Genomic DNA, 53,424 nt, shown 5'->3' with positions numbered 1-53,424 from the left:
CGCCCCAATCTTTCCCTTTTTCTTGGCGCGGTACCGCTCGGCTTGAGCGGCACCACTCACGCCGTCCAGTCAAAGGGGTGCCTAAATGTCAAGAAGTGGCAAACGTCACAAACCTCATGGGGGACTGCCGTTAGCATCGCGTGAAAGGAGAGAACGCATGATGACCGAGGCATTTTCGAAGTCCAACCCATCGACGGTGGACACCGTCCTGTCGCTCGGCCTGCATCCGGGCGCCGTCGACCTCAGCCGGCACCCGGAGATCACGCCTGAGATGCTGGCGGCCCGGATTGCAGCTGGCGAGGCCGCAATGCGGGCGGGCGGGTTCGACGTCGTGTCCTGCCTGGTCCCGGCCGACCTGGACGAGGCCGAAAGAAGGGTCCGTGACTGCCTCGCCGCCCGACCGGTCCAGGTTGCGATGATCGGAGCGGGCCTGCGTATGGCAGCGGAGCACCGTCGCTGTTCGAGCGCGTTCTCAATCTACTCAACGAGCTCGTCCCCGGTATCGTGTTCTGCTTCAACACTTCACCAGAAACCACCATCGACGCACTGCGCAGATGGGCCCGCCCAGCTACTGAAACGTAGAGCTGCCGTTCCCGATCCTGCTTCTTCCTGGGCGTGCTTGCTTAGCGAGACATTCCAACGCCTTTGCCTGAACGCAGCGATAAATGGCGGGAGATCAGTTCCCCGCCCCGGAGGCGTCCACCAACGGTCGAGGGCGACAGTGGTGTGCACGGGGGACTGATCGAACTTCCACCCTAAGAAGAGGCCGGCCCTCCCCGGGCTGATGGCAGGCCGTACCGGGGCCGGAGGGCTTGTGGACGGCGAGAGACTATAGCGAAAACTGCGACGGTCTCTAAAGGCGTTGATCAGCCGATCCTGCCTACGGTTCGTGCCCTCAATCTGCACAGGTGAGACTCGGCCCGCCGATATTGGTGTGCTAGCAAGGATCTGAAGCTCGCTTTTCGCTCGTTTACGAGCACATCACCGCACCGATACACACTCCTCCGGGAGGAGGTAAGACCATGCACGATCGGTGGGGCGGCGAACTTCGCCCGATCGCGATGACGCTGCGCCGCGGTGACCATTCGAGCCTGTCCACTCGGACTCCCGGGCGACAACATTTCGGGAGACAATCGGCGGCGCACCTGTTGACGGCGGCCTCCGCCGGACACGGGTGATCGTGACCGAGCTCGAGCCCGCGTCCCACACGATGATCATCCATGTGGCCGATTACTCGTCCGTCGGACAGACGCCGGTTGGTTAAGCGAGCACGATGCGACCTAGGCCCATGCCGACCCACCTCGTTCTTGAACGTTCGTCAATCAAGCTCCTCTCATGGTCTCTCGCAAGGTCGCTATCGTCCTCCGGTCAAGCTCGGCCCGGTCGACTTGATCGCCGTGCCAGGGGCCTTAAATGCCGAGAACCTTGCCTGAACAGGGGAAACAAGGGCCTGAACGGACCCACCCCCCCTTTTTAACCTTCACTGGCAAGAAAATCTGCAATTTTATATGGTCCAAACCGGGGCAATTTTGCGCATACTCGCAGGTCAAAGCACACTTCTGCTACCCATCTCTGGAAAATAGTTTGTGACCATAAAAGTTCAAATTTCCGGACCTAAGGCGTGCCTCCTAAGTTGCTATGAATCAGTGACCCGTGACCGGGCTCTCGAGTGGCGATGAGGACGATGACCGAGCACAGGAGAGTGACACTGCCCATCACGACGGCGACCTGCAACAGCGACATGGCGTGGGTGAGGGCTCCGGCGATGAGACGGCGGCCAGGATCCCGGCGCGATCCTGCGGCTCGGCCCCGGTGGGTAGGGACTGGACGGAGCCGGAGAACGCGGCTCCCCATCCGGCGCTGGCGACGAGGCTGGCAGCCATGAAGGGGACGGTCGCTGCGGTGGCGAGGCTGGCGACGACGCCGATGATCGAGAGCAGGAAGACGGCCATGCCGAGGCTTTGCTTGCGGGCGGGGCTGAGCCTGCCGGTGAGGAGGCCGCCTACTGGGTTGAGCAGCATGATGGAGGCGAAAACGGCGGCTGCGACGAGCGCGTTGGTGGTGCCGAACTGGTCATCGGCGACGGCAGGGCCGAAGGCCTGGTAAAAGGCTCCCATGACCCATGTGCCGAGGATGACCGCGGCGGCCTAGGGCAGGACCCGGCGGGAGGCGTGAGGCAGGGAGATGACGGGTTCCCTAGGGCCCGATGCCAGCGGGCGACCGACAAGCGTGGTCAGGAAAGGTGCCTGCTCCGGAATGGCTCGTCTGCCCAGGCTTCGCGCACGCCCATGCCGCGGAGGTTCATCTCGGGCCGGCCGCTGAGCTGTACGCGAGTACCGCTGACGAAGCATGTGATCGGAGGTGCTTCACCAACTGCGAGGTAGTGCCCGTTCACTCCTATCGACGGCCCCCTGACCAGGCGTTTTGTGCTGTCAGTGGGAGTGGAGTCGAGGAGGGACCGACGAGTGGCGATGTAAGGGGCTATCGAAGCATGTCTCAGTACGTTCTGCGCCAGATCTCCGCGAACTAGCGGAGTCGCCGGCCAATACCGGTAACGCACGCGAAGGCCCCGGCCGGTCCCAGACCGGCCGGGGCTTTCGCCGTCCGGCGCGGCGGCGACGGCAGAGGCGTTAGAGTTAAAAGGCACGTCTACCACCGAAGGAGGGGCCGTTGGGAATCTTGGAGACCATCCGGAACCCGCAGGACCTGAGCAAGTTGTCCGGAGCGCAGCTCGAACAGCTGGCTACCGACATCCGGAAATTCCTGATCAGCAACGTCTCGCAGACCGGTGGACACCTCGGACCCAATCTCGGCGTCGTGGAACTCACCATGGCCGTGCACCGCATCTTTGACTCGCCCCGGGACAGCATCGTGTTCGACACCGGGCACCAGTCCTACGTCCACAAACTCCTGACCGGCCGGCAGGACTTCGGCACCCTGCGCCAGCAGGGCGGCATGTCCGGCTATCCGGCGCGCGGCGAGTCCGAGCACGACATCGTGGAGAGCTCGCATGCGTCCTCCTCGCTGTCCTGGGCGGACGGAATTTCGCGGGCCCGGCAGCTGACCGGCGACGGAGACCGCTACGTCATTGCGGTGGTGGGGGACGGCGCCCTGACCGGCGGGATGGCCTGGGAGGCCATCAACAACATCGCGGCGGACAAGAAGCGCCGCGTGGTCATCGTGGTCAACGACAACGGCCGCTCGTATGCGCCCACGGTGGGCGGCTTCGCCGATTACCTTGCCTCGCTCCGTCCCACCATCGATTCCTTCCGCACCGCTCCTGCCTACGAGGGCACCCTGGACTGGTGGAAGCACAAGCTCCAGAACGGCGGCCCGCTGGGCCAGCTGACGTACCGCAGCCTGCACGCCATGAAAAAGGGCATCAAGGACTGGTGGGCACCCCAGGGCATGTTCGAGGACCTCGGCATGAAGTACATCGGACCCGTCGACGGCCACAACCTGCAGGCCATGGAGCACGCCCTCGCGCAGGCCAAACAGTACGCCGGGCCGGTGATCGTCCATGCCATCACGGAGAAGGGCCACGGCTACGCCCCCGCCCGCGCCCACGAGGCGGACCAGTTCCACGCCGTCGGCGTCATCGACCCGGAGACCGGCGAGCCCACCGAAGGCACGGGTGCCCAGTCCTGGACCTCCATCTTTGCCAACGAAATTGCCGATATCGCGGACGAACGTCAGGACATCGTCGGCATCACCGGCGCCATGCTGATCCCGGTCGGGCTGCACAAGTTCGCCGCGCGCCACCCCGAGCGGGTCATCGACGTCGGAATCGCCGAACAGCATGCCCTCACCTCCGCGGCCGGCATGGCCTTCGGCGGACTGCACCCGGTGGTGGCCATCTACGCCACGTTCCTCAACCGGGCGTTCGACCAGCTGCTCATGGATGTGGCCCTGCACAAGGCCGGCGTGACGATCGTCCTGGACCGGGCCGGCGTGACGGGCCCGGACGGCGCCAGCCACCACGGCATGTGGGACATGGCCATGGTCCAGATCGTTCCCGGACTCCACCTCGCCGCTCCCCGCGATGCCTCCCGCCTCCGCGAGGAGCTCCGGGAAGCCGTCGCAATCGAAGACGCTCCCAGCGTGGTCAGGTTCTCCAAAGGCAGCGTCGGCGCGGAAGTCGAAGCCCTTGAAAGGCTGGGCGACGGCGTCGATGTGCTGGCCCGCCGCCCCGCCGGATCCAGCGAAAACGACGTCCTGATCGTGAGCGTCGGCGCCATGTCCGAGCTCGCGCTGGATGTTTCCAACCGGCTCGGCGCACAGGGGATCAGCTCCACGGTCGTGGATCCCCGGTGGGTCCTTCCCGTGCGCCGGTCCATCGTGGCCCTCGCGTCCCACCACCGCCTCGTGATCTGCATCGAAGACGGCGTGCGGGCCGGCGGAGTCGGCTCGCGGATCCGCCAGGAGATGCGCGCCGCCGGCGTGGACACCGCCCTGAACGAGGTTGGACTCCCGGTCGACTTCCTGGACCACGGCACCCGCAGCCAGGTCCTGGAACGCGTGGGCCTCACCGCCCAGAAGATCACGCACGACGTCGTGGCGCAGGTTCTCGGGACGAAGGTGCCTTTCGCACGCCCCCTGCCGGGGCAGGAACATCCCAGCACGGGCAGCCTGCCGATTCTGTGAGGATTCCGCACGGACTGAAGCAGGGCGACCTGGTGGTGGCCCGCAACCGCAAGTGGGACGGACGGGCACACTGGGTGGTTCCCGGCCGGTATCTGGGCGAGGACGCGCACGGCTGGTGGATTTTCCAGGGCACCAACGAATTCTGTGCCCGGCCCGGCGCGGCTTTCTATACTGCGTCGGACGCCGTGCTCCTGGTTCCCCGGACCGGCGAATTCGTCGTCACGTTCTATGACGACACCTACCCCGGCGATTTCCGTGTCTACGTGGACCTGGCAACAGCCCATGAATGGAAGAACCTCAAGCCCGGTGTGGCGGAATTCCACGTGATTGACATGGACCTCGATGTGATCCGCTCGGCGGACCGCGGCGTATTCGTCGATGACGAGGACGAATTCGCAGAGCACAGGATTGAGATGGCATATCCCGCGCAGCTTGTTGACCGCATCAGGTCGGCATCCGATGAGCTCTACCAGGCCGTAAAGGCACAACAGCCACCATTCGACGGCACAGACCGTGAATGGTTTAGGAAAGGACGAGCATGAGCGGAATTATCCGGGTCTATAAGCGTGATGAAGAAGGGGCCCTCCAGTTCAGGGAGGCCTGGTTCGACGAGGACTACAGCCAGTTCGTCATGAACCACGGGGCAGTGGGGCACCAGAGCAAGACCGACGAGACGGACGTTCCGGATGCCGGGGCCGCCGAGCGGCTGATGGACGCATTCGCGGTGCAGTGTGCCGAGGACGGCTACGCCGAGCTTCCGGAGGAGGAGCAGTTCTGGGTCGTCGCGCAGTATGCGCTGAAGACCAAGGAAGGCACCAGCCGGGACCGCTACCTTGAGGAAAAGGCCAAGGACGCTCTGATCAGCCACCTGGCCTGGCGCGGCCTGGGTGTTGTGGACCGTACGGAATTCAGCGACTCCAAGCTCAACATCTTCTGCCTGTGCCCGGACGTGAACAAGGCCGTGAACGCCATCAAGGTCTGCATCCGCGGCGAGGACCTGGACTTTACCAAGCTCAGCATCGGCGCGTCTCCGTTCAGCGACCCGACGGCGTTGAAGCTGAAGCACTCACCCAAGCAGGCCGCCAGCTTCAACCTCTAAGAGCAATTCCAAGCACATGGAAGGCAGGACGTCATGACACCGAAGTCAGTCCAACCAGGCCGAACACCGCTTCCGCGGGGCATAGCCTCGCCAGCCCGTCGGCTTCTCGCCCACTCCGGGGTGGAGACGCTGGAACAGGTGGCGCAGCTGGGGCTGCGGCAGCTGGCGGCGCTCCCGGGCATGTGCGCCAAGACCCTGGCGCAGCTTCAGGACGCCTTGGACGAGCACGGACTGGAATTCCAATCCGCCTGAGCTAAACTCCCTGCTGCCGGGGGCGGCCGCCGGTGCCGTTATAGGGTGTTTCCATGACTGAATACCGCCGTCTTGGAAAATCCGGATTGACTGTCTCCGTGGTCGGGCTCGGCTGCAACAACCTGGACCGGGCCAATACGGCGACGGAATCGCAGGAGGGGACTGACGCCGTCGTTCGTGCCGCCCTTGACGCCGGGGTGACGCTGTTCGACGTCGCCGACACCTACGGCCGCGAGCCGGGACTGAGCGAGACGATGCTCGGCAAGGCGCTGGGCAGCAGGCGCGAGGAAGCCGTCGTGGCCACCAAGTTCGGCATGGACATGCACGGCGCCAACGGCAAGGACTTTGGGGCGCGCGGTTCGCGGCGCTACATCATCCGCGCGGCTGAGGCCTCCCTGCGCCGGCTCGGCACGGACTGGATCGACCTCTACCAGTTCCACACGCCGGACCCGCTGACCCCCATCGAAGAGACCCTCGATGCCCTCGACGAGCTGGTGACCAGCGGCAAGGTGCGGTACATCGGCCACTCGAACCGGGCCGGCTGGCAGGTCGCCGAGGCCGAATTCGTCTCCCGTGCCCGGGGCGGATCGCGCTTCATCTCCTCACAAAACCACTACAACCTGCTGGACCGGCGCGCCGAACTGGAGGTCACCCCCGCGGCCGAGGCCTACGGGATCGGGGTACTGCCCTACTTCCCGCTGGCCAACGGGCTCCTGACCGGTAAATACGCGCCGGACCAGGCCCCGGCCGGCTCGCGGCTCAGCCACACCCGCACCAACCTGGTACGGGATGCGGACTGGCAGCAGCTGGAACAGTTCAGTGCCTTCGCGGCTGCCCGTGACCTCACCGAAGTCCAGGTCGCATTCTCCTGGCTGGCCGCCCAGCCCTCCGTCAGCAGCGTCATTGCCGGCGCCACGCGGCCCGAGCAGGTCCGGGAGAATGCCGAAGCCGTCGCCTGGGTGCCGGACAGGGCCGAATTGGACGAGCTGGACGCCATCTTCCCGCAGACGCCCAAGGTGGCCCTGTTCTGATGCAGTCCGTCCTGATGGACGTCGACACCGGGATTGACGACGCCCTCGCACTGGTCTACCTGCTCTCCCGGCCGGAGGTCACCATCCAGGCCATCACCTGCACGGCCGGCAACGTGGGTGCCCGGCAGGTGGCCCTGAACAATCTGGCCCTCCTGGAACTCTGCGGCCGCACCGGCGTGGAAGTGGCCGTCGGCGCAGAGGTGCCGCTGGAGATTCCGCTGGTGACCACCGAGGAGACCCACGGTCCCCAGGGGATCGGCTACGCGGAGCTGCCGAAGCCCGCAGGGGAGATATCGCCGCGGCATGCCGTGGATGTGTGGGTGGAGACGGTCCGGGCACACCCGGGGGAGATCACCGGGCTGATTACCGGCCCGCTGACCAACTTCGCGCTGGCCCTGCGCCGCGAGCCTGAACTTCCCAGGCTGCTCAAGGGCCTGGTCATCATGGGCGGATGCTTCAACTACCAGGGCAACACCACGCCCACGGCGGAATGGAACGTGTCCGTGGACCCGCATGCGGCCCAGGAGGTCTTCGCCGCCTACAGCGGCCTACCCCAAGACAGCCTGCCGGTGGTGTGCGCGCTGGAGACCACCGAGCGGATCGAGATGCGGCCGGAGCACCTGCAGCGGCTGGCCGAAGCGGCCGGCGCGGCTGAACCGGAACTCGTGCTGCCGGAGCACCTGCAGCGGCTGGCCGAAGCGGCCGGCGCGGCTGAACCGGAACTCGTGCTGCCGGAGCAGCCGGAAGGGCAGCGCAGCCGGTCGCGGAATCCTCTCGTGGCCTGTTTGTCTGACGCCATCCGCTTCTACATGGAATTCCACCGGCTATACGATCAGGGATTTGTTGCGCACATGCACGACGCCTTTGCTGCCGCCGTCGCAGTCGGCCGCACGCCGTACGCGACGCGGCCCGCGACCGTCCACGTGGAAACCGGGTCGCCCCGGCTCATCGGCACCACGGTCGCTGACTTCCGCGGCATCTGGAAAGAGCCGGCCAATGCACGGATCGTCACCTCCAACGATCCCGGGCAGTGCTTCGATGAGCTGATCTCGTCCGTGGGCGCGCTGGCGCGCTCCCTGCCACTGCGCAGCAGCTAGGGTTCTGCGCAGCAGCTATAGCAGGCCCGCTGCAGCCCGGATTCCCCGTAGCAGGCGCGCCCGGCGGTCGGTAGGATGGTAGCCGCGCCAAGGTGACATAGGCGCCCCACTTTTGCGTACGCGGACCATCACGCCACGGGTGCGGGACCCGCCGTCATCAGCCTAAGGAAGCACCATGTCACAGCCGTCCCTTACCCTCCCCACCCCCGGTCAGCAGGCGGGCCGGAACCGCCGGCTGCTCGAAATCCTGGGCGCCGCCGCGATCGCGGCCACGTTCATCTTCCTGGTGCTCACCCAGCCGGCCGACATCGCCGGCGGACTCGGCAGCGTCTCCGCCCTCGTCGCTCTGGGCGGGTTCCTGCTCGGCGCGGTCCTGCTGATCGTGGGCGTGCTTCCCACCCTTCCCACCGCCACGGTGGTGCTCATGCCGGTCGCCCTGGTCCTGAACATCGTGCTCGGGCAGCTCATGGGCAGCACCGGCCTGCCGTTCTACCTCGATGCCATCGGCACGGTACTGATCGCCGTCCTGGCGGGCCCCGCCGCCGGCGCTGCCACCGGCGCCTTGAGCAGCATCGTCTGGTCCTTCATCAACCCCACGGTCCTGCCGTTCGCAGCAGGCGCGGCGCTCATCGGCTTCCTCGCCGGCACCGCCGCCCGCTACGGGCTGTTCCGGCGCTTCTACCTGGCACCCGTTGCCGGATTTGTCACCGGGATCGTCGCCGGCGTCGTCTCGGCGCCCATCGCGGCGTTCGTGTTCGGCGGAACCGCCGGAGCCGGAACCGGCGCGATCGTCAGCGCCTTCCGCGCCATGGGCGACACCCTGCTGGCCGCCATCACCAAGCAGGCCCTGATCTCGGACCCCATGGACAAGGCCATCGTCTTCACCATCGCGGCGTTGCTGGTCTACGCACTTCCGCGGCGCACCACATTCCAGTTCCCGTTCGTCCGCCGCTACAACGTCCTCGCAGGCAAGGAGCCGGCCAAGCGGAACGCCTGACCGTGGCGCCCCGCCTCAACCCGCTCACCACCCTGACGGCGGCCGCTGCCGTACTGGTGATCACGACGGCGGCGTCCAGCTGGGCGGTGTCCCTCACCGTGGCGGCCGGTGCCGCGCTGCTGGCCGCCGTCACCGGCGCCGCGCGCCGCGTGCTCCTCGGCGCCGGCGTCATCCTGGCGCCGTTCTGGCTGTCGCTCCTCGTGATGCACGGACTCTTCTTCCCTGAGGGCCGCACCGTGCTCGCCAGCTGGGGGCCGGCGCGGATCACCGCGGAGGGCCTGGGATTCGCTGTGGACATGGGGCTGCGCACCTCTGCGTTCGTCCTGGTCCTGCTGCTGTTTTCGTTCAGCGTCCGGGTGCCGGAACTGGTCGCCGCCCTGGCCGCCTTCCGCCTTCCGCCGCAGTTCGGCTACGTGCTGGCGTCCACGCTGATGCTCGCCCCCATCATCGCCGCGCGGCTGGAGAAGGTCCGCCAGGCGCAGGAATCGCGGGGCCTGGTGGTGGGGAAGGGCTTCGGAAACCGCCTTGCGGCCGTGCGGCTGCAGATGGTGCCACTCGTGCTGGGGCTGGTCCACGACGCCGGCGTCCGGGCGCAGGCCCTGGACGCGAGGGGGTTTCGGCGCACTGGCCCCAGGACCACGTACACGCAAGTCCGCGATTCGGAGGCCCAGCGGGGCTTCCGGATTCTTGCTGCCCTGCTGGCCGCGGCTGCCGTGGCCGTGCGGGTTGCCGCATCCCTGTCCGGAGGCGGCCAGGCATGAACGGGCACGAACCTCCCGCGGTCACACTCCGGGCGGCCATTGAATCCTTCGCCTTCCACGGCGACTCGCGTCCGGCGCTGCAGGGAGTGGACATCGTGGCCGCCCCGGGCTCGCTGACGGCGGTGCTGGGCGGTTCCGGCAGCGGAAAATCCACTTTTGGGCGGCTGCTCGGGGGCTGGCTGGCCGGCGGCCGCGACGGCACCCTGAAGGGACGCCTGCAGCTGGAATCCGGGGGACAGCAGGAGCCCTGGCGGCCGCTGGTCTATTCCGGAGCAGACAATGACCCGCAGATCGACCCCGCCGCCTGGGCCGAGCAGGTGGGATACGTGCCACAGGACCCGGCCGCCATGCTCTCGGCGGTCCGCGCCACCGTGGAAGAGGAACTTGCCTTCGGACTGGAAAACCGCGGGACGGAGCGCGCCGAGATGGTGCGGATCGTCGCCGAGGCAGCCCGGCGGACCGGGCTCGCCAGCCTGCTCCAACGCGACCCCGCAACCCTGTCCGGGGGAGAGCTGCGGCGCCTGGCCGTGGGATGTGCCATTGTGGCGGATCCCGCCGTCCTGATCCTCGATGAGCCGCTGGCATCCCTCGATTCGGACGGGACCCGGACCGTCACGGAGCTGGTGACCGCCGAGCTGGCCCGCGGGACCGCGGTCGTGGTGCTGAGCCAGAGCGCGGACCCGCTGACGCGCTCGGCCGAACACTGGCTCGTGCTGGAGGACGGAGCCGAGACGGCTGCCGGACGGCCGGACCGGCTCCTTGCCGGCGAGGAGCTGGCCAGTTCCGGGGTTGTTGTCAGCGAGCCGTCGGGACAGCACCCAGCTCAGGCACCTTACCCAGCTCAGGCGCAGTCCCGGGCATGCCCGGCACCGGGCGCTGCGCCGGCGCTGGAGCTGGACGGGGTGTCCTTCGGTTTCGACACGAAAAACTCCGGCCGTCCACTCCTGCTGGAGAACGTGGACCTGGACGTGTGGCCCGGGGAAATCGTGGCGGTCACGGGTCCGAACGGTGCGGGGAAATCGACCCTGCTGCGGCTGTTCAACGGGCTGCTCAGGCCGCTCCACGGGGAGGTACGCATTGGCGGCGAGGCCATTGCCGGGGTTCCCACGGGCATCGTCGCCCAGCGGCTCGGGCTGCTGTTCCAGCATCCCCACGACCAGTTGTTCGAACGGACCGTGCTTCGCGAAGTGCTGTTCGGCCTGGACCGGATGTTCGGTGACGAGGCGCCCGTCCGTGCCGGTGACGCGTTGGCGGCGGTGGGACTGGGCGCGGCCGGCAGCGTCCACCCCCATGAGCTGTCCGGCTCGGGCCAGCGGATGCTGGCACTGGCCACTGTCCTGGCGCGCGAGCCGGAGGTGCTGGCCCTGGACGAACCAACGGTCGCGCTGGATGCCCACGGCCTGCGGCGTCTGTCTGCCGCCATGACAGCGGCGGCCGGCCGCGGCGCCGCCGTCGTCCTTGTGACGCATGACCTCGCCTTCGCCCGGGCGCACGCCCACCGGCTGGTGGAGCTGAGGAACGGTGTCCTCGCAGGCCGCTAACCGGCCCGGGGAGGTGCCGTGGTCTTGCGGACCACCAGATGCGGGGTTCTGACGACGTGGGCGGGCGTTTGCGCTCCTTCTATCCGGTCAACGGCGCGGTCAACGGCTGCGGCGGCGAGCAACGGCGCGTCCTGGCTGACGGACGACAACTGCAGATAGCTGAGCCGCGCGAACTGGCTGTCGTCATAGCCCAGCACGGACACGTCGTCGGGTACCTTCAGCCCGTCCGCCCGGAGGCTTTCGATCACACCGAGGGCGCACCTGTCATTGAAGGCGATGACGGCTGTAGGGAGGTCCTCGCCCAGGGTCCGGGCGGCCCTCAGTCCGTCTTCCTCGGTGGGTCCGCCGGGGATGATCCTGGCCGCCAGACCGTGGCGGTCCATTTCGGCGCGGAACGCCGCCCGGCGCGGCTCGGCGGAAACGGCTATGCCGCCGTCGACATGCACGATCCTGCGGTGACCGAGGCCGGTCAGGTGGTCCACCGCCATGCGGACGCCCGCGTGGTCGTCGCTGCTGACGGAGTCCACCGGATCACCGACGTCGTCGCGCAGGAGGCTGACGACCGGCACCTGGCCTGCATAGGCTGCCAGGTCCTGGTGACTGAGGGTCGGCGAAATCAGAATGAGCGCTGCGGAGCCGAAATCGAGCAGCGATTCGACGGCCAGCGTCTCCGGGCGGCCGCTGGCGACCGCACTCAACGCCAGGTCATACCCCCGCGACGTCGCCGCTGCGTAGGCGGCATCCACGATTTCTGCGTGAAAGGCGTGTGCGCTGAAGAAACTCAGGCCAAGAAGCCTGGTGCGGCTGCTCCGGAGGAGGCGGGCGCGGCTGTCGGGCCTGTAGCCGAGTTCCCGCGCCGCCTCCAGGACCTTCTGCCGGGTGGATTCCGCGGCGCCGGGCGCGCCGCGCATCACGATGGAAACCAGGGCCCGTGAGACGCCGGCCGCATGGGCCACGTCCATCAGGGTCGGGCGGCGCTGCTGTTCCGTCATGTTCCTCCTCGTCCGCTCCAGTCTATAGAACGATCTAGACATGCCGTGAATCACATGCCAATATGGTGCCACTAGAACGATCTAGAAACCCAAGCCCAGGAGTATTCATGAGTTACCGTCAGTATCCGGTCAGCGAAGTCCGGCCGGTCCGCGTCGCCCTGATCGGCGCAGGCTGGATCGGAAGTTTCCACGCTGAGTCCGTTGCGCACCGGATTCCCAATGCCCGCCTCGAAGCGATTGCGGATCCTGCCCTTCCCGCCGTCGAAGCCCTGGCCGGCAGGCTGCGGGTCAGTAAGATCAGTGCTGACCCGGCCGATGTGATCAGCGATCCGGAGATCGACGCCGTCATCATCGCCGCCCCGGCACGGTTCCACTCCGGCCTGATCGCGGCCGCAGCTCGGGCCGGGAAGGATGTGTTCTGCGAAAAGCCCGGCGGCCGCACGATTGAGGAACTCGATGAAGCCCTCGAGGCGGCCGAGTCGGCCGGGATCACCGTTCAGTTCGGGTTTAACAGGCGTTACGCGGCCGATTTCGCCGCTGCACGCAAGCTCATTGACTGCGGCAGCGTGGGTGTCCCGCAGCTGCTCCGGTCCCTGACACGGGACCCCGGCAGTGTGGCCGGAATCGCCAATCCGGACCGTACCCCGCCGGGAACGATCTTCCTGGAAACCCTGATCCACGACTTTGACACCCTCAACTGGCTGAACCCCGGTGCCGTTCCAGTCCGCGTCCACGCGGTCGCTGACGCCCTCGTGGCCCCGGATGCCAAGGACGGCGGCTTCCTGGACACGGCGGTCGTGACCGTGACCTACAGCAACGGCGCCATCGCGGTGGCGGAGGCGAACTTCAACGCCCTCTACGGCTATGACGTGCGCGGCGAAGTGTTCGGTTCCGCCGGCATGGTGACGGCGGGCGGGCCGCAGGCCACCAGCGCGACGAGCTACACCGTGGCCGGCATCGGGGCCGACACGGTGCGGCTGAATGTGGATCTTTTCCACGACGCCTACACTGCGGAGCTGGCTCACTTCGTCGACGCCGTGAAGGCACGGCGCGACGGCGTGCAAGGCCCAGCCATCCCGGGCCCGGGCGGGACCGACGCCCGCAATGCCCTGGCCGTTGCCCTTGCGGCCCTGCGTTCAGCTGAAACCGGGCTGCCGGTCGAGGTTGCCTCGGTCGCCGCACTGCGGGCCGCCGAGCCCGAGCTCCACCCTGTGGGGGATGGCGCATGAGTTTCCGCCTGGCCGCCTGCGCCGAAATGGTCTACGGAGAGCTGCCCCTGATCGAACGCGTGCGGCACATCCACGGGCAGGGTTTCGAGGTGGAACTCTGGGACACCCGGGGCCGGGACATCACGGCCCTGGCCGCCACCGGGGCCCGCTTCTCTTCCATGAGCGGCTACTTCGGCGGCAGCCTCATTGATCCGGAGGGCGCTGACGAAGTGCTGGCCTCGGCGGAGAAACTCATTCCCGCGGCGCTGGAACTTGGTGTGGAACGTATGGTGGTCCACCCGGCCGAACTTGGCGAGGGCGGCCACGCCGTCCGGCCGGTTCACCGGTCCACCGGCCAGATGTGGCTGACCGGCCTGCGCACGCTGGAGCGGCTGGCCGTGCTGGGGGAGAAGCATGGGCTGACGTTTGCCCTGGAGAACCTGAATACGATCCTTGACCATCCGGGCATACCGCTGGCCCGGGCCAAGGACACCATGGCTCTGGTGTCTGCCGTAAACCATCCGAACGTGAAGATGATGCTGGATCTCTATCACGCCCAGATAGGGGAGGGAAACCTGATCGAACTCGTCAGGGCTGCGCTGCCCTGGACCGGGGAGATCCAGGTTGCCGATGTCCCCGGGCGGTTCGAGCCGGGCACCGGCGAGATCAACTACCGCGCTGTTGCAACGGCCCTCAGGGATGCCGGCTACTCCGGTGTCATCGGCCTGGAGGCTGGCGCTTCCGGCGGGCCCGGCGTGGCGGCAGGCGATGCAGCCCTGGCCGCCTTCCGTGCAGCTTTCGCAGACTGACACATCACTATGACCACCGCCGGGTGGCCGCAACACGCGGCCACCCGGCGGTGCTCGTGGTTAAGAGGGGCGTTAGCCCTATTCGCGAAACTGTGCGCCCTGCGACTGGGTGTCCTGAAGAAGCTATGGCCGGGAGGCCACACCCGGGTCAAGGAACCGCTTGCCGGTGACGCGCTCGGATGCTCCCGTCCGGTCCAGGTACGGGGTGATGCCGCCGAGGAACATGGGCCAGCCTGCCCCGAGGATCATGCACAGATCGATGTCCTCCGGCCCGGCCACCACGCCCTCGTCAAGCATCAGGGCAATTTCCTCGGCCAGGGCGTTCTGCGTCCGGCGCAGGACGTCTTCCCCGGTTGACGGCGACGTTCCGAACGACATCAGGGCCAGCGTGGATGCCGGAATTTCCTTTCCGCCGTCCGCGGCCGGAGACCACAGCAACCGCACTCCGTTGTCGATCAGCTTCTGCAGGTTCTGCGAAACCCTGAAGCGGTCGCCGAACGCGGCATGCAGCGATTCCTGGACATGCTGGGCCACGGGAAGCCCCACCATCGCGCCCAGGTCGAACGGAGTCATCGGCAGGCCCATCGGCCGCAGGGCGTTATCCGCGACGTCCGCCGGCGTGCCCTCGTCGAACGCCGCGGTGACCTCGCCCATGAGCCTCAGGAGGATCCGGTTGACCACGAACGCCGGGGCGTCCCTGACCAGGACCGCGGTCTTCTTCAGCCCCCTGGCCAGCTCGAAAGCCGTGGCCACCACGGCATCGTCCGTCTTCGGCGCGCGCACGATTTCCAGCAGCGGCATGACGGCCACGGGGTTGAAGAAATGGAAACCCACCAGCCGTTCCGGGTTCCCCAGGCCTTCGGCCATGGCTGTCACGGACAGCGAGGATGTGTTGGTCGCGAGGATGCAGTCGGGGGAGACGATGGCTTCGAGTTCGGCGAAAACCTGCTTCTTGACGTTGAGTTCCTCGAATACCGCCTCGATCACGAAGTCGGCATCCGTGAACGGCTCCTTGGAGACCGATCCCGTCACGAGGGCCTTGGTCCGGTTCGCTGCGTCCTGGCTGAGGCGCCCCTTGCCGAGCAGCTTGTCCACCTCCGCATGAACGTAGCCCACGCCCTTGTCCACGCGGGCCTGGTCGATGTCTGTCATGACCACCGGAACCTTGAGCTGCCGGGCAAACAGCAGGGCCAGCTGGCTTGCCATCAGCCCGGCGCCCACCACGCCCACCTTGGTCACCGGCCGGGCGAGCTTGCGATCAGGGGCACCGGCGGGGCGCTTGGACCTCTTCTGCACCAGGTCCAGGAACGCATAGACCGTGGAACGGAACTCGTCCGTCTGCATGAGGCCGGCCAGGGTTTCGCACTCCAGCGCGGCGGACTCCGCCTGGCTCATGGTCCGGTTGGCCTCCATGATGTCCAGCACCTTGGCCGGTGCGGGGGAGGCGTTGGATGTCTTGGATTCCACGAAGGCGCGGCCGGCGGCCACGGCCCCGGCCCAGCGGCCGGCCACTTCCGGGCTGTACGGGTCGACGGCGGAGGGCCGTTCAGGGGTGACGCCGCTGGAGATGACTCCCGCCGCCCAGGCGATCGACTGCTCCACGAAGTCTGCCGGTTCGAACATCGCGTCCGCGATCCCGAGCTTGTAGGCCTCGGGCCCCGACAGCGTGCGGTTGTTGTTTAGCGGGTTCTCGATCATCACCTTGACGGCGTTTTCCGGACCGATCAGCCGGGGCAGGATATAGACGCCGCCCCAGCCCGGAACCAGCCCGAGGAAGGCCTCCGGAAGGGCCAGCGCCCCGGCGGCGGCCGACACTGTCCGGTACGTCGACTGCAGGGCGATCTCCAGCCCGCCGCCCAAGGCCACTCCGTTGATGAAGGCGAAGCTGGGAACGCCAAGGTTGGCCAGGGTCGCGTAGACGTCGTGACCCAGCTGGGCCATCCACAGTCCGTGCTCCCGGCTGTTGAGTGACTTCACCGCGGACAGGTCCGCGCCGGCCACCAGATAGTGCGGCTTGCCCGTCACCCCGACGCCGACGATCTCGCCGTTGGCGGCCCGCTCCCTGAGGCCCTCGAGCACGGTCCCGAGTTCCACCAGGGTGTTGGGTCCCAGCGTAGTGGGCTTGGTGTGGTCCAGCCCGTTGTCCAGCGTGATCAGCGCGAAGACGCCCGGACTGGCCTCGCCGCCCACGGCCGGCAACTCGATGTCCTGCACATAGGAATGGGTGACCGTCTCATCCGGGAAGAGGTCGGCAAGCTTGCGGAAATCTGCGGCGCTCATGCTGAGGCTCCTGCGGTTGAGGTGGAAGCGGAATCGACGGCGTCGGAACGGTCGGCGCCGCTGTAGTCGGCATGGTGCGGGTTTTCCCAGATGACCGTGGCGCCCATCCCGAGGCCGACGCACATGGCCGTGATGCCGTAGCGCACGGAATGATCTTCCTGGAACTGCCGGGCCAGCTGGTTCATGAGCCGGACGCCCGACGACGCGAGCGGGTGGCCCACCGCTATGGCGCCGCCGTAGCGGTTGACCCGGGGGTCGTCGTCGGCAATGCCGAAATGGTCCAGGAAGCTGAGGACCTGGACGGCGAATGCCTCGTTGATTTCGAACAGGCCGATGTCCCCGATGTCCAGGCCGGCGTTCGCCAGGGCTTTCTCGGTTGAGGGAACGGGCCCGATCCCCATGACCTCCGGTTCCACGCCGGCGTAGGCATAGCTGACCAGCCGCATCCTGACGGGCAGCCCCAGTTCAGCGGCGGCGTCGGAGGATGCAAGCAGCGCGGCGGTGGCGCCGTCGTTGAGTCCTGCTGCATTGCCGGCCGTCACCCGGCCGTGGGCCCGGAACGGTGTCCGCAGGGCGGCGAGGTCCTCCACGGTGGTGCCCGGCCGCGGCGGCTCGTCCACTGTGTTGACGGTCCAGCCCTGGCCCGGCTTCATGGTGGCGACGGGGACAAGGTCCGGTTGGATCAGGCCGTTGCCGTACGCCGCCGCCAGCTTGTTCTGGGACGCCACCGCGTATGCGTCCGTGCGGTCCTTGGTGATGCGCGGAAAGCGGTCGTGCAGGTTTTCGGCAGTGTTGCCCATGTTGAGCGCGGCGGGGTCCACGAGGCGTTCGGACACGAAGCGCGGGTTGGGGTCGGCGCCGGCGCCCATGGGATGGTTCCCCATGTGTTCCACGCCGCCGGCGATCACGACGTCGTATGCGCCGAAACCGATGCCGCTGGCGGTGGTGGTCACGGCTGTCATGGCTCCTGCGCACATGCGGTCGATGGCGAACCCGGGTACCGTGCGCGGCAGGCCGGCCAGGAGGGCGGCGGTGCGGCCGATGGTGAGGCCCTGGTCGCCGGTCTGCGTCGTCGCGGCGACCGCCACTTCGTCGATGCGTTCGGCAGGAAGCGCGGGGTTGCGCCGCATCAGTTCGCGGATGCACTTGACCACGAGGTCATCAGCCCGCATTCCTGCGTAGATACCCTTCTCGCCTGCGCGGCCGAAAGGCGTGCGCACGCCGTCCACGAAGACGACGTCGCGGACCATGCGTTGGTTTCCGCTGCTTCGATGTTGGCTCACGTGCTGCTCCTCATTGAGACGTTGGTGCCCGATCCTGACTGAGGTCAGCAGGGATCCGGGCGACAGTGAGCCCTATGTTACTCGTCAGTAACATGAGGTGCAAGGAGCCTGCGGTGCAGGAACACAGCGCGCAAGGAGCCGTTGGCTAGGCCTTGGACTCCTTCGGCGGCAGCGGCTGCGGGTGGAGGAACGCTTCCGTGATGAGGGGCGTGACGAGTTCGACCTGCCACGGCCGCGCGCCCAGCCCGCGGAGTTCGTCGCCAACGGCGGCCTCATTGATTTCCGCCGGAGGACGCCAGGCGATGCGCCGCAGGAAGTCCGGGGTCAGCAGGTTCTCCAGCGGAAGATTGAATTCCTCGGCCTTTTTCTGCAGCAGCGGCCGTGCGGTGGACAGCCTCTCCGCGGCGGCAAGGTCGCGGTCGGCCCAGACCCGCGGCGGCGGCGGGGCGTTGGTGGGGAGGTGCAGCGGGGGAAGCTCGTCCAGTGCCCGGGCAGTCGAGATGCAGCGGAGCCAGCGCGGAGCCTCGCGCTGGGCGGCCCGGCCGTGGAAGCCCTTGGTACCCAGGAGCTGCGGCACCGTTGCCGGCATGGCCTTGGCGGCGGCCACGAGGGATGAATCGGGGATCAGCCTGCCCGGAGCGACGTCCCGCTTCTGGGCCAGGGCGTCGCGTTCGAGCCACATTTCACGGACGGCGGCCAGTTGGCGGCGGTCCCTGATCTGGTGGAGGCCTGACGTCTTGCGCCAGGGATCGACCCGCGGCGGGGCGAGCCCGGCCGAAAGGATTGCGGCGAACTCCTGCTCGGCGAATTCAAGCTTTCCGTCCGCCTCAAGGAGTTCGATGAGTTCCTCGCGCAGTTCCGTCAGGACCTCGACGTCGAGGGCCGCGTACCTGAGCCAGGGCTCCGGCAGGGGACGGGTGGACCAGTCGGCGGCGGAGTGTTCCTTGGCCAGGCCGAATCCGAGCAGCTGCTCGATGACCGCGGCGAGCCCCACGCGGGGCAGTCCCGCCAGCCTTGCGGCGAGCTCGGTGTCGAAGAGCTCGTCCGGCCACATGCCAAGCTCCGAGAGGCAGGGGAGGTCCTGGCTGGCAGCGTGCAGGATCCATTCGACGCCGTGGAGGGCATCGTTGATGATCCGAAGGTCCTCAAACGGTTCAGGATCGATGAGCCAGGTTCCGGATCCCTCCCGCCGGATCTGCACCAGGAAGGCCCGCTGGCCGTACCGGAAGCCGGATGCCCGCTCCGCATCGACACCCGCCGGGCCGGTTCCGGCCGCAATGGCGGCCGCGCAGCGCTCCAGTCCTGCCTGGGTCTCGATGACCAGCGGCACGCCGTCGCGCGGCGAATCCAGATCAATGACAACGGGTACGAGGCTGTCGAAGCCCTCCACCGTGATGTGGGGTGTGGTTTCAGCAGCCGGAGCGCCGGCTGTGGTGTTTTCCGGATTTTGAGGGGTCATGATGCCCCTAGTTTACCGGCAGCAGGCCGGCGGGCGGATTCGGCACAGGCGGCGTCCGCTAGTTCCGGCGCCTGCGGGGCAGTGCGGAGACGCCGTCGGGCAGGGGCGGGAGGCCGGCAAAAGTGCACACCATGTCGGACCAGGCCTCAAGATGGGCCTGGATGTCCGCGCTGGCAGGCGTCCAGGAGGCGCGGAGTTCGATGTCGATGGAACCCGGCCGGTCGGACAGCGTGCCGAAGCTTTCCGACAGCACGCGGGTGGCTGTTCCGCCGGCTGCGCGGTACGGCGCGTGGTGCGTTTCCAGGGCTTCCACGAGCCATGTCCAGGCCACGGAGCCGAGCATTTCGTCGTTTCCCATCTCGGCCTCGAGCTGGGCGCGGATGTACGTGACAATGCGGAACTCACCGTCCCAGACGGCCGAGCCGTCGGGGTCGTACAGCAGGATGAACCTGCCGGTGGCGAGCTCGTCGCCGTCGGGGTCGTCGCCGGCGGCGGCCGAGCGGGCCAGAGCCATGGCCGCGGGGCCGTGGACAGCAGCGTAATCGCCACCGCCGCCGCTGGGCACAAGCACCTCGGCGCCGAGCGCCACGGCAAACGGTGCCAGCCGTGAGGGCGCCGGGATCTCGTCCAGGCGCAGCTCGCTGCGGCATCGTGCTTTCCGGAGCGTTCCCAAGGCGTGAAGGAAATCCGAGGGAACCTGGGCAAGTGCGTTCACATTCGCAGGTTACGCAATAGAGTCCGCCGCCGCCCGCAGGCTCGCCGCCCGCTCATGCAATCGCCCGCATGCTACTGCTCGCCTGCCGTGGACGCCGGACCGTGGCCGGACAGTTCCCTCTTGATGGCTTCGACGAACGCATCGACGTCCTCCTCGCTGGTATCAAACGAGCACATCCAGCGGACTTCCCGGGCGGCCTCGTTCCAGTCGTAGAAGCGGAAGGACTTCCGCAGCCTGTCCGCCACGCCCTCGGGCAGGATGGCGAAGACGCCGTTGGATTCCGTCTTCTGGGTGGGTTCCACGCCGTCTATGGCATCCACCGCCGACCGCAGCCTGGTGGCCATGGCGTTCGCGTGGGCGGCCGAGCGCAGCCACAGATCGCCCTCCAGCAGCGCGATGAACTGCGCGGACATGAAGCGCATCTTGGAGGCCAGCTGCATGTTCATCTTCCGCAGGAAGGGCAGGCCGTGGGCGGCGTCCGGATTCAGAGCCACCACCACCTCGCCGAACAGCAGGCCGTTCTTGGTGCCGCCAAAGGACAGGATGTCCACGCCGGCATCGCGGGTGAAGGCCCGCAGCGGAACATCCAGGTGCGCCGCCGCGTTTGCCAGCCGGGCGCCGTCCATGTGCAGCTTCATGCCCTTGGCATGCGCGTGCTCGGCGATCGCCCGCACTTCCTCCGGCGTGTAGCAGGTGCCGAGCTCGGTGGTCTGGGTGATGGAGACAGCCAGCGGCTGGGCACGGTGCTCGTCGCCCCAGCCCCACGCCTCACGGTCAATAAGCTCCGGGGTCAGCTTGCCGTCCGGCGCGGGAACCTGCAGCAGCTTGATGCCGCCGATGCGCTCCGGGGCGCCGTTCTCATCCATGTTGATGTGCGCCGTCGACGCGCAGATCACCGCACCCCAGCGGGGGAGCAGGGACTGCAGCGAGAGCACGTTGGCGCCGGTGCCGTTGAAGACGGGGAAGCACTCGATGCCTTCGCCGAAGTGCTCCTCCATGAGTTCCTGCAGCCGCGCGGTGTAGTCATCTTCGCCGTAGGACACCTGGTGCCCCTCATTCGCCGCCGCCAGCGCAGCAAGCACTTCCGGGTGCACGCCGGAATAGTTGTCGGAGGCAAATCCCCGGACGGTGGCGTCGTGCAGCCGGGAGATGGTGCCGTTGCCGGCCGTTTCAACTGTGGTTGTCATCGCTTTGGTCACGCTTTCAGTCTAGGTAGTTCCGGCGGTTGGTGCCGGGTCAGGGTGTCAGCGGTCAGGGTGTCAGCGGCAGCCGCTTGCCGTTCAGTTCCGCGGCGGACTGGCCGAAAAGCCCGACGACGGCGGCCGCCAGGTCCTCGACGTCGGTGTACCCCGGGAACTTGCGTTCCGGCTGCCGGCTCCGCATGCCGGCGTCCACGAGGGCCTTCGCCACGAACACGACGGCGGCGCTGTTCAGTTTGGGCGTGCTGTTCAGTTTGGGGGCGCCGGAGACGTCCGCGTCTCCGGCCTGGTCGCGGCGGAACCCGTCAGCCACCGCCATGGTCCAGGCCTCGGCGGCCGCCTTGGCTGCCACATAGTTGGCGATGCCGGCGGCGGGCTCGCTGACCGTCGTCGACGACACCATGGCGAAGCGGCCGGTATCCGAGGCCACGAGGTCGTCGTAGAAGACGCGGGTGACGTTTCGGAGCGTGGTTATGGCGCTGCGTTCCAGGAAGTCCCAGTCTTCGTCGCTTTGGTCGGTGATTCCCTGCGCTCCGCGCCACCCGCCGACGAGGTGGATGACGCCGTCGATCCTTCCTGCGGTCCGGGCGAGGGTTCGGTGAAGTTCGCGGACCTCGGGGAGGTCCGCGAGATCGCACGCGAACGGGGTGACTCCGGGACCGGCCTGGGCAGCGGCGGCCTTAATCCTCGCCTCGTCCGATCCCACGGTGAAGACCGAGAAGCCAGCCCGCCGCAGCGCGCCCGCCACGGCTATTCCCGACGGGCCGCTGCCGCCCGTGACCAGGACGTTGGCGCCGTTGCCGGCGGTCATCCCGCGGTCATCGGCGTCGCCGCAGGACCTGTGCTTGAGTGGCCCGGGTCCGAGGTTCCGGTGATGCCGGCGGTTGACTCGATGACGGGCCGCATCTTCTTTTCCAGTGCCTCGTAGAACATGGACAGCGGGAACTCATCGTCCAGCACCTGGTCGGTGAGCCCGCGGGGCGGCCCGTCGAGGGGGAGGGCCCCGGGTCCCTTGGCCCACACGGAGGCCGGGTTGGGCGTGACGGTGCCCGAGATGAGCTCATAGGCGGCCAGCCAGTGGGCTGTTTTGGGCCGGTCGATGGAACGCCAGTAAAGCTCGTCAATCCGGGCGCCGAGTTCGATGACGACGCCGGCGACTTCGTCCCAGTCGATGCTGAGGCGGCTGTCGGTCCAGTGGAGCACCCGGTGCTGGTGCAGCCAGGCGAACAGCAACTGGCCGCCGAGTCCGTCGTAGTTGCGCACCCGGCTGCCGGTGATGGCGAAGCGGAAAATGCGGTCGAAGATGACGGCGTACTGGACCAGTTTCGCGTGCCGGCGGGTTTCCGGGTCGGCCTCTTCGTCCTTCTCGATCTTCACGGACTCCCTGAAGGCGGTCAGGTCGCAGCGCAGCTCCTCCAGCGAATATAGGAAGAACGGCATGCGCTGCTTGATCATGAAGGGATCGAAGGGCAGGTCCCCGCGCATGTGGGTCCGGTCGTGGATCAGGTCCCACATCACGAACGTTTCCTGTGTGAGCTCCTGGTCCCCGAGGAGCTCGGCGGCATCGGCCGGCAGTTCAAGGGCCGTGATGTCCGCTGCGGCACGAAGGACACGGCGGAAGCGGGCAGCCTCACGGTCTGCGAAGATCGCCCCCCACGTGAACTTGGGGGTCTCGCGGACGGCCACAGTCTCCGGAAAGAGCACCGCGGAGTTGGTGTCATATCCGGGCGTGAAGTCAAGGAAGCGGATGGGGACAAAGAGCCTGTTCGAGTAGTCGCCCTGTTCCAGTCCGGCGATGAATTCAGGCCAGACGACCTCGATCAGCACCGCTTCCACCAGCCGGCTGCTGCTGCCGTTCTGGGTGTACATGGGGAATACCACGAGGTGCTGGAGCCCGTCTTCGCGGTGCGCCTGCGGCTGGAAGGCGAGCAACGAGTCCAGGAAGTCGGGAACGCCGAAGCCGGCCTCCATCCAGCGGCCGAAGTCGCGGCCCAGCAGTTCAAGGTAGCGGGCATCGTGCGTCAAGGCCGGGGCAAGGGCCTTGACGGCATCGACGATGGCACAGACGTGGCCGGCCGCGGCCGCGTGGTCGGCTTTTTCCGGTACGGAGCCGTCCTGCACCTGCAGTCCGCGGAGGGCCGTCGCTGAGGCCTTCAGCCGCTGCCATTCGGGGTGGTCGGCGGAGATTGTGGCAGGTGCGGTGGTCGCGGTGAGTGTCATCTTCGGCGTCGCCTTTCTGGTTGCCTGAGCTTCTACGCCGAGCGTAGCAAGCAGCCAGAGTTCCTAATCCATAATCGGCGTTAGCGTAAGAAACTGTGAGGCTAAGGGCCGACATTCAGCTCGTCAGATATAGCGGCGCATAGCCTCAGGTGTCGGCCCCTGCGCTGCCTTCAGCCGGGACCAGCTTCAGCGAAATCGAGTTGATGCAGTAGCGCTGGTCCGTAGGCGTGCCGTAGCCCTCGCCTTCGAAAACGTGCCCCAGGTGGGAATCGCAGTTTGAGCACCGCACTTCGATGCGTTCCATGCCGAGGGTGCGGTCGTGGATGTACCGTACGCGTTCCTCTGCCAGCGGGGCCCAGAAGGACGGCCAGCCGCAGTGCGAATCGAATTTCTCGTTGCTGGTGAAAAGCTCCGCCCCGCAGGCGCGGCAGTGGTAGACGCCTGCCGTGTGGGTGTCCCAGTACTCGCCTGTGTACGGGCGTTCCGTGCCCGCCTGGCGCAGCACGCGGTACTCCTCGGGCGTAAGTTCCTTGCGCCAGTCCTCGTCGTCCCGTGCCGCGGCCGGAATTCCGGCGCCCGCGGTGTTGGTGCTGTCAGCTTTTTCTGGAGTGCTCATAGCCTTGTCAACGCTTACGAGTCCCCGATAAATCCCGAACCCGCATACAGGTGCAGCACCGGGAGCCCCAGCCGGTCCTGGGCCTTGTTGGCCCAGTCGGTGTGGAAGGTGTCCGCCACAGCGTGCGGCCTGGTGATGACAACAGCCTGCGCGGCCCCAAGTTCCTGCACCTTTGCCACGAGGCCGTTGACCGCTTCGCCGTCCACTATCTCCCCCGAGACACCGCCGCCCACGCCTTCGAGCGCACTTAGCGACGTAGCCAGGGTTTCCGCAGCAGCCGTCCGCTGCTTCTCCGGGTCCGGGGCGTGGGCCGTTAGCTCGCGGAAGGCCTTGGCGATGTCCAGCATTGAGAGATTCTCGAGGAAGTCCACCAGCAGGTGCCGTTCCGTATTGGCAGGCACGAGCACTACCAGGCGCGCATCACCCCCGTCCACCAGGCGTACGATGTTGACGCGGTCGTCCGCACCCAGCGGCTCTTCTGTGAGAATGACGATTGGATCGCTCATGCCATCAGCCTAGCCCCGACGAACCGCCCCCGCATGCATTTGCCACCCGATGTGCCTCGGACGCCCACTCCGGCGAGAATGGTGCCATGGACTCCTCCTTCACGCTTCCCGAAGCGCTGCAGCGCCACCTGGTTCCGGACACCGACCGGCTGCCGCTGGCGGGCCCCCAGGACAGCACGATGACGCTGAGGGCGAAGTGGACCCTGGGCGGGGCCATCGCCGGCGGCGCTGCTGCCGGTCTCCTTGGCGCCGGCTCGTCGGCGCTGGCGCTGTACTTCGCCCGGCGCGTGCTCACCCCGTCCCGGGCGCGTCCTGCCGACCAGGAAGTGCTGGCGGTCATCAGGGAGGGCCGCGGGCTCCAGGTCATCCTGGCCGCCACGCCGGACGCTACCCTCGACGGCGTCTACGGACTCTTCTTTGACGGCGGAAACGGCTACGCCCGCATCGGCAAGATTGTGTCCTACTCGCCGGCCGAGCGAACGGTGCTCCGCGAGGTCGAGGCGGTCTACAGCGGCGACCTCGCGACTGCCCGGCGCGGCTGGTGGAGCGGCGCCGTGTATCCGGATCCCGCCGCCGTCGGGCTGGCGTCGGAAGAAGTCGGCATCAAGGTCGACGGCGGAACCGCTCCTGCCTGGCTGATCAGGGCTGAACCCGACGCCGGCACGTGGGCCATCATGGTCCATGGCCGCGGCGCAACAAGGCAGGAAGGCCTCAGGGCCGTTCGGGCCGCCCGCGAACTGGGACTCTCCAGCCTGCTGGTGTCCTACCGCAACGACGGACTGGCGCCCTCGGCGCCGGACGGCAGGTACGGCCTGGGGTCCACCGAGTGGCGGGACATCGACGCCGCAATCTCCTTCGCCCTCGCCAACGGGGCCAATGATGTCGTTCTCTTCGGCTGGTCCATGGGCGGTGCCATCTGCCTGCAGACCGCGGATCTCTCGAAGCACCGGACGGTGATCAGGGCAATGGTCCTGGACGCTCCCGTCATCGACTGGGTCAATGTGCTGGCCCATCACGCCGAATTGAACCGGATTCCGTCCGTCGTCGGCCGGTACGGACAGCTCATGATGGGCCACCGGCTGGGGCGCCGCCTGACCGGGCTGGCTGCTCCGTTGGACCTGAAGGCCATGGACTGGGTGTCCAGGGCCGTGGAACTGCGGACATCCACCCTCATTGTGCACAGCGTGGACGACGAATATGTCCCGTACCGGCCCTCCGCGCTCCTCGCCGAAAAGAATCCGGAGATGGTCACGTTCGAGGCGTTCGAGCAGGCGCGGCACACGAAGGAATGGAATGTTGATCCGGGCCGCTGGGAAAACCTGGTCAAGGCCTGGCTGCAGCAGCAGCTCGCGCCCAGGCTGAATCCGGGGCAGGGATCCGGAGCTGAACGGGACCTGCGGGATTAGCGCGGCCGGCTGCCGGTCCTGGCGCCGGCTGTACTGGCCCTGGCTGTACTGATCGGGGCGGTGACGGCGCCCGTGAGGCGGATCAGGTCCTTGGGATCGAGCTCGATGTCAAGGCCGCGGCGGCCTCCGGAAACGAGGATGCTGGCCAGCGCCAGCGCGCTTTCATCAATCACCGTGGGGGAGGGCTGCCGCTGGCCCAGCGGCGAGATGCCACCCAGGACGTAGCCCGTCCTCCGTTCAGCCGCGGCAGGGTCAGCCATGGCGGCCTTCTTGCTGCCCAGGGCCGCCGCAATGGCTTTCAGGTCCAGGCTTCCGCTCACCGGAACGACGCCGACGGCGAGCCTGCCGTCGACTTCGACCATCAGCGTCTTGAAGACCCTCGCCGGATCGATCCCCAGGACTTCGGCAGCCTCCATTCCGTAACTGGCGGCTGCGGGGTCGTGGCTGTAGGGATGCAGGCCAAAGGAAACGCCTGCCGCAGCCAGTGCGGCTGTGGCAGGCGTTCCCTGCGAGGTGTTCTTGCGCGCCACGGCCGGTACCGGACCGCTTAGCTCTGGAGCCTGGCGGACGCGGCGACTTTGCGCTTGATGCGGCCCAGCATCGCCGTCATCCCGCGCATCCGCAACGGCGTGATGGCCCGCGTCAGCCCCAGCAGTTCCGGCATGTCATCCGGCACGGCCAGGATCTCCTGCGCCGTGAGGCCGTCGAGACCCTCGTGGAGCACGCCAGCGAATCCCCGCGTGGTGGGTGCCTCAGGAGGGGCCTTGAAGAACAGCCGGAAAGCGGCGGGGGACCCGTCGTCGTCCTTTTCTGCCTCGATCGTCAGAAACAGCGGCGACTGGCACTCGACCACCTGCTCCAGCAGTTCCGGGTGATCCCGGAGCCGCTCCGGCAGTTCGGGCAGGGCGCGGGAAAACTCCAGAAGCAGTTGAAGCCGGTCAGGCTCGGTCAGTGCCTGGAAGTCATCGACAATCTCCGCCAGCGCGGTGGGAAGTGCATAAGTACTCATCCCTTCCAGCTTACGCAGATTTGCCCCGCAGCGGCCTTTTCTTACGGCTGCTTACCTGTCTTAAAGGTGCTTACCTGGCGGCAGCCGGAACGGATCCGCGCTCGGCTCCCTTGACGATCGGCACGCGTACGGCGTTGCCCCACTCCGTCCAGGAACCGTCATAATTGCGGACCGTCTCGAATCCGAGCAGGTACTTCAGCGCAAACCACGTGTGGCTTGAGCGTTCGCCGATGCGGCAGTAGGCCACGACGTCGTCCCCTTCAGCCAGTCCGGCTTCCTCGAGGTAGAGCGCCTCAAGCTCGGGCCGGGTGCGGTAGGTGCCGTCCTCCGCTGCCGCACGTGCCCAAGGGATCGACGCCGCCGTGGGGATGTGGCCGCCGCGGAGGGCGCCCTCCTCGGGGTAGGCGGGCATGTGCGTGCGCTGGCCCGTGTACTCCTCGGGGGAGCGGACATCGATGAGTGGCTTGCCAAAGTGTGCGAAGACATCGTCCTTGAACGCGCGGATGGGTGCGTCATTGCGTTCGACGACGGGATAGTCACCGGCCGCCGGCGCCGGAATGTCGGTTGTCAGCTCGCGGCCTTCGGCGATCCATTTGTCCCGCCCGCCGTCGAGCAGCCTGACGTCCTCGTGGCCGAAGAGGGTGAACACCCAGAGGGCGTAGGCGGCCCACCAGTTGGACTTGTCCCCATAGATCACCACGGTGGTGTCGCGGGAAATGCCCTTGGCCGCTGCCAGGGCGGCAAAAGCGTTGCCGTCCACGTAGTCCCGGGTCACTTCGTCGTTCAGGTCCGTATGCCAGTCCACCTTGACCGCGCCCGGGATGTGTCCGGTCTCGTACAGCAGGACGTCCTCGTCGGATTCCACCACCACGAGCTTTCCGTTGCCGAGCGCACCGCCCTCGATGGCGGCGGCGAGCCACTCCGTGGAGACGAGCCGCTCCGGGTGGGCGTAGGAGGTGAACTTCTCGTTCTGTTCAACTGGGTAGGACATTCGTATGGCCTTTCACTGAAACGGTCACGTCGGACCGCCGTAAGAGCCGGTCGGTCACTGCCTCAACCCTAGCCACGGCCTGCGGTGAATGCTCCCCCTCGTTAACAGGGCGAAATGTGCGCTTGGTCACGGCGGGGGACGGCCGGCGCTCTCACATCGGGGCGGCGCCGTCAATGCCGGTATCCTGTCTGGGGACAAGTCACCAGCAGAACGGACCACCTTGGTACAGATTGAAAAGCTTGCCACCCGGACACCGGCGGTGTCGGTGGATGAGCTCCTCAAAGGTTTCTACCCGTCACCAAGGTTCGGGAAGGTGTCCTTCGCAAGCTACCGGCCCGATCATTCGCAGCCGAGCCAGGCAGCGGCCGTCCATGCCCTCGAGGCTTTTGCCGGCGGTGTTGGCGCGGGAGACGGGGCGGGACTGTTCAAACGGCTCTTCGCCAAGAAGGACACATCGCGGGCCGGCATTTACCTCGACGGTGGTTTCGGCGTCGGGAAAACCCACCTCCTCGCCTCGCTGTGGCACGCGGCGCCCGGCCCCAAGGCCTTCGGCACGTTCGTGGAGTACACCAACCTGGTGGGAGCGCTGTCCTTCCGGAAAACCGTTGAGGCGCTGAGTTCGTACAAGCTTGTCTGCATCGATGAGTTCGAGCTGGATGACCCGGGCGACACCGTCCTGATGTCCCGGCTCATGCGCGAACTCGCCGACGCCGGCGTCAAACTCGCTGCCACCTCCAACACGCTGCCCGGGTCCCTGGGCGACGGCCGCTTCGCCGCGGTCGACTTCCAGCGGGAGATCCAGGTCCTGGCCGACCAGTTCGATGTCATCAGGATCGACGGCGAGGACTTCCGGCACCGTGGCCTGCCCGCGGCCCCGCTGCCCCTGCGGAACAGCGAACTTCACGCCCACATGAAGGCGGAGTTCGACGGCCAGACAGTTGCGGAGGACGACTTCAAGACCCTGATCGCCCACCTGGCAGGCGTCCACCCGAGCCGCTACCGGAAACTCATCGACGGCGTGGACGGCGTTGTCTGGCGCGATGTGGAGACCATTACCGAACAGGCCGTGGCGCTGAGGTTCGTGGTGCTGGCGGACCGGCTGTACGACAAGGACGTTCCGATCCTGGCCAGCGGCGTGCCGTTCGACCAGCTCTTCACGCATGAAATGATGACCGGCGGCTACATGAAGAAGTACTTCCGGGCAGTCTCCCGCCTGACGGCACTGGCCCGTGAAGGCCAGAATCACGAGCCGTCCTAGGAAAGTCTTCCGCGGTATTCCCGGGCGTTAAGGCAGGACTTTAAACGCCAAAGGTGCCGGCGCCGCCTCTCGGCCGACCGGCACCCGGTTGACGTGTCTGGGCAGAGCCCGGGCAAATCCTGGTTACGGAGCCTTCTCGTCCGGCGGCACTACCTGGCCCGCCGGAGCCTGGTTGGGCGTTCCGTCTGCGTCGTCAACGAAGGTGGAAGCGCCATCCTGGACCTTATCTACATGGCCGGCATACTTGCCGCCTGTCTTCGAGTCGACAAAGTCGCCCGCTTTTTCGATGCCGTCCTTGATGGCCTGCTCGTTGCCGCGGATCAGACCCTGAGCTTTGCCCTTCAGATCGTCAATCAGTCCCACGAGCACCTCCCTTCAATCGCGGAGCCAGTTCGCTCCTCCGCATTCGATCCTAGCTGCCGGGGCGGTGGCTGCCAAGGATCTATTGACAGAAATTGTCAAACGGTGTGAGGGCAAGAAAAAAGCAGCTCCGGGGAGCTGCTTCAATCGTGGGCGATACTGGGATCGAACCAGTGACCTCTTCCGTGTCAGGGAAGCGCGCTACCGCTGCGCCAATCGCCCGGAACCGGAAGACCGGCTGAATCCTGGGTTCGGATCCCGAAGGATCAAGAGAGCGGACGACGAGATTCGAACTCGCGACATCCACCTTGGCAAGGTGGTGCTCTACCAGCTGAGCTACGTCCGCGCATGATGTCCGTACCGGCATGGCCGGACGTTCAACAACAAGCAAGTTGCCTTGCTCTGGTGGGCGATACTGGGATCGAACCAGTGACCTCTTCCGTGTCAGGGAAGCGCGCTACCGCTGCGCCAATCGCCCATCGCATCCGGTCAGACCGGAAACCATGGTTTTCACCGAGGTGGGTACGGGATTCGAACCCGTGTATACGGCTTTGCAGGCCGCTGCCTCGCCTCTCGGCCAACCCACCGTGTAAGCGTCGATTCCAAGGAATCTTTGCCGTGACAGTGTCCTGCGAGCGGACGACGAGATTCGAACTCGCGACATCCACCTTGGCAAGGTGGTGCTCTACCAGCTGAGCTACGTCCGCATTCGGAGCGCTGATTCCTTGCCGTGATCGGCATTTCCTCGCGTTCCAACGAGTAAAAACTCTATAGGAGGTTCAGGGAATCTCCAAATCGGGGCATGACGCGGTCACGCACACCCCCTTACTTCCTTGAATTCTAGGGAAATTTTCGAATTACAGACCTGTAATTCCGCAGGCCAGGGAGTCCGGCGTGGACCCGGCCTTCCCTGCGGGTTCCATGCCCGGGAGGCCCGATTTCCGAAAACCCCGCATCGTCGGCTAGCATTCAAATGCATCGGGGCGATTGGCGCAGTGGTAGCGCGCTTCGTTCACACCGAAGAGGTCACTGGTTCGAACCCAGTATCGCCCACCGATGAATGGTCCGTTCCGCCCGGGATAAAACCCGGCGGAGCGGACTTTTCTGTTTCCGGACTTATTGTCAGCCCCCCGTGAAAGAGTTTTGCCATGACTGATCCACTCCTCGCCCACGCCACGGAATACGGCCGGATGTACGCGCGCTCCACCACGGAAGCGTTCTCGGTTCCGTCCATCACCACAGTCATCGGCCAGCAGCCCCACGGGCTGGACGGATGGTTCGGCTACATGGGCGCCAGCAGTCTCGCCAAGGATCCGTCGCTTCCTGAAATCCTGGGCAGCCCGGCAAAGGTCCGGCAGGCCGTGAACCGTGCAGCCAAGGCAGCCGAGGCCTACCGCGACGAAGCAGCCCAGCGCGGGGACCGCGTCCACAACTACTGCGAACAGGTTGCGCTGCGTGCCCTGGGCCGGACCCACCGGATGAAGGAAACGCGGGAAGCCCTGGCGTCCAACGGTGAAGAGGCCTTCGCGGCCCGTTTCGACGAATGGTGGGAGCTGTTCCGGGTCGAACCGTTGGCGCCGGAGATTACGGTGTGGAACAAGACGGTGGGGTACGCCGGAACGCTGGATCTCGTGGCGCGGATCAACGGGCGGACCTGCCTCATTGACTACAAGACCAAAGGAACCACCCGCGACGGCCAGGTCAAACCGCTGGACGACAAAGTGGTCATGCAGCTCGTCGCAGGCATGAAGGCTGAGGAAAGCCTCGTGGATGCCGTGGCGGGGGAGTGGGAACCCTGGCGGCACGGTGATTCTCCCGTGCTGCTCGCCGTCGCCATCGGCGAAACTGAAGTGCGCCCGGTGAGGGCGAATCCGGACGTGCTGCGGCACCACTGGTGGAAATTCTGCGCGCTGCGCCGCGTGTGGGAGATGTCTGCGGACACGGTCAGTGCAGGACCTGCGCTGCTGCCGGTGGCACCGCCAGTGTTCGCCTGAGCCGCGGTCCGGGCGGCGCCGGTTCCGGCCGCAGCAACTAAACTGGACAGGATCCGTTAACGCCCACCGTGAGGAAATGACTGCACATGGCAATTCTGAATATCCGTATCATCGGCGACCCCGTGCTGCGCACGGTTGCCGACCCTGTCACGGAATTCGGGCCGGAGCTTGTCAGGCTCGTTGCCGACATGACCGAAACCATGGAAGACGTGGAAGGCGCCGGCCTGGCCGCGCCCCAGGTCGGCGTCAGCCTCAGGGTGTTCACCTACCGGATCGGCGGCGTTGAGGGCCACGTCATCAACCCGGTGCTGGAAAACAGCGACGACTTCCAGCCTGACGAAATGGAGGGCTGCCTGTCCATCCCGGGCCTCGGCTTCCCCGTCCGCCGCTACCGCGCCACGCGCGTCACCGGGGTGGACGTCAACGGAAACCCCGTCTCCGTGGAGGCAGAGGGAATGCTGGCCCGCTGCTTCCAGCACGAAACCGATCACCTTGACGGCATTCTGTACACGGACCGCCTTGAGGGCGAGGACCGCAAGGCAGCGCTGCGCTCCATCCGCAACGCCAACTACGACTCCATCACGGAACGGACGACGGCGAAGCGCGCCAAGACAGTCGGCTCCAGTTTCGGCGGCGGCAGCTTTGGCGCTGCCGGATGAGGGTCCTCTTCGCGGGAACGCCGGCAGTAGCCGTACCGTCCCTTGATGCGCTGGTCGCCGCCGGCTTCGACGTCGTCGCGGTGCTGACCCGGCCGGACGCGCCGATCGGGCGCAAACGCGTGCTCACGCCGTCGCCCGTTGCGGCACGTGCCGCCGAGCTCGGACTCGAAGTCATACACGCCGCGCGTGTGGACGACGCCGTCACCGCCAGGATTGCGGCAGTCCGTCCGGACGTGGCCGCCATCGTGGCGTACGGCGGACTTGTGCCGCGTGCTGCCCTCGACATTCCCCAGCATGGTTGGATCAACCTGCATTTTTCGCTGCTGCCGGCCTGGCGCGGTGCTGCACCCGTGCAGCGCTCTGTCATTGCCGGCGACGACGTCACCGGAGCGGTGACCTTCCTCCTGGAGGAGGGGCTGGATACCGGCCCGGTGATCGGCACGCTGACCGAACCCGTCCGCCCCGACGACACGTCCGGTGGGCTGCTGGAGCGGCTCTCGCACAGCGGCGCCGTGCTGCTGGCCCAGACACTGTCCGCTGTCGAGTCGGGCGCGGCCTCCCCGCGGCCGCAGCATGGCGAGGTTACCCTCGCCCCCAAGCTGACCATCGACGACGGCCGGATCGACTGGTCGGAACCGGCCCTTTCCGTCGGCCGGCGCGCCCGGGGCGTCACGCCGGAGCCGGGGGCATGGACCACCTTCGACGGCCAGCGCCTGAAACTTGAGCCGGTGCTGCTGCGGCCCGAGGCTGCCGCGCGGGTGCCGGGCACACTCGCGCTGGACGGAAGGAGCGTGCTGGTGGGAACCGGCTCGCACCCCGTCGAGCTGACCCGGGTCCAGCCTGCGGGCAAGAAAATGATGGCCGCGGCCGACTGGGCCCGCGGACAAGCTTCCCTTGAAAGCGTGGTGTTCGAATGAGCGAGTCCGGGACAGGCGGCAGCGGCCGGGGCAGGGGGCCCCAGCGAGCGGGACAGGGCGGCCAGGGCGGCGGCCAGCGGGGCGGCGGAGCCAGCCGGCGCAACGCGCAGGGCCGGGAGCGCAACCGCGGGCCGCAGCGCAGCTACACCGAGAACGCGCCGTCCCAGCGCACCCGGCGCGCCGATCCGGCCCGGTTGGTCGCTTTCGAAGTGCTGCGTGCGGTGGCCGCCGAGGACGCGTACGCCAACCTTGTCCTGCCGGCGAGGATCCGGCACCACGGCCTGGACAAGCGCGACGCCGGCTTCGCCACGGAACTGAGCTATGGCGCCCTCCGGGGACAAGGCACGTATGACGCGGTCCTGGCACGATGCGTGGACCGGCCGCTGGACCAGCTGGACCCCGCCGTCCTCGATGCGCTGCGCATTGGCACGCACCAGTTGCTGGCCATGCGCGTTCCGGCGCATGCTGCGCTCGACCAGACTGTGGGCCTGGCCCGCGCCGTGATCGGGGCCGGACCTTCCGCCCTGATCAATGCCGTGCTGCGCAAGGTCTCCGCACACACGCTGGAGGAATGGCTGGAATTGCTGCTCAGCGATGAGCAGGATCCAACCAAGGTGGCCTCGGTCCGGTACGCCCATCCGGAGTGGATCGTGCGTGCCTTCAGGCAGTCCCTCGTGGCCCACGGCAGGCCGGTCACCGAAATCAACGATCTCCTGGAGGCGGACAACGCTGCCCCGGTAGTCAACCTCGTGGCCCTTCCCGGGCTCGGAAGCCTGGACGAAGCCCTCGAAAACGGAGCCTCGCCCGGCGAACTCGTCGAAGGCTCCGCGCTGTCCAGCGGCGGCGACCTCGGCCGGCTTTCCTCGGTCAGGGCAGGAACCACGCGCGTCCAGGACGTCGGCTCCCAGCTCGTGGCCCGTGCCATGGCTGCGCTGCCGCTGAGCACTACGGAAGGCAGCGGCGCGGAAGGCAACGGCCCGGAGGGGACCGCCGAAGCCTGGCTGGACCTGTGCGCCGGCCCCGGAGGCAAGGCCGCCCTGCTCGGGGCGCTGGCCAATGAGCGCGGCGCCACCCTGCTCGCCAACGAACCGGCCCCGCACCGGGCCAAACTGGTCAGACAGGCACTGTCCGCCGTCCCGTCCGGCGTGTGGAAGGTGCGCACAGGCGACGGCCGGGAGGTCGGCCAGGAACAGCCGGAAGCGTTCGACCGCGTGCTCGTCGACGTACCCTGCACCGGACTCGGCGCCCTGCGCCGCCGGCCCGAGTCGCGGTGGCGGCGCACGCCCAAGGACCTGGCCGATCTCGGACCGCTGCAGCGGGAGCTGCTCAAGTCGGCCCTGGACGCGGTGAAACCCGGCGGGGTTGTGGCCTATGTGACGTGTTCACCGCACCCGGCCGAGACCACGGCGGTGGTCACCGATGCACTGCGCAAGCGCGACGACCTCGAACTGCTGGACGCCGGAAGGGCGCTGGATGCTGTCAGCCTGACCGGGCACCTTGACGCCGGCCACGAGCTCACGGCCCAGCTGTGGCCCCACATTCACCGCACGGATGCCATGTTCCTTGCACTCATCCGCAAGAAGCCCTGAACTTCCCCACCCCGCGAAAGGACCCCGCATGCCGCAGTGCTGCATCAACCCGAGCATCCTCTCCGCCGACTTCGTGAACCTTGAAGCCGAGCTGAAGAGAATCAGCAACGCTGATTCGGTGCACGTGGACGTGATGGACAACCAGTTTGTCCCCAACCTGACCATCGGGCTCCCGGTGGTGCAGCGGATCCAGGCCGTCAGCCCGGTTCCCCTGGATGTGCACCTCATGATCGCCGATGCGGACCGCTGGGCCCCGGGCTACGCGGATGCCGGAGTGGCTTCCGTGACGTTCCATGCGGAGGCCTCGATCGCCCCGGTCAAGCTGGCGAGGGAACTGCGGGGACGGGGGTCGAAGGCCGGGATGGCCCTGCGTCCCGCCACGCCCGTGGAGCCGTTCCTGGACATGCTCCCTGAGCTGGACATGCTGCTGATCATGACGGTGGAGCCCGGCTTCGGCGGACAGGCGTTCCTGGACCTCACGCTGCCGAAGATCCGCCGGGCGCGCGCCGCCATCGAGGGGTCCGGAGTCAATGTTGCCCTCCAGGTGGACGGCGGCATCACGGAGGAAACCATCCTGCGTGCCGCAGAGGCCGGCGCGAATGTGTTCGTCGCCGGATCGGCCGTTTACGGTGCAGCGGACCCGTCCGAGGCAATTGACCGCCTGCGCAAGGCCGGAACCGTCTAACCGGGAACTCTCCCGACGGGGAACCTCGGCTCGCTAGCCATATCCGTGCGGGCCGAGGTTACGGATTCTGTGACAGTTCATGGACGGGAATAACCGGACCATCCGCAAGGTTGTGCCACAATAGCAACACACATTACGTGCTCCGGGGTCGGTGTAAGTCCGAACCGGCGGTGACAGTCCGCGACCCGCGAGCCGGCGTTTTCCCAGGAAAGCCCGGCGGACGGTTGAACCGGTGAAATTCCGGTACCGACAGTTAAAGTCTGGATGAGAGAAGCGCGTACAGCTGTATTTTGTGACGTCCCACGGACGTCGCAGCATTTCGCTGTCGTATACCCCCGGAGCCATAGAGGCTCTAGAGGGAAGGAACGACACACTCGCATGGACACTCGTACCGTGTCGCCGGATCTGGCGGTTTCATAGTGGGCAGCCAGCCGATCCACGTCTTCAGCGCCGCCGAAACCGCCGCGATGGACGAAGCCTTGGACGCCGCCCTGCAGGGGCCGCGCGGTGCCAATCCCTTGGTGGGGGCCGTCGTCGTCGGTCCTGACGGCAGGCATCTGGTGACGGGCTACCACCGGGGAGCGGGCACCGCCCACGCCGAAGCCGATGCGATTGCGACGGCGATCAGCACCGGCGTGGATCTTCGCGGGGCAACCATGGTGGTCACGCTCGAACCCTGCAACCACGTTGGCCGCACGGGACCCTGCGCGCAGGCGATCATCGACGCCGGAATAACCAGCGTCGTCTACGCCGTCGATGACCCCCACGATCCCGCAGCCGGCGGGGCTGCCACCCTCCGCAACGCCGGCGTCAGTGTGCGCAGCGGACTGGCAGCCGAGCGTGCATTCGAACTGAACCGCCGCTGGTTCCAGGCCGTCGAGGCGAAGCGCCCCTTCGTCACGCTGCACATTGCCCAGACCCTGGACAGCCGCATAGCTGCCGAGGACGGAACGAGCCAGTGGATTTCCTGCCCGGAATCGCTGGCCGACAACCACGCCACCCGGCGCCGGATCGACGCCATCCTCGTCGGCACGCAGACAGTCCTGGTGGACGACCCGCGGCTCACGGCGAGGGACGCCAACGGCGATGCCTCGGGCGAACAGCCGCTGCGGGCCGTCATGGGGCTTCGCGACGTTCCGGCGGACGCCGCGGTGCGCGGTGACGACGGCAAGGTCCTGCACCTGCCCACGCGGGATCCCCATGAAGCCTTGGCCCAGCTGTTTGCGGCAGGCGCGCGGCACGTCATGGTGGAGGGCGGATCCAGGATCTTGAGCGCCTTCCTCGGCGAAGGACTCGTGGACGAACTCATCGTCTATCTGGCGCCCACGCTGCTTGGTTCCGGGACGCCCGCCCTCAACGGACTGGGCATCGGAACGCTTGCCGGGGCCCAGCGCTGGGAGTGGGATGCCGCCTCCGGCGGCGCGGTCCAGCTGCTGGGCAGGGACCTGCGGCTGCACCTGCTGCCGGAAACGGCGACCGGACCCCATGAAACAACGCAGCCGCCGTCGGCGGCCCAGTCAACCTCAACCGATTCACTACCGGCCCGCGCAACAGCGGGCACAGCCATGGGAGGCTACTGATGTTCACCGGAATTATTGCCGAACAGGGGAAGGTCCTGTCCGTGGACCGGAACGGCGACACGAGCGCAACGTTGCGCCTGCACGCCCCCGGAACCGCTGACGGGCTGCCGCTGGGCGGATCCATCGCCGTCAACGGCGTGTGCCTCACGGCCACGGCCATCGACGGCAAGGATTTCAGCGTGGATGTCATGGGGGAGACCCTCGTCCGCAGCACCATCGGTGAACTTTCCGCGGGTGACGCCGTCAATCTGGAGCGCTGTGTCCCGGCAGGCGGCCGCCTCGACGGACACGTGGTGCAGGGGCACGTGGACGGGGTCGGCGAACTCCTCGAGCGCGAACCCCAGGGAAACTGGGAGCGGCTGCGGTTCGGTGTGCCGCTGCGGCTCGCACGCTACATCGCGGAAAAGGGGTCAATCGCCATTGACGGCGTTTCCCTCACCGTCACCGCCGTCAGCCCCGCTGCCGAAACTGCCCCCTGGTTCGAAGTTGGCCTCATTCCCACCACCCTCGCCGATACCGGCCTGGGCGCAAAGGCTGCCGGCAGCAGGGTGAACCTGGAGGTTGACGTGCTCGCAAAGTACACCGAACGCCTGCTGGCATTCAGCGGGCGCGGCGCCGAAGTTGCGGAGGACCAGCAGTGAGCGCGGCGGCAAGGCTTGACCCGGCCGTATCGGGCACCCTGACCCTTGATCCGATCGAGGACGCAGTCCGGGCGATGGCGGCAGGGCGGCCCGTGCTGGTAGTGGACAATGAGGACCGCGAAAACGAGGGGGACATCATCTTCGCGGCGCAGCATGCCACTCCGGCCCTGATGGGATGGACCATCCGTTACAGCTCTGGCGTCATCTGCGTTCCGCTGGACGGTCCGCGCGCCGACGCCCTGGCACTGCCTCCCATGGTGCAGGTCAACGAGGACGCCAAGGGCACCGCCTACACCGTCTCGTGCGACGCCGCCACGGGAGTAAGCACCGGCATCTCGGCAACGGACCGGGCGCTGACTGCCCGGATCATCGCCGATCCGGCCAGCGGCCCGGACAACCTGACGCGCCCCGGGCATATTTTTCCGCTGCGGGCCGTTAAGGGGGGAGTGCGTGAACGCCCCGGCCACACCGAGGCGGCCGTGGAACTATGCCGGCTTGCCGGACTGGAACCGGTGGGCGTGATCGCCGAGGTTGTGTACGACGACGGCGAAATGATGCGGCTGGATGGCCTGCGGGTTTTCGCCGCCGAGCACGGTTGCCCCTTGATTTCGATTGAGGACCTCGTGGCCTACCTGGAGGCTAACGACCGTGTATCTTCACAGGAGAGCAGTCCGGAAGCGAGTCCGGCCGGAGAAGGAGCAAGACGATGACGGCATCTCAAGCAACGGAGGCCAGCAGCAACGGGCGGACACCGCATCCCGTGAGTGCCGGCCCCGTGGTCCAGCTGCCCGGTGCGTTCGGGAACTTCGTGACGCAGGCATGGACCGATCTGGTTACGGGCGCAGAGCACCTCGCGGTCAGCTCACCCAACCCTCCCAAGGACGGCAAGGCACCCCTGGTGCGTCTGCATTCGGAATGCCTGACCGGGGACGTCTTCGGCTCCTACCGTTGCGATTGCGGCGAGCAGCTTGCGTACGCCCTTGAGCTGATCGAAGAGAACGGCGGAACCCTCCTGTACCTCCGCGGCCAGGAAGGCCGCGGAATCGGCCTGGCCAACAAGATCAAGGCCTACGCCCTGCAGGAGGCCGGCTTCGACACCGTCGAGGCTAACGAACAGCTGGGACTGCCGGTTGACGCGCGGTGCTACAACGCCGCTGCGCAGATCCTGGCCGAGATGGGCATGCATGAGATCCGGCTGCTGAGCAACAATCCGGACAAACAGAACCGCCTTGCCAAGGCCGGCGTGACGGTGGTGGAGATGGTCCCCACTGAAGTGCCCTCCCGGGAACAGAACATCCGGTACCTGCAGACCAAGAAGGACCGCATGGACCACCTGCTCACCCTGGACGCCCAGACCGCAGGAGTGCCCGGCAGCGGCACAAACACTTTTGAACACGAACAAGACTGAACGGATCAGGATCACTTTATGAGCGGACACGGCGCACCCCAGATCGACCTCACCACCCTCAACCCTGCGGAGACGTCGCAGCTGAAGCTGGCCATTGTTGCCGCCAGCTGGCACACCCAGATCATGGACGGGCTCCTGGACGGAGCCCTCCGGGCCGCCAAGGACGCGGGCATCAACGAGCCCACTGTCGTCCGCGTGCCGGGCAGCTTCGAGCTTCCCGTGGCCGCCGCGCGGCTGGCACCGCACTTCGACGCCGTCGTTGCCCTCGGCGTCGTCATCCGCGGCGGAACGCCGCACTTTGACTACGTCTGCCAGGCCGCGACGTCGGGACTCACCGACGTCAGCGTCAACACCGGCGTCCCGGTCGGGTTTGGCGTACTGACGTGCGACACCGAACAGCAGGGCCTGGACCGGGCCGGACTGCCGGGCTCATCCGAAGACAAGGGGCACGAGGCAGCCACCGCCGCGCTGACCACCGCACTGCTGCTCAAGCAGTACTGATACGCCCGGCGGGGATGGAGGCGGACACGCGCACCGTGTGTATTCGCTCACATCCCCGCCGTCATGCAAGCGCCCGACAGGCGGCGTCCGGCCCGGAGCAAGTAGGCTGGAGGGCGTGAAGAATTTCGAGACGCTGTTCGCAGAGCTCAGTGAGAAGGCAGCCACCCGTCCGGAGGGCTCCCGCACCGTTGCCGAGTTGGAGTCCGGAATCCACGGCATCGGCAAGAAAGTCGTGGAGGAAGCAGCCGAAGTCTGGATGGCTGCGGAGTACGAATCCGACGACGCCGCCGCCGAAGAGATCTCGCAGCTCCTGTACCACCTGCAGGTTCTGATGCTTGCAAAAGGACTCAGCCTGGAAGACGTCTACAAGCATCTGTAGCCGCGTCCGCGTGGCCCGTTTGCTGATCCAAGACTTCCAACCCCAGAAAGACCTCCAATGCTGCGTGTAGCCGTACCCAATAAGGGATCCCTGTCCGAAGCCGCCTCCGCCATGCTCTCCGAGGCCGGTTACCGCCAGCGCCGTGACAGCCGCGAGCTGGTCATGGTGGACCCGGACAATGACATTGAATTCTTCTTCCTCCGCCCCCGCGACATCGCCGTGTACGTGGGGCAGGGAACGCTCGACGTCGGCATCACCGGCCGCGATCTCCTCCTGGACGCGCAGGTTGAAGCGGAGGAACTGCTTCCGCTCGGCTTTGCCGCCTCCACCTTCCGTTTCGCCGGCCCGATCGGCGATTTCTCCAGTGTGGAGGAACTCGAGGGCAAGCGCCTCGCCACCAGCTACGACGGCCTCCTGCGCGACTACCTGGCGGACCGCGGCATCAAGGCCAGGGTGGTCCGCCTGGACGGAGCCGTGGAGTCCTCCGTCCGGCTCGGCGTCGCTGACGCGATTGCCGACGTCGTCGAAACCGGCAACACGCTCAAGGCCGCCGGCATGGAGATCTTCGGCGAGCCCATCCTCAAGTCCGAGGCCGTCCTCATCCGCCGTACCGGCGAGGGTGGCGCCGCGAACGGCACGGCGAAGGAAATCGAAGTCCTGATCCGCCGCCTCCAGGGTGTCCTCGTGGCGCGCCAGTACGTGCTGATGGACTACGACATCCGCAAGGAACTTGTCGAACAGGCTGCCGCACTTACCCCCGGACTCGAGTCGCCCACGGTTTCGCCGCTGCGCGATTCGGAATGGGTTGCCGTCCGGTCCATGGTGCCCAAGAAGGAAACCAACCGGATCATGGATGAGCTGTACGACCTCGGCGCCCGCGCGATCCTGGTCAGCAGCATCCACGCCTGCCGGATCTGACCCGCTTCCTCCCACGCCGCCCCGCCGGCAGTCCAAAAGCACACCTCTGCAGTACAACAGGAGAAGTCATGGCTGTAGCCGTCCGCGTCATCCCGTGCCTGGACGTTGATGCCGGCCGCGTGGTCAAGGGCATCAACTTCGAAGGGCTCCGCGATGCCGGAGACCCCGTGGAGCTGGCGCACCGTTACGACAACGCCGGCGCGGACGAACTGACCTTCCTAGACGTGACCGCATCGTCGGGGAACCGGGAAACCACGTTCGACGTCGTCCGGCGCACCGCTGAGGAAGTGTTCATTCCGCTGACCGTCGGCGGCGGCGTCCGCGGCGTGGCCGAGGTGGACAAGCTGCTCCGCTTTGGCGCGGACAAGGCCTCCATCAACACGGCAGCCGTGGCCCGGCCGGATGTCATCGACGAGATCACCCGCCATTTCGGTTCCCAGGTGCTGGTGCTGTCCGTGGACGCCCGCCGCACGCGCCCCGGTTCCCAGCCCACGCCGTCGGGCTTTGAGGTCACCACGCACGGCGGCCGCCAGGGCACCGGAATCGACGCCGTCGCCTGGGCGAAGGAAGCTGCCGACCGCGGCGTCGGGGAAATCCTGCTCAACTCGATTGACGCCGACGGCACCAAGGACGGATTCGACCTCGAGCTCATCCGGCTGGTCCGGGCCGCAGTCAAGGTTCCGATCATCGCCTCCGGCGGTGCCGGCGAGCCTGCGCACTTCGCGCCCGCAGTGCAGGCCGGTGCGGACGCCGTGCTGGCCGCGTCGATTTTCCACTGGGGCCCGGACGACATGATGTCGCAGGTCAAGGCCGCAATCCGAGAGGCCGGGTTCGAAGTCCGCTGACTCGTTCCATCCCAACTGACTCGCACTTGTGGTCGTTTAGAGCGTTCAAAACGACAACAAATGCGAGCCAGTTGGGCTTAGAGGCGGATTAGAGGCCCACTTCGGCGGACTGAAGGAGCGCGACGGCGTCCGGCTGGCCTTCGAAGGTGACCAGGGCATGGCGGGTGCGGCCGTGGGCGTGCATGAGCAGCTCGCCGGGCTCGCCGACGATGGCAACGGACACGGGCGCGCGTTTAGCGACGTGACGCGGGCCCGAGGGGCGGACCAGGACGATGCCGAGGTCGACGCCCCGGTACAGGATGGCTGCGCGCTTGATCAGTTCGTCCCACAGCGCAGCGGAGTATTCTTCGTCGAGGGCGCGCGGTGCCCAGCGGTCGACGGCGCGCCGGACGTCCTCCGTGTGGACGAAGTATTCAATGAGGTTGGAGGTCTCATCCAGCGCCTTGATCTTCATCGGCGACAGGACGGGCGGACCCGAGCGGAAGGTGTTCACCAGCTCCGTGTACTCATCGGCGGTCTTGATCTTCGCGGCCAGCTTGGCGGTGGCTTTGTCGGACGCCCTGGACAGGCTCTTGATGATCAGCCCCAGCCCGACGGCCGCCTTACGCTCGCGGAGGTACAGGTGGGCTGCCAGGTCCTTGGTCTTCCAGCCCCTGCAGAGCGTGGGGGAGTCAGGACCGGCCGCCAACAGGGTTTCGGCCAGGACTTCTCGGGACGGATCGACGAAATGCATCACTTGTGAAACTAGCACGTCGCCGGGGGACTTGCGCAGTGTGTCCACGCGTGAATTTGTTGGGTTCTTCATACTGGTCCGTGAGTGGTGCAGGGGCATGCGGCGTGCGGGGGAAACGAGAGCCGGAGAGCAGTCCGACGGGCGCCGACGTTGGGCCGACGTTGGGCCGCCGTGGCGGCGGCCCAACGCCTGTCAGGCCGAGACGCTCAGGGCGGCGTCGGCGTCTTTGAGAACCTTGGCGGCAACCTCCAGGCCCTCGATGCGGCCGAGTTCGACGTCTTCGTGCTCGATGTTGACGAGCATGTTCGGATCGACTTCGCGAAGGGCACGGAGGAACTCGGTCCAGTACGCGACGTCATGGCCCTTGCCGAGGGCGACGAAGTCCCATGCCGCGTTCTTGGGCCATTCGTTGGCCCACTCGTCGCCGCCGAGGTTGGTGCGGTTCTCCTCCGGCGAGAGCCGGCGGAAGCTGTTGTCGAGGACGCCGTAGAGAGCGGCGTTCCCGGTGTTGACGCGGACGTCCTTCGCGGCGGCCTGGAAGACCAGCGGACCGAGTTCACGGACCACGGCGACCGGGTCCATCTGCTGCCAGAACAGGTGCGAGGCGTCCAGCTCGACACCCACATGGGTCGCCCCGGTGAGCTCGATGAGCTTGTGGACATCGGCCGTATTGAACACGATGTTCTGCGGGTGAAGTTCGAGGGCCACCTTAACGCCGTGGTCGGCGGCGAGGCGGTCAGTCTCCTTCCAGAAGTCGGCGGCGATGCCCCACTGGTAGTCGAGCACGTCCAGTGCGGCCGAGTTCCAGGCGTTGACGATCCAGTTCGGCACGGTGGCTCCGGGTTCCCCGCCGGGCAGGCCGGACATGGTGACCACACGGTCCTGTCCCAGCCGGTGCGCCAGCCGGATGGAGCGGCGGATGTCCTCGGCATGTTTCTCGCCGATCTCACGCTTCGGGTGCAGCGGGTTGCCGTTGCAGTTCAGGCCTGCAATCGAAACGCCGGTCCCCTCGAAGATCGCCAGGTAGTCGTCGCGGGCGGCGTCGCTTTCGAGGATCTGGTCCATGTTGGGGACGTGGACGGCCGGCAGGAAGCCGCCTGTGTTGATTTCGATGCCGGTCAGCCCGAGGTCCGCGATGACCTTGAGGGCCTCGGGAAGCGGCCGGTCGTGCAGGATTGCGTTGTAGACGCCGAGTTTCATAGCGTGATGTTCTTTCCGTTATTGAGCGCGGATTCCGTGACGGCGCCGAGCAGTTCCATGTTGCGCACGCCCTCGTCGAACGTGGCGCAGCGGGGCAGGGATTCTTCTTCACTGAGGCCGGCAACCTCTTCGAGGAACGCGCGGGCCTGGTAGCCGAACGCGTCGTTCTGGCCGAAGCCGACTTCGGGGGCGTCCATGGCGAGGCCGCCCGCGATGTAGGGGTGGCCCGGGCCGAGGATCACCTGGCGGTAGCCGTTCTCGTTGCCGGATCCATCGTTGAGGAAGAGCTGGATTTCGGCGGGACGGCGCTGGTCGAACTTGGCAGCACCGTTCTCGCAGAACACTTCGAAGTTAAGGCTGTTGGCGTGGCCGGCGGCGACACGGGAAACTTCAAAGCTGCCGGCACCGTTTTCGAACTCTGCGTTGAATGCTGCGTAGTCGTCGTTCTCTACAGCCTCGAAGGTGTCGCTGACAGCTGCGTGGTCATGGCCCATGACGGCGCCGAGCGGGAGCGGGCGCTTGCCGATCACAGTGCTCAGGCGTCCGCCGCTGATGGACTTGATGTCGCCGCAGAGGAACTCGGAAACGTAGGCCAGGTGGCTTCCGACGTCGGCAAGTGCACCGGAGCCGGGCCCGCCCTTGTAGCGCCAGCTCATGGGTGCGGACGGGCTGAAGCCGTAGTCGGTCCAGTAACGGCCGCTGAAGTGTAGCACCTTGCCGAGGACGCCGGTGCGGATGAGGTCCCGGATGTAGGCGATGCCGGGGGTGCGGCGGAAGGTGAAGCCAATCCGGGCGATGCTGGAGGCGTTACGGGCCGCATCGGCCATGGCGCGAGCGTCTTCCAGTGAGTCGCTCAGCGGCTTTTCGCACAGCACGTGCTTGCCGGCGGCGAGCAGTCCTTCCACCACTTCGCGGTGGAGGGAGTTGGCGATGACCACGCTGACGACGTCGATGTCATCGGCTTCGGCGATTGCCTGCCATGACGTGTCGTTGCGCTCGTAGCCAAAGCGGCGGGCAGCCAGCGAGCCGAATTCGGCGTTGACGTCGCCGATCGAGACCAGCCGGATGGGCGGAAGAACGGGGTTGTACAGTGCGGACGCGGTGCGGAAGGCTGCGGCATGGGCCTTGCCGGCCATGCCCGCCCCTATGACGGCAACGCCGATATCTTTGGGCATTTGGTTTTCTCCTTCGAAACTCAGCCGAGGTTGCGCGGCTTAGCCGCTATCAAGATGGGATAAAAATGGAGCGCTCCAGAAACACGATAGAGCTGGAACTTTGTCCTGTCAATATCTCAAAACTAGGCAAGGCTGAGTCACAATGGAGGGGTGACGCAAGAAATCGGCAGACGCCCGAACATCTATGACGTAGCCTCCGCGGCCGGCGTTTCAAAGTCCCTGGTCTCGCTGGTGTTGCGGGGTGCGCCGGGCGTGTCCCCGGCGCGCCGCGCCGCCGTCGAGGAAGCCATTGAACGGCTGAACTATCGTCCCAGCCGCGCTGCCGCGACGCTGGCCGGCAACAGGTCCCGCACCATTGGCGTGGTCCTGGATGATTACCGGAACCTCTGGTTCGTTGACTTGCTGGCCGGACTGCACGATCAGCTGGCGCCCCTGGGGTTCCGGGTGGCGGTCGCTGACCCTTCGTTCAATGCGCACCTTGACCGGACACCCGTGGACGGCCTCATGTCGCTGCGTGTGGATGGCATCGTGATCGCAACCGAGCCAACAGAGGAGATGTTCGCCGCCGTGGACGTGCCGGTGGTGGTCGCCGGAAACCGTGACATGGCCGTTCCGGGCGCCGACGTAGTGGCCAACGACGACATGATGGGTGGACGTCTTGCCACCGAACACCTGATCGGACTGGGCCATCGGGAAATCGGGCATGTTTCCGGCGGCGGCGGCGCAGCACGCCTGCGTGCCCAGGGGTACGACACCGCCATGCGGGAACGCGGGCTGCGGCCACACATCGCCCGGGGCCAGGGGCTCACCACGGAATCTGACGGTTACCAGGCTGCATTGAAGCTGCTGGATGAAAGCCCCTCACTCACCGCGATCTTTGCAGCCAACGACACCATGGCCCTAGGCGCGGCCGGCGCCGCCCGCGACAGGGGCCGGCGCATCCCGGAGGAGCTGTCGCTCATCGGTTACGACAATTCGCCCCTGGCATCTGCCAACCTGCTGCGGCTCACGACAATTGACGGCCGGAACGCGGAGGTTGGCGCCGGGGCCGCGAAGGCCCTGCTGAATCGCATGGAGGACCGTGCGGTGCAGATTGGAACCATGCTGGTGGAGCCGGAACTGGTGATCAGGGCCTCCACGGCTGCCCTGTAGGAGCACGCGGGTTCAAGAGAAATCCTTCAAGGAGGCAGTGAGTAGCCGGCCCGGGTCGCCCAGTCGGCGGTGGATGCCGTTGGATGCCACCAACGCCCCGCCGATGACGACGGCGGTGACGTCGCTGGCGGTGGCGCTGAACGGGAGCTGCTGCGCTACGGACCCCGCGGTGCGGGCCGAATCAGAAGCCACGGCCATCAGGTCGCAGACCGCACCGATGTGCAAAGCCTCCTGCGCGACAGGAGTGGCCATGGAGCCTGCGGCCCCGGACGTGGCGGCATGCAGGAGCTCCTGGGGGGAGAACCGCCCCCGCTCACCCGAGCCCAGACGTTGTCCGTGTTCCAGGGCGCGCATTTCAACCCACGGATCGATGATGGCGTGTTGGTCCGTGCCCAGCGCGATGGTTGCCCCGGCATCGGACATGGCGCGGGCCGGGCCGATCCCGTCGGCCAGATCGGCCTCGGTGGTCGGACACATCACGACGGTGGCGCCTGCCGCGCCCAGCAGTTCGATGTCGTTCTGCGTCATGTGCGTGGCGTGGACAGCGGAGAGCCGATGGGACAACAATCCGTGCCTGGCCAGCAGGCCGGTCGGGGTCACCCCATACGCCTCAATGCAGGCCTGGTTTTCAGCCGGTTGCTCGCTCAGATGGATATGAAGCGGCATATCGGCCGGCAACTGTTCGGCGACGATTTTCAGGTCCGGGTCCGGGACACCGCGGACGGAATGCAGGGCGGCCCCCACGCTCACCATATCCGGGGCAAAGTCCTGCGCTATTTTCGCCCGGAGCGAGCCGAGCCTGTCCAGCCAGGCCTGGACGCCGGCATCGCCGAACCGCGACTGTTCGGGACTCAGCGGCGTGCCGATCCCTCCCGCCAGATACAACGTGTCCAGAAGGGTCAGGCGGATTCCGGCCGCCACTGCCGCCCGGGCCAGGGCCAGTTCCATGGCATGCGGTTCCACGTAGGGAGTCCCGCCCGGCTGGTGGTGCACATAGTGGAACTCGGCCACGCTGCTAAAGCCAGCGACCACCATTTCCGCGAACACAGCACTGGCCAGTTGTTCGTATGTTTTCGGCGTCAGCTCCCCGGCACTCTTGTACATCTGCTCGCGCCACACCCAGAAGTCGCCGCGTCCGTCATGCGTCCGTCCGCGCAGAATCCTGTGGAAGGCGTGGGAATGGGCATTGGCCGCGGCCGGAAAAACGACGCCCTTCAGCACCTGGTCGCCAGGTTGCGGCTCCGCACCGGAACTGATCGCCGCGATGCGGCCGTCCCGTACTTCCAGCCGCACCCCGGCGAGCACAACAGGACCGCCGTCGCCGGTTCCGCCGTCGCCCGCCACAACAGCCGACTCGCACCAGAACCCGCTCACAGCAGGCCCTCCAGGACATCGGCCAGGGCGCCGGCGCCGGCATTGGCGTCCTCATCGGCAACATACTCTTCAGGCGAGTGCGATATGCCGCTGGGATTGCGGACGAAAAGCATCGCGGACGGCACATAGGCGGAGAGCACCCCGGCGTCGTGGCCGGCACCGGTAGCCAGCACCGGGGCGCCGGGCAGGATCCGGCTGATTCTTTGGGTAAGGCCGGGATCGAAATGGACAGTGCCGCTGTACGACTCCTCCGTGAGGGAAACGGAGCATCCTTCGCCCGCCGCGATCTGCCGGGCGGCGCCGTAGATCGATTCGATCAGCCGGGCGGTCACGGCATCGTCGGGATGGCGGGCGTCCAGCCACATGTCCACGCGGGAGGCAATGACGTTGGTGCCGCCGGGCACCGGCAGCAGGCGCCCCACCGTGGCACGCGCATCCGGCTGCGCTGCGGCGGCGTCGCGTACGGCGACGATGATCTGTGCCGCCGCGACCATGGGATCCGCACGGTCAGCCATCAGGGTGGTCCCGGCGTGGTTGCCCTGGCCGCTGACACTCAGCTTCCAGCGGCCATGCCCCAGGATGGAACTTCCGACGGCGATGGCGGGGCCGCCCGTGCCCAGGCCCTTGCCCTGCTCCACGTGCAGTTCAACAAAGTCTCCGATCCGGGCCAGGGCCTGGGGATCCGGACCGACATACCTGGGGTCGAGGCCGTTCAACCGTGCGACGTCCGCAAACGTGTTGCCGTCGCCGTCGCGCAGGTTCCGCGCTTTGTCGACGTCGATGGCTCCGGTGAGAAGGCGGGAACCGAGGCACGCCACACCGAAGCGGGAGCCCTCCTCTTCCGGGAACACCGTGATGGCCAGGGACCGGCTCGGCACTTTTCCGCGGGCCCGAAGGATGTCGACGGCGGCGAGTGCCGATGCGACGCCGAGCGGGCCGTCAAAGGCGCCGCCGCCGGGTACCGAATCGAGATGGCTTCCCGTGACCAGGGCGCCGTCCTGGGGTTTGCCCCACCACGCCCAGATAATGCCGTTGCGGTCGGTCTCGACGGCCAGGCCACGCTGGAGCGCCTGTTCGATGAACCACGCCCTCAGGTCGAGTTCCGCCGTCGAATAGACAGCGCGGGAATAGCCTCCGCGGACCGCATCACGGCCCACATCCTTGATCGAATCAAGGAGCTGAGTGACGGTTTCCAAATGAACCTCCGATTGGTATGAACTGCCACCAAGTAAAAACCACTTTCCACTGCATGACAAGGCTCTGAGGCGGAGGTCCGGACAGTTAACAAGGCTGAAACCTGGCCGAAACGGGAGCGTTGCACACGGCGCCGATCAACCCCGGCTTGATGAAGAACCTGTGAAATATGGAGGGCACCTATTGCCATCGGGTGAAAGTTGGTTTTTACTTAGTGGCAAGACAAAGTGATTCGGACCACTTGAAAGCGGGTCATAAAGTGGCTGCAGATTCTTCAACACGGACGGTGGAGCGGGCGTTGGCGCTGCTCAGTGCAGTGTGTACTGACGGCTCCCTCACCCTGAGCGACGCCGCCCGCGTCGTGGACCTGTCAGCGAGCACGGCCCTCCGCCTCCTGCGCACTTTGGAAGGCAGCGGTTTCGTTTCACGGGATCCGGGCGGGAACTTCCGCCCCGGCGCAAGCGTCATCCAGCTGGGAGCCCTGGCGTTGGGCCAGGAGTCACTGGTTTCGCTCTGCACCCCGCACATGAAACGGCTGGTGGCCAAGACAGGCGAGTCCTGCTATCTCAGCATTCCCGGTCCTGGGGACACCGGAATCTACATAGCAATTGTCGAAGGTACCCGCTCCGTCCGGCATACCAGCTGGGTCGGCAGGAGCATCCCGCTGGAAGGGTCCGCCGCCGGGCAGGTCCTGACAGGCGGCCAGCCAGACCGCGGCTTCGCGATTGTGCGAAGCGGCGTTGAAGACGACATCACAGCCGTCGCCGCACCGATCGTGATTGGTGGCCGCACCGTGGCCGCCCTGAGCATCGTGGTACCCAGCTACCGGCTGGACGAGGCGAAGGCCAAAAACATTGGCGAGGAGCTTGTGAGGGTGGCCGACAACATCCTCACCGAGCCCTCCGAAGACCATGAACTGCCCCAGGAAAGCATGGAAGAGAAATGATCAAGTTTGAAAATGTCACCAAGGCCTATCCGGACGGCACGGTTGCCGTCGACGGGCTGAACCTTGAAGCGCCCACCGGGAAGCTGACCATTCTGGTCGGACCGTCGGGCTGCGGCAAGACCACCTCACTGCGGATGATCAACCGCCTCATTGAACCCACCAGCGGCACTATCTACCTCGATGACCAGCCCACGTCCGGCATGGACGCGGCACTGCTGCGCCGCCGGATCGGCTACGTCATCCAGCACGCGGGACTCTTCCCGCACCGCACCATCGTGGACAACATCGCTACAATGCCGCTGCTGCTCGGGGAGAACCCCAAGAAAGCCAAGATGCGGGCCCTTGAACTGATGGAACGCGTCGGGCTGCCCGCCAGTTTCGAAAAGCGCTACCCGTGGCAGCTCTCCGGCGGCCAGCAGCAGCGCGTCGGAGTTGCCCGCGCACTCGCCGCCGACCCGGCATTCATGCTCATGGACGAACCGTTCAGTGCTGTTGACCCCGTGGTCCGGGCCCAGCTCCAGGACGAATTCCTCCGGCTTCAAAAGGAGATCGGCAAGACCATCATCATGGTGACCCACGACATCGACGAGGCACTCAAGCTCGGCGACCAGGTAGCCGTGATGCGCGTCGGCGGGCACCTGGCCCAGATGGCCACGCCGTCCGAACTGCTGACCGCGCCCGCCGACGACTTCGTCGCAGACTTCGTCGGCCGCGACCGGGGCTACCGCTCCCTCGGATTCACGGATTCGTCCGGTGCCGTGGACATCCGCGAGGAGGCCTTCGTGCAGCTCGGCGCCCCCGCCGAGGAGGCACGGAGTAAGGCCTCCGGTGCCTGGGTGCTGGTGGTTGACAGCAACCGGAAACCGCTGGGCTGGGCACAGCCCGAGCGAATCGCCGTCGAAGTCCGCCGCGAAGACCTCAACCTCAGCGGGACGTCCGCGTCATCGGCGGGAACAATGCGCCAGCTGCTGGATGCGGCTCTCTCCTCTCCCAGCCGCCGCGGCGTCGTCGTCAATTCCTCCGGGGAATTGCTGGGAACCGTAACCGCCACGGACGTCATCAAGGCGATCGAGGCGGAACCCCACCTGGAGACGGCGCGATGAACTTTGAATGGCTCGGACGCCAGTTCGACAACATCGTGGTTCTGCTCGGTTGGCACGTCTTCCTTTCCGTCACGCCGCTGATCCTAGGGCTCCTCATTGCCTTGCCGCTGGGCTGGTGGGCACGCCGGCAGCGGGCCGTCTACCCCTTCCTGGTCGGCGTGGCGGGGCTCCTGTATACGGTGCCGTCGCTGGCGCTGTTCGTTCTGCTGCCGCTCGTGCTGGGCAGCAAGATCCTGGACCCGATCAACATTATTGCCGCGCTGACCATCTACACCGTGGCGCTGCTGGTCAGGGTGGTGGCAGATGCCCTCGACTCGGTCCCGGAAGACACGGTCCAGGCGGCGAAAGCCATGGGCTACCGCGCCTACCAGAGCTTTCTCAAGGTGGAACTGCCGGTGAGCGTTCCAGTCATCAGCGCCGGACTCCGAGTGGCGGCAGTCTCCAACGTCAGCCTCGTATCCGTGGCTGCACTTCTGGGCATTCCCCAGCTCGGCTCGCTCTTTACCCAGGGCTTCCAGCTGCGGTTCTTCACGCCGATCATCGCCGGAATCATTCTCTGCGTCATCCTCGCAATGGTTCTTGACGGCATCGTTATCCTGCTCAACCGGTGGCTGACACCGTGGACCCCCAAGGTGGTGGCATCGTAATGAACTACCTGTTTGACCCCGCACACTGGGCCGGCGCCGACGGCATTCCCACGCTCCTTGGCGAACACCTGCTCTACTCGATGATCGCCCTGGGCATAGCCGCAATCCTTGCCATTCCACTCGGCATCTACATCGGAGTGACCGGCAAAGGCGTGTTCATGATCGCCGGCCTGGCCAATGCCCTTCGGGCCCTTCCCAGCGTGGGCCTGCTGATCCTGCTGGTCCTGCTGATCTCGCCCGCATTTCCGTCCAAGATGGGCTACATCCTGCCTAGCCTGATCGTGTTGGTCCTCCTGGCCGTTCCGCCCATCCTGACCAACACCTACGCCGGCGTCAGGGCTGTTGATGCCGCGGCCGTCGACGCCGCCAGGGGTATGGGTTTCCGCACCATGAAGATCCTGACCGATGTCCAGCTTCCATGTTCGCTGCCGTTGATGTTGTCCGGGGTGCGCAGCGCGCTGCTCCAGATCATCTCCACGGCCACCATTGCCGCCTACATTTCCCTGGGCGGCCTGGGACGGCTGCTGATCGACGGCAAAGCACAGAACGACTTCAGCCAGATGGTCGCCGGTGCCGTTCTTGTCGCCTTGCTTGCACTGTTTTTTGATCAGCTGCTGGCCTTCATCACACGGCGGGTTGTTTCACCCGGACTGACCCGCCGCCCCCTCAAGTCCGTAACCTCCCCGTCCGACGCCCCGCTCATCCCGGCCGCCGCCTGACTTTACCGGCCCCCGATCGGTACCGGCACAGCATTCGTGCAGGACCTGGCCACTGCTTGCCCTTAATTAGGAGAATTGAAATGAAAAAGTACCTGACCGGATTGACGGCGGTCGCCGTCGCAGCCCTAACCCTGACCGCCTGCGGCGGCGGAGATCCGCTGAGCAGCTCCAACACCCAGTCCGCAGGAAAGCCGGGATCCGGCATCATCGTCGGTTCCGCAGACTTCCCGGAAAGCCAGCTGATCGCCAAGATCTACGCCGAGGCGCTGAAGGCCAAGAACGTCGAAGTCCAGGAGAAGCCGAGTATCGGCAGCCGTGAAGTCACCATTCCGGCGCTGAAGGACGGCTCGATCGATCTGATGCCCGAATACGGCGGCGCCCTGCTGCAGTATCTCGCACCCAAAACCAAGGCATCTTCCCCGGAGGACGTTGCCAAGGAACTGACAACCAAGCTCCCCGCGGGGCTGGCGCTGCTGGAGGCATCCGGTGCCCAGGACAAAGACGTCCTGACTGTAAAGAAGGACATTGCGGACAAGTACTCCCTGAAGACGATCGGTGACCTGAAGCCGGTCGCCAAGGAGTTGGTGCTGGGCGGCCCGCCGGAGTGGAAGACCCGCGTCAACGGCGTTGCCGGTCTGAGGTCCGTTTACGGCCTTGAGTTCAAGGAGTTCTCAGCGCTCGACGCCGGCGGCCCGCTGACGCTGAACGCCCTGCTTTCAGGCCAGATCCAGGTTGCCGACCTCTTCAGCACCGATCCGGCGCTTACCGCTAACAACCTGGTGGCGTTGGAGGACGACAAGAACCTCTTCCTTTCCGAGAACATTGTCCCCGTGGTCAACGAGAAGAAAGCGACTGACACCGTCAAGGAGGTCCTGAATAAGGTCTCAGCGGCCCTCACCACTGAGGACCTCATCCAGATGAACGGCCGCGCCGCGAAGTTTGAAGACATGGGCGACATCGCCAAGGACTGGCTCAAGTCCAAGAACCTGGCCTAAGCCGCAACCGGACCAAGGAGACAAGATGACTGCCGATTTCACCACCGGTGCCCGCCCGGTCAAAGCAGCCCGCGGCACCGAGCTTAGCGCCAGGTCCTGGCAGACCGAAGCCCCGCTGCGCATGCTCATGAACAACCTGGACCCGGAAGTTGCCGAGCGCCCGGATGACCTGGTGGTCTACGGCGGCACCGGGCGGGCTGTCCGGTCCTGGGCCGCGTTCGACGCGATTACCCGCACGCTGGAGACGATGGAGAAGGACGAGACGCTGCTGGTCCAGTCCGGCAAGCCGGTGGGTGTGTTCCGGACCAACGAGTGGGCGCCGCGGGTGCTGCTGGCG

Annotated in this window: 52 protein-coding genes, 6 tRNA genes, 1 pseudogene and 1 riboswitch; of the genes and pseudogenes, 34 read left to right on the top strand and 25 right to left on the bottom strand. The window is 66.6% G+C overall.

The window, feature by feature from the left end:
- Positions 1 to 1,715 precede the first annotated feature (1,715 nt).
- Positions 1,716 to 2,117, bottom strand: coding sequence for a hypothetical protein (locus tag ASG92_RS06350; RefSeq protein ID WP_056626026.1), 402 nt, complete (start codon positions 2,115 to 2,117; stop codon positions 1,716 to 1,718).
- A 553-nt stretch (positions 2,118 to 2,670) separates the two neighbouring features.
- Between ASG92_RS06350 and dxs the strand changes: the two genes are divergently transcribed.
- The 9 genes from dxs to ASG92_RS06305 all read left to right on the top strand — a co-directional run bounded on the left by dxs (position 2,671) and on the right by ASG92_RS06305 (position 11,422).
- The gene (gene dxs / locus ASG92_RS06345) at positions 2,671 to 4,644 is read left to right on the top strand and encodes a 1-deoxy-D-xylulose-5-phosphate synthase (protein WP_056626022.1); all 1,974 of its coding nucleotides are present in this window, start codon (positions 2,671 to 2,673) and stop codon (positions 4,642 to 4,644) included.
- Positions 4,641 to 5,186 (top strand): DUF402 domain-containing protein, encoded by a 546-nt coding sequence (locus ASG92_RS06340; RefSeq protein ID WP_056626019.1) that lies wholly within the window; start codon positions 4,641 to 4,643, stop codon positions 5,184 to 5,186. Before dxs ends, ASG92_RS06340 begins: the two co-directional genes overlap by 4 nt.
- A complete protein-coding gene (locus ASG92_RS06335; RefSeq protein ID WP_056626017.1) occupies positions 5,183 to 5,743 on the top strand; it encodes a hypothetical protein in 561 nt (186 codons plus the stop codon). Before ASG92_RS06340 ends, ASG92_RS06335 begins: the two co-directional genes overlap by 4 nt.
- 33 nt (positions 5,744 to 5,776) lie before the next feature.
- Positions 5,777 to 5,995, top strand: coding sequence for a hypothetical protein (locus ASG92_RS06330; protein WP_056626014.1), 219 nt, complete (start codon positions 5,777 to 5,779; stop codon positions 5,993 to 5,995).
- 53 nt (positions 5,996 to 6,048) lie between these two features.
- On the top strand, positions 6,049 to 7,026 hold the full coding sequence (locus ASG92_RS06325; protein WP_056626011.1) for an aldo/keto reductase: 978 nt from the start codon (positions 6,049 to 6,051) through the stop codon (positions 7,024 to 7,026).
- Entirely contained in the window at positions 7,026 to 8,123 is a 1,098-nt protein-coding gene (locus tag ASG92_RS06320; protein ID WP_056626009.1) for a nucleoside hydrolase, read from the top strand. The genes ASG92_RS06325 and ASG92_RS06320 overlap by 1 nt, the downstream gene beginning before the upstream one ends.
- 175 nt (positions 8,124 to 8,298) lie before the next feature.
- Positions 8,299 to 9,120 carry a hypothetical protein gene (locus ASG92_RS06315; protein WP_056626006.1) on the top strand — a complete coding sequence of 274 codons (822 nt, stop codon included), beginning with the start codon at positions 8,299 to 8,301 and terminating at the stop codon, positions 9,118 to 9,120.
- A 2-nt stretch (positions 9,121 to 9,122) separates the two neighbouring features.
- The gene (locus ASG92_RS06310) at positions 9,123 to 9,881 is read left to right on the top strand and encodes an energy-coupling factor transporter transmembrane component T (protein WP_056626003.1); all 759 of its coding nucleotides are present in this window, start codon (positions 9,123 to 9,125) and stop codon (positions 9,879 to 9,881) included.
- Positions 9,878 to 11,422, top strand: a complete 1,545-nt coding sequence (locus ASG92_RS06305; RefSeq protein ID WP_056626000.1) for an ABC transporter ATP-binding protein — start codon at positions 9,878 to 9,880, stop codon at positions 11,420 to 11,422. The genes ASG92_RS06310 and ASG92_RS06305 overlap by 4 nt, the downstream gene beginning before the upstream one ends.
- Here the strand turns inward: ASG92_RS06305 and ASG92_RS06300 are convergent.
- Positions 11,419 to 12,414: a LacI family DNA-binding transcriptional regulator gene (locus ASG92_RS06300; RefSeq protein WP_056625995.1), complete on the bottom strand. Its 996-nt coding sequence runs from the start codon at positions 12,412 to 12,414 to the stop codon at positions 11,419 to 11,421. The two genes, ASG92_RS06305 and ASG92_RS06300, sit on opposite strands and share 4 nt — an antisense overlap.
- Positions 12,415 to 12,521: 107 nt before the next feature.
- Between ASG92_RS06300 and ASG92_RS06295 the strand changes: the two genes are divergently transcribed.
- Both ASG92_RS06295 and ASG92_RS06290 read left to right on the top strand, forming a co-directional pair.
- On the top strand, positions 12,522 to 13,643 hold the full coding sequence (locus tag ASG92_RS06295) for a Gfo/Idh/MocA family oxidoreductase (protein WP_056625993.1): 1,122 nt from the start codon (positions 12,522 to 12,524) through the stop codon (positions 13,641 to 13,643).
- Positions 13,640 to 14,431, top strand: a complete 792-nt coding sequence (locus ASG92_RS06290; RefSeq protein WP_056625990.1) for a TIM barrel protein — start codon at positions 13,640 to 13,642, stop codon at positions 14,429 to 14,431. The genes ASG92_RS06295 and ASG92_RS06290 overlap by 4 nt, the downstream gene beginning before the upstream one ends.
- A 123-nt stretch (positions 14,432 to 14,554) precedes the next feature.
- Here the strand turns inward: ASG92_RS06290 and ASG92_RS06285 are convergent, their stop codons facing one another.
- The 9 genes from ASG92_RS06285 to ASG92_RS06245 all read right to left on the bottom strand — a co-directional run bounded on the left by ASG92_RS06285 (position 14,555) and on the right by ASG92_RS06245 (position 24,709).
- Positions 14,555 to 16,711 carry a 3-hydroxyacyl-CoA dehydrogenase NAD-binding domain-containing protein gene (locus ASG92_RS06285; protein ID WP_056625987.1) on the bottom strand — a complete coding sequence of 719 codons (2,157 nt, stop codon included), beginning with the start codon at positions 16,709 to 16,711 and terminating at the stop codon, positions 14,555 to 14,557.
- Positions 16,708 to 17,994, bottom strand: coding sequence for an acetyl-CoA C-acyltransferase (locus ASG92_RS06280; protein ID WP_056625984.1), 1,287 nt, complete (start codon positions 17,992 to 17,994; stop codon positions 16,708 to 16,710). The genes ASG92_RS06285 and ASG92_RS06280 overlap by 4 nt, the downstream gene beginning before the upstream one ends.
- A gap of 145 nt (positions 17,995 to 18,139) precedes the next feature.
- Positions 18,140 to 19,453, bottom strand: coding sequence for an HRDC domain-containing protein (locus ASG92_RS06275; RefSeq protein ID WP_056625981.1), 1,314 nt, complete (start codon positions 19,451 to 19,453; stop codon positions 18,140 to 18,142).
- A 58-nt stretch (positions 19,454 to 19,511) separates the two neighbouring features.
- Positions 19,512 to 20,168, bottom strand: a complete 657-nt coding sequence (locus ASG92_RS06270; protein WP_056625978.1) for a DUF3000 domain-containing protein — start codon at positions 20,166 to 20,168, stop codon at positions 19,512 to 19,514.
- Between the two features lie 71 nt (positions 20,169 to 20,239).
- A complete protein-coding gene (locus ASG92_RS06265; protein ID WP_056625975.1) occupies positions 20,240 to 21,355 on the bottom strand; it encodes a low specificity L-threonine aldolase in 1,116 nt (371 codons plus the stop codon).
- 64 nt (positions 21,356 to 21,419) lie between these two features.
- Entirely contained in the window at positions 21,420 to 22,178 is a 759-nt protein-coding gene (locus tag ASG92_RS06260) for an SDR family oxidoreductase (protein WP_056625972.1), read from the bottom strand.
- Complete coding sequence (locus ASG92_RS06255) at positions 22,175 to 23,587, bottom strand: DUF6421 family protein (protein ID WP_056625968.1); 1,413 nt, start codon at positions 23,585 to 23,587, stop codon at positions 22,175 to 22,177. Before ASG92_RS06255 ends, ASG92_RS06260 begins: the two co-directional genes overlap by 4 nt.
- Positions 23,588 to 23,732: 145 nt before the next feature.
- Positions 23,733 to 24,203, bottom strand: coding sequence for a peptide-methionine (R)-S-oxide reductase MsrB (gene msrB, locus ASG92_RS06250; protein ID WP_056625966.1), 471 nt, complete (start codon positions 24,201 to 24,203; stop codon positions 23,733 to 23,735).
- A gap of 14 nt (positions 24,204 to 24,217) precedes the next feature.
- Complete coding sequence (locus ASG92_RS06245; protein ID WP_056625963.1) at positions 24,218 to 24,709, bottom strand: hypothetical protein; 492 nt, start codon at positions 24,707 to 24,709, stop codon at positions 24,218 to 24,220.
- Between the two features lie 179 nt (positions 24,710 to 24,888).
- Between ASG92_RS06245 and ASG92_RS06240 the strand changes: the two genes are divergently transcribed.
- The gene (locus tag ASG92_RS06240) at positions 24,889 to 26,115 is read left to right on the top strand and encodes an alpha/beta fold hydrolase (protein ID WP_056626075.1); all 1,227 of its coding nucleotides are present in this window, start codon (positions 24,889 to 24,891) and stop codon (positions 26,113 to 26,115) included.
- On the opposite strand, the gene ybaK is transcribed toward ASG92_RS06240, so the two are convergent.
- The 3 genes from ybaK to ASG92_RS06225 form a co-directional block, all read right to left on the bottom strand.
- Positions 26,112 to 26,645 (bottom strand): Cys-tRNA(Pro) deacylase, encoded by a 534-nt coding sequence (gene ybaK, locus ASG92_RS06235; RefSeq protein WP_056625961.1) that lies wholly within the window; start codon positions 26,643 to 26,645, stop codon positions 26,112 to 26,114. The two genes, ASG92_RS06240 and ybaK, sit on opposite strands and share 4 nt — an antisense overlap.
- 17 nt (positions 26,646 to 26,662) lie before the next feature.
- Positions 26,663 to 27,124: a SufE family protein gene (locus ASG92_RS06230; RefSeq protein WP_200951894.1), complete on the bottom strand. Its 462-nt coding sequence runs from the start codon at positions 27,122 to 27,124 to the stop codon at positions 26,663 to 26,665.
- A gap of 70 nt (positions 27,125 to 27,194) precedes the next feature.
- Entirely contained in the window at positions 27,195 to 28,115 is a 921-nt protein-coding gene (locus tag ASG92_RS06225; protein WP_056625955.1) for a sulfurtransferase, read from the bottom strand.
- A 220-nt stretch (positions 28,116 to 28,335) separates the two neighbouring features.
- Here ASG92_RS06225 and zapE point away from each other — a divergent pair, with 220 nt between their 5' ends.
- Positions 28,336 to 29,373 (top strand): cell division protein ZapE, encoded by a 1,038-nt coding sequence (zapE, locus tag ASG92_RS06220; RefSeq protein WP_056625954.1) that lies wholly within the window; start codon positions 28,336 to 28,338, stop codon positions 29,371 to 29,373.
- A gap of 123 nt (positions 29,374 to 29,496) precedes the next feature.
- On the opposite strand, the gene ASG92_RS06215 is transcribed toward zapE, so the two are convergent.
- From ASG92_RS06215 to ASG92_RS06190, 6 genes are all read right to left on the bottom strand, one after another.
- Positions 29,497 to 29,742 (bottom strand): antitoxin, encoded by a 246-nt coding sequence (locus ASG92_RS06215; protein WP_240987029.1) that lies wholly within the window; start codon positions 29,740 to 29,742, stop codon positions 29,497 to 29,499.
- Positions 29,743 to 29,883: 141 nt separating this feature from the next.
- Positions 29,884 to 29,955: transfer RNA gene (locus tag ASG92_RS06210), tRNA-Val, on the bottom strand.
- Positions 29,956 to 30,006: 51 nt separating this feature from the next.
- Positions 30,007 to 30,079: transfer RNA gene (locus ASG92_RS06205), tRNA-Gly, on the bottom strand.
- 57 nt (positions 30,080 to 30,136) lie between these two features.
- A tRNA-Val gene (locus ASG92_RS06200) sits at positions 30,137 to 30,211 on the bottom strand.
- A gap of 38 nt (positions 30,212 to 30,249) precedes the next feature.
- Positions 30,250 to 30,320: transfer RNA gene (locus tag ASG92_RS06195), tRNA-Cys, on the bottom strand.
- 47 nt (positions 30,321 to 30,367) lie between these two features.
- A tRNA-Gly gene (locus ASG92_RS06190) sits at positions 30,368 to 30,440 on the bottom strand.
- 274 nt (positions 30,441 to 30,714) lie between these two features.
- On the opposite strand from ASG92_RS06190, the gene ASG92_RS06185 reads away from it, so the two are divergent.
- From ASG92_RS06185 to hisF, 14 genes are all read left to right on the top strand, one after another.
- Positions 30,715 to 30,786 (top strand) — tRNA-Val (locus tag ASG92_RS06185).
- 95 nt (positions 30,787 to 30,881) lie between these two features.
- On the top strand, positions 30,882 to 31,727 hold the full coding sequence (locus tag ASG92_RS06180) for a cytochrome (protein WP_056625951.1): 846 nt from the start codon (positions 30,882 to 30,884) through the stop codon (positions 31,725 to 31,727).
- An 86-nt stretch (positions 31,728 to 31,813) separates the two neighbouring features.
- Positions 31,814 to 32,386, top strand: a complete 573-nt coding sequence (gene def / locus ASG92_RS06175; protein ID WP_056625948.1) for a peptide deformylase — start codon at positions 31,814 to 31,816, stop codon at positions 32,384 to 32,386.
- Complete coding sequence (gene fmt / locus ASG92_RS06170; RefSeq protein WP_056625946.1) at positions 32,383 to 33,303, top strand: methionyl-tRNA formyltransferase; 921 nt, start codon at positions 32,383 to 32,385, stop codon at positions 33,301 to 33,303. Before def ends, fmt begins: the two co-directional genes overlap by 4 nt.
- Entirely contained in the window at positions 33,300 to 34,892 is a 1,593-nt protein-coding gene (locus tag ASG92_RS06165; protein ID WP_056625941.1) for a transcription antitermination factor NusB, read from the top strand. Before fmt ends, ASG92_RS06165 begins: the two co-directional genes overlap by 4 nt.
- Positions 34,893 to 34,920: 28 nt before the next feature.
- Complete coding sequence (gene rpe / locus ASG92_RS06160) at positions 34,921 to 35,577, top strand: ribulose-phosphate 3-epimerase (protein ID WP_056625938.1); 657 nt, start codon at positions 34,921 to 34,923, stop codon at positions 35,575 to 35,577.
- 133 nt (positions 35,578 to 35,710) lie between these two features.
- Positions 35,711 to 35,858: riboswitch (FMN riboswitch) on the top strand.
- 186 nt (positions 35,859 to 36,044) lie between these two features.
- Entirely contained in the window at positions 36,045 to 37,157 is a 1,113-nt protein-coding gene (gene ribD / locus ASG92_RS06155) for a bifunctional diaminohydroxyphosphoribosylaminopyrimidine deaminase/5-amino-6-(5-phosphoribosylamino)uracil reductase RibD (RefSeq protein WP_056626069.1), read from the top strand.
- On the top strand, positions 37,157 to 37,798 hold the full coding sequence (locus ASG92_RS06150; protein WP_056625935.1) for a riboflavin synthase: 642 nt from the start codon (positions 37,157 to 37,159) through the stop codon (positions 37,796 to 37,798). Before ribD ends, ASG92_RS06150 begins: the two co-directional genes overlap by 1 nt.
- Positions 37,795 to 38,508 carry a 3,4-dihydroxy-2-butanone-4-phosphate synthase gene (gene ribB, locus ASG92_RS06145; RefSeq protein ID WP_056625934.1) on the top strand — a complete coding sequence of 238 codons (714 nt, stop codon included), beginning with the start codon at positions 37,795 to 37,797 and terminating at the stop codon, positions 38,506 to 38,508. The genes ASG92_RS06150 and ribB overlap by 4 nt, the downstream gene beginning before the upstream one ends.
- Entirely contained in the window at positions 38,505 to 39,206 is a 702-nt protein-coding gene (ribA, locus tag ASG92_RS06140) for a GTP cyclohydrolase II (RefSeq protein ID WP_056625932.1), read from the top strand. Before ribB ends, ribA begins: the two co-directional genes overlap by 4 nt.
- A gap of 18 nt (positions 39,207 to 39,224) precedes the next feature.
- Positions 39,225 to 39,707 carry a 6,7-dimethyl-8-ribityllumazine synthase gene (ribH, locus tag ASG92_RS06135; protein WP_056625931.1) on the top strand — a complete coding sequence of 161 codons (483 nt, stop codon included), beginning with the start codon at positions 39,225 to 39,227 and terminating at the stop codon, positions 39,705 to 39,707.
- 115 nt (positions 39,708 to 39,822) lie between these two features.
- A complete protein-coding gene (locus ASG92_RS06130) occupies positions 39,823 to 40,086 on the top strand; it encodes a phosphoribosyl-ATP diphosphatase (protein WP_056625926.1) in 264 nt (87 codons plus the stop codon).
- Positions 40,087 to 40,143: 57 nt separating this feature from the next.
- Positions 40,144 to 41,004, top strand: a complete 861-nt coding sequence (gene hisG / locus ASG92_RS06125; RefSeq protein WP_056625924.1) for an ATP phosphoribosyltransferase — start codon at positions 40,144 to 40,146, stop codon at positions 41,002 to 41,004.
- A gap of 68 nt (positions 41,005 to 41,072) precedes the next feature.
- Complete coding sequence (hisF, locus tag ASG92_RS06120; protein WP_056625922.1) at positions 41,073 to 41,849, top strand: imidazole glycerol phosphate synthase subunit HisF; 777 nt, start codon at positions 41,073 to 41,075, stop codon at positions 41,847 to 41,849.
- An 88-nt stretch (positions 41,850 to 41,937) separates the two neighbouring features.
- Here hisF and ASG92_RS06115 read toward each other — a convergent pair whose 3' ends face one another.
- The 3 genes from ASG92_RS06115 to ASG92_RS06105 all read right to left on the bottom strand — a co-directional run bounded on the left by ASG92_RS06115 (position 41,938) and on the right by ASG92_RS06105 (position 44,957).
- Positions 41,938 to 42,582, bottom strand: coding sequence for a TIGR03085 family metal-binding protein (locus tag ASG92_RS06115; RefSeq protein WP_056626066.1), 645 nt, complete (start codon positions 42,580 to 42,582; stop codon positions 41,938 to 41,940).
- A 192-nt stretch (positions 42,583 to 42,774) separates the two neighbouring features.
- On the bottom strand, positions 42,775 to 43,782 hold the full coding sequence (locus ASG92_RS06110; protein WP_056625919.1) for a sugar phosphate isomerase/epimerase: 1,008 nt from the start codon (positions 43,780 to 43,782) through the stop codon (positions 42,775 to 42,777).
- Positions 43,779 to 44,957 carry a Gfo/Idh/MocA family oxidoreductase gene (locus ASG92_RS06105; protein ID WP_056625916.1) on the bottom strand — a complete coding sequence of 393 codons (1,179 nt, stop codon included), beginning with the start codon at positions 44,955 to 44,957 and terminating at the stop codon, positions 43,779 to 43,781. Before ASG92_RS06105 ends, ASG92_RS06110 begins: the two co-directional genes overlap by 4 nt.
- Before the next feature lie 150 nt (positions 44,958 to 45,107).
- Between ASG92_RS06105 and ASG92_RS06100 the strand changes: the two genes are divergently transcribed.
- Entirely contained in the window at positions 45,108 to 46,109 is a 1,002-nt protein-coding gene (locus tag ASG92_RS06100) for a LacI family DNA-binding transcriptional regulator (protein ID WP_056625913.1), read from the top strand.
- A 12-nt stretch (positions 46,110 to 46,121) separates the two neighbouring features.
- Here ASG92_RS06100 and ASG92_RS06095 read toward each other — a convergent pair whose 3' ends face one another.
- Positions 46,122 to 47,483, bottom strand: coding sequence for a formimidoylglutamate deiminase (locus ASG92_RS06095; protein ID WP_082579340.1), 1,362 nt, complete (start codon positions 47,481 to 47,483; stop codon positions 46,122 to 46,124).
- Positions 47,480 to 48,679 carry an allantoate amidohydrolase gene (locus ASG92_RS06090; protein ID WP_056625911.1) on the bottom strand — a complete coding sequence of 400 codons (1,200 nt, stop codon included), beginning with the start codon at positions 48,677 to 48,679 and terminating at the stop codon, positions 47,480 to 47,482. The genes ASG92_RS06095 and ASG92_RS06090 overlap by 4 nt, the downstream gene beginning before the upstream one ends.
- Before the next feature lie 212 nt (positions 48,680 to 48,891).
- Here ASG92_RS06090 and ASG92_RS06085 point away from each other — a divergent pair, with 212 nt between their 5' ends.
- The 6 genes and pseudogenes from ASG92_RS06085 to ASG92_RS29590 form a co-directional block, all read left to right on the top strand.
- Complete coding sequence (locus ASG92_RS06085; RefSeq protein ID WP_056625908.1) at positions 48,892 to 49,623, top strand: IclR family transcriptional regulator; 732 nt, start codon at positions 48,892 to 48,894, stop codon at positions 49,621 to 49,623.
- Entirely contained in the window at positions 49,620 to 50,726 is a 1,107-nt protein-coding gene (locus ASG92_RS06080) for an ATP-binding cassette domain-containing protein (RefSeq protein ID WP_056625905.1), read from the top strand. The genes ASG92_RS06085 and ASG92_RS06080 overlap by 4 nt, the downstream gene beginning before the upstream one ends.
- Entirely contained in the window at positions 50,723 to 51,373 is a 651-nt protein-coding gene (locus tag ASG92_RS06075) for an ABC transporter permease (protein ID WP_056625902.1), read from the top strand. The genes ASG92_RS06080 and ASG92_RS06075 overlap by 4 nt, the downstream gene beginning before the upstream one ends.
- Positions 51,373 to 52,092 (top strand): ABC transporter permease subunit, encoded by a 720-nt coding sequence (locus ASG92_RS06070; RefSeq protein ID WP_056625899.1) that lies wholly within the window; start codon positions 51,373 to 51,375, stop codon positions 52,090 to 52,092. Before ASG92_RS06075 ends, ASG92_RS06070 begins: the two co-directional genes overlap by 1 nt.
- A gap of 80 nt (positions 52,093 to 52,172) precedes the next feature.
- Positions 52,173 to 53,087, top strand: coding sequence for an ABC transporter substrate-binding protein (locus tag ASG92_RS06065; RefSeq protein ID WP_056625896.1), 915 nt, complete (start codon positions 52,173 to 52,175; stop codon positions 53,085 to 53,087).
- Between the two features lie 25 nt (positions 53,088 to 53,112).
- Positions 53,113 to 53,424: pseudogene (locus ASG92_RS29590) on the top strand (urocanate hydratase); the annotation flags it as partial.

Origin of the sequence: Arthrobacter sp. Soil736 (assembly GCF_001428005.1) — a bacterium.
Lineage (GTDB): Bacteria > Actinomycetota > Actinomycetes > Actinomycetales > Micrococcaceae > Arthrobacter.
Note: the sequence above shows the minus strand (reverse complement) of the source record. Positions and strands in the feature narration are given on the sequence as shown.

Coding starts and splice junctions, on each gene's coding strand:
- ASG92_RS06350 (WP_056626026.1), bottom strand. CDS start 2,117: ATGGGAGCCTTTTACCAGGCCTTCGGCCCTGCCGTCGCCGATGACCAG.
- ASG92_RS06335 (WP_056626017.1), top strand. CDS start 5,183: ATGAGCGGAATTATCCGGGTCTATAAGCGTGATGAAGAAGGGGCCCTC.
- ASG92_RS06330 (WP_056626014.1), top strand. CDS start 5,777: ATGACACCGAAGTCAGTCCAACCAGGCCGAACACCGCTTCCGCGGGGC.
- ASG92_RS06325 (WP_056626011.1), top strand. CDS start 6,049: ATGACTGAATACCGCCGTCTTGGAAAATCCGGATTGACTGTCTCCGTG.
- ASG92_RS06320 (WP_056626009.1), top strand. CDS start 7,026: ATGCAGTCCGTCCTGATGGACGTCGACACCGGGATTGACGACGCCCTC.
- ASG92_RS06315 (WP_056626006.1), top strand. CDS start 8,299: ATGTCACAGCCGTCCCTTACCCTCCCCACCCCCGGTCAGCAGGCGGGC.
- ASG92_RS06305 (WP_056626000.1), top strand. CDS start 9,878: ATGAACGGGCACGAACCTCCCGCGGTCACACTCCGGGCGGCCATTGAA.
- ASG92_RS06300 (WP_056625995.1), bottom strand. CDS start 12,414: ATGACGGAACAGCAGCGCCGCCCGACCCTGATGGACGTGGCCCATGCG.
- ASG92_RS06295 (WP_056625993.1), top strand. CDS start 12,522: ATGAGTTACCGTCAGTATCCGGTCAGCGAAGTCCGGCCGGTCCGCGTC.
- ASG92_RS06290 (WP_056625990.1), top strand. CDS start 13,640: ATGAGTTTCCGCCTGGCCGCCTGCGCCGAAATGGTCTACGGAGAGCTG.
- ASG92_RS06285 (WP_056625987.1), bottom strand. CDS start 16,711: ATGAGCGCCGCAGATTTCCGCAAGCTTGCCGACCTCTTCCCGGATGAG.
- ASG92_RS06275 (WP_056625981.1), bottom strand. CDS start 19,453: ATGACCCCTCAAAATCCGGAAAACACCACAGCCGGCGCTCCGGCTGCT.
- ASG92_RS06265 (WP_056625975.1), bottom strand. CDS start 21,355: ATGACAACCACAGTTGAAACGGCCGGCAACGGCACCATCTCCCGGCTG.
- ASG92_RS06260 (WP_056625972.1), bottom strand. CDS start 22,178: ATGACCGCCGGCAACGGCGCCAACGTCCTGGTCACGGGCGGCAGCGGC.
- ASG92_RS06255 (WP_056625968.1), bottom strand. CDS start 23,587: ATGACACTCACCGCGACCACCGCACCTGCCACAATCTCCGCCGACCAC.
- msrB (WP_056625966.1), bottom strand. CDS start 24,203: ATGAGCACTCCAGAAAAAGCTGACAGCACCAACACCGCGGGCGCCGGA.
- ASG92_RS06245 (WP_056625963.1), bottom strand. CDS start 24,709: ATGAGCGATCCAATCGTCATTCTCACAGAAGAGCCGCTGGGTGCGGAC.
- ASG92_RS06240 (WP_056626075.1), top strand. CDS start 24,889: ATGACGCTGAGGGCGAAGTGGACCCTGGGCGGGGCCATCGCCGGCGGC.
- ASG92_RS06230 (WP_200951894.1), bottom strand. CDS start 27,124: ATGAGTACTTATGCACTTCCCACCGCGCTGGCGGAGATTGTCGATGAC.
- ASG92_RS06225 (WP_056625955.1), bottom strand. CDS start 28,115: ATGTCCTACCCAGTTGAACAGAACGAGAAGTTCACCTCCTACGCCCAC.
- ASG92_RS06180 (WP_056625951.1), top strand. CDS start 30,882: ATGACTGATCCACTCCTCGCCCACGCCACGGAATACGGCCGGATGTAC.
- def (WP_056625948.1), top strand. CDS start 31,814: ATGGCAATTCTGAATATCCGTATCATCGGCGACCCCGTGCTGCGCACG.
- fmt (WP_056625946.1), top strand. CDS start 32,383: ATGAGGGTCCTCTTCGCGGGAACGCCGGCAGTAGCCGTACCGTCCCTT.
- ASG92_RS06165 (WP_056625941.1), top strand. CDS start 33,300: ATGAGCGAGTCCGGGACAGGCGGCAGCGGCCGGGGCAGGGGGCCCCAG.
- rpe (WP_056625938.1), top strand. CDS start 34,921: ATGCCGCAGTGCTGCATCAACCCGAGCATCCTCTCCGCCGACTTCGTG.
- ribD (WP_056626069.1), top strand. CDS start 36,045: ATGGACGAAGCCTTGGACGCCGCCCTGCAGGGGCCGCGCGGTGCCAAT.
- ASG92_RS06150 (WP_056625935.1), top strand. CDS start 37,157: ATGTTCACCGGAATTATTGCCGAACAGGGGAAGGTCCTGTCCGTGGAC.
- ribA (WP_056625932.1), top strand. CDS start 38,505: ATGACGGCATCTCAAGCAACGGAGGCCAGCAGCAACGGGCGGACACCG.
- ribH (WP_056625931.1), top strand. CDS start 39,225: ATGAGCGGACACGGCGCACCCCAGATCGACCTCACCACCCTCAACCCT.
- hisG (WP_056625924.1), top strand. CDS start 40,144: ATGCTGCGTGTAGCCGTACCCAATAAGGGATCCCTGTCCGAAGCCGCC.
- hisF (WP_056625922.1), top strand. CDS start 41,073: ATGGCTGTAGCCGTCCGCGTCATCCCGTGCCTGGACGTTGATGCCGGC.
- ASG92_RS06115 (WP_056626066.1), bottom strand. CDS start 42,582: ATGCATTTCGTCGATCCGTCCCGAGAAGTCCTGGCCGAAACCCTGTTG.
- ASG92_RS06110 (WP_056625919.1), bottom strand. CDS start 43,782: ATGAAACTCGGCGTCTACAACGCAATCCTGCACGACCGGCCGCTTCCC.
- ASG92_RS06105 (WP_056625916.1), bottom strand. CDS start 44,957: ATGCCCAAAGATATCGGCGTTGCCGTCATAGGGGCGGGCATGGCCGGC.
- ASG92_RS06080 (WP_056625905.1), top strand. CDS start 49,620: ATGATCAAGTTTGAAAATGTCACCAAGGCCTATCCGGACGGCACGGTT.
- ASG92_RS06075 (WP_056625902.1), top strand. CDS start 50,723: ATGAACTTTGAATGGCTCGGACGCCAGTTCGACAACATCGTGGTTCTG.
- ASG92_RS06070 (WP_056625899.1), top strand. CDS start 51,373: ATGAACTACCTGTTTGACCCCGCACACTGGGCCGGCGCCGACGGCATT.
- ASG92_RS06065 (WP_056625896.1), top strand. CDS start 52,173: ATGAAAAAGTACCTGACCGGATTGACGGCGGTCGCCGTCGCAGCCCTA.